The organism is Cobetia sp. Ld8, assembly GCF_045066615.1.
Taxonomy (GTDB): Bacteria; Pseudomonadota; Gammaproteobacteria; order Pseudomonadales; family Halomonadaceae; genus Cobetia; species Cobetia amphilecti.
Genome location: NZ_JBISHF010000008.1, coordinates 802,849 through 860,519 on the forward strand (window position 1 = coordinate 802,849; position 57,671 = coordinate 860,519).

Annotated in this window: 40 protein-coding genes and 2 tRNA genes (1 of these 42 running past the window's edge); 20 read left to right on the forward strand and 22 right to left on the reverse strand. The window is 63.8% G+C overall.

Annotated features, from left to right (window positions below):
* Nucleotides 1–1,967 carry the 5' portion of a VWA domain-containing protein gene (locus ACJJV2_RS14385; RefSeq protein WP_405281877.1) on the reverse strand. It extends 193 nt beyond the left edge of the window, so the window shows 1,967 of its 2,160 coding nt (coding positions 1–1,967); it begins with the start codon at nucleotides 1,965–1,967; its stop codon lies beyond the left edge, outside the window.
* Between the two features lie 60 nt (nucleotides 1,968–2,027).
* Nucleotides 2,028–2,552 (reverse strand): hypothetical protein, encoded by a 525-nt coding sequence (locus tag ACJJV2_RS14390; RefSeq protein ID WP_405281880.1) that lies wholly within the window; start codon nucleotides 2,550–2,552, stop codon nucleotides 2,028–2,030.
* Between the two features lie 267 nt (nucleotides 2,553–2,819).
* Here ACJJV2_RS14390 and ACJJV2_RS14395 point away from each other — a divergent pair, with 267 nt between their 5' ends.
* Nucleotides 2,820–4,940 carry a S9 family peptidase gene (locus ACJJV2_RS14395; protein WP_405281881.1) on the forward strand — a complete coding sequence of 707 codons (2,121 nt, stop codon included), beginning with the start codon at nucleotides 2,820–2,822 and terminating at the stop codon, nucleotides 4,938–4,940.
* A gap of 163 nt (nucleotides 4,941–5,103) precedes the next feature.
* Here ACJJV2_RS14395 and ACJJV2_RS14400 read toward each other — a convergent pair whose 3' ends face one another.
* From ACJJV2_RS14400 to ACJJV2_RS14415, 4 genes are all read right to left on the reverse strand, one after another.
* Nucleotides 5,104–6,630 (reverse strand): catalase, encoded by a 1,527-nt coding sequence (locus tag ACJJV2_RS14400; RefSeq protein WP_153635106.1) that lies wholly within the window; start codon nucleotides 6,628–6,630, stop codon nucleotides 5,104–5,106.
* Nucleotides 6,631–7,080: 450 nt separating this feature from the next.
* A complete protein-coding gene (gene katE / locus ACJJV2_RS14405; RefSeq protein WP_405281883.1) occupies nucleotides 7,081–9,327 on the reverse strand; it encodes a catalase HPII in 2,247 nt (748 codons plus the stop codon).
* A gap of 348 nt (nucleotides 9,328–9,675) precedes the next feature.
* Nucleotides 9,676–9,921, reverse strand: a complete 246-nt coding sequence (locus ACJJV2_RS14410; protein ID WP_043333988.1) for a GlsB/YeaQ/YmgE family stress response membrane protein — start codon at nucleotides 9,919–9,921, stop codon at nucleotides 9,676–9,678.
* 97 nt (nucleotides 9,922–10,018) lie between these two features.
* A complete protein-coding gene (locus ACJJV2_RS14415; protein ID WP_405281886.1) occupies nucleotides 10,019–10,636 on the reverse strand; it encodes a DUF924 family protein in 618 nt (205 codons plus the stop codon).
* Nucleotides 10,637–10,902: 266 nt separating this feature from the next.
* Between ACJJV2_RS14415 and ACJJV2_RS14420 the strand changes: the two genes are divergently transcribed.
* From ACJJV2_RS14420 to ACJJV2_RS14450, 7 genes are all read left to right on the forward strand, one after another.
* Nucleotides 10,903–12,615 carry an alkaline phosphatase D family protein gene (locus ACJJV2_RS14420; RefSeq protein WP_405281888.1) on the forward strand — a complete coding sequence of 571 codons (1,713 nt, stop codon included), beginning with the start codon at nucleotides 10,903–10,905 and terminating at the stop codon, nucleotides 12,613–12,615.
* Between the two features lie 402 nt (nucleotides 12,616–13,017).
* A complete protein-coding gene (locus tag ACJJV2_RS14425; protein ID WP_405281889.1) occupies nucleotides 13,018–14,613 on the forward strand; it encodes a solute:sodium symporter family transporter in 1,596 nt (531 codons plus the stop codon).
* Between the two features lie 515 nt (nucleotides 14,614–15,128).
* Nucleotides 15,129–16,721, forward strand: a complete 1,593-nt coding sequence (locus ACJJV2_RS14430; RefSeq protein ID WP_404325967.1) for a solute:sodium symporter family transporter — start codon at nucleotides 15,129–15,131, stop codon at nucleotides 16,719–16,721.
* 132 nt (nucleotides 16,722–16,853) lie between these two features.
* The gene (locus tag ACJJV2_RS14435; RefSeq protein WP_405281890.1) at nucleotides 16,854–17,741 is read left to right on the forward strand and encodes a DUF2927 domain-containing protein; all 888 of its coding nucleotides are present in this window, start codon (nucleotides 16,854–16,856) and stop codon (nucleotides 17,739–17,741) included.
* Between the two features lie 144 nt (nucleotides 17,742–17,885).
* Nucleotides 17,886–19,091 carry an MFS transporter gene (locus tag ACJJV2_RS14440; protein WP_405282238.1) on the forward strand — a complete coding sequence of 402 codons (1,206 nt, stop codon included), beginning with the start codon at nucleotides 17,886–17,888 and terminating at the stop codon, nucleotides 19,089–19,091.
* A gap of 115 nt (nucleotides 19,092–19,206) precedes the next feature.
* Complete coding sequence (locus ACJJV2_RS14445; protein WP_405281891.1) at nucleotides 19,207–20,694, forward strand: YcjX family protein; 1,488 nt, start codon at nucleotides 19,207–19,209, stop codon at nucleotides 20,692–20,694.
* Nucleotides 20,691–21,905, forward strand: a complete 1,215-nt coding sequence (locus tag ACJJV2_RS14450; protein ID WP_405281893.1) for a TIGR01620 family protein — start codon at nucleotides 20,691–20,693, stop codon at nucleotides 21,903–21,905. Before ACJJV2_RS14445 ends, ACJJV2_RS14450 begins: the two co-directional genes overlap by 4 nt.
* A gap of 130 nt (nucleotides 21,906–22,035) precedes the next feature.
* Here the strand turns inward: ACJJV2_RS14450 and ACJJV2_RS14455 are convergent, their stop codons facing one another.
* The gene (locus ACJJV2_RS14455) at nucleotides 22,036–23,187 is read right to left on the reverse strand and encodes an oxidoreductase (RefSeq protein ID WP_405281895.1); all 1,152 of its coding nucleotides are present in this window, start codon (nucleotides 23,185–23,187) and stop codon (nucleotides 22,036–22,038) included.
* Between the two features lie 283 nt (nucleotides 23,188–23,470).
* On the opposite strand from ACJJV2_RS14455, the gene ACJJV2_RS14460 reads away from it, so the two are divergent.
* The 7 genes from ACJJV2_RS14460 to glpQ all read left to right on the forward strand — a co-directional run bounded on the left by ACJJV2_RS14460 (nucleotide 23,471) and on the right by glpQ (nucleotide 31,993).
* The gene (locus ACJJV2_RS14460) at nucleotides 23,471–24,136 is read left to right on the forward strand and encodes an NAD(P)-binding oxidoreductase (protein WP_405281897.1); all 666 of its coding nucleotides are present in this window, start codon (nucleotides 23,471–23,473) and stop codon (nucleotides 24,134–24,136) included.
* 184 nt (nucleotides 24,137–24,320) lie between these two features.
* Entirely contained in the window at nucleotides 24,321–26,267 is a 1,947-nt protein-coding gene (locus tag ACJJV2_RS14465) for an exoribonuclease II (protein ID WP_405281898.1), read from the forward strand.
* 302 nt (nucleotides 26,268–26,569) lie between these two features.
* A complete protein-coding gene (locus tag ACJJV2_RS14470; RefSeq protein ID WP_348471855.1) occupies nucleotides 26,570–26,935 on the forward strand; it encodes a hypothetical protein in 366 nt (121 codons plus the stop codon).
* Between the two features lie 735 nt (nucleotides 26,936–27,670).
* Entirely contained in the window at nucleotides 27,671–28,795 is a 1,125-nt protein-coding gene (locus ACJJV2_RS14475) for a glycosyltransferase family 1 protein (RefSeq protein ID WP_215823843.1), read from the forward strand.
* On the forward strand, nucleotides 28,788–29,630 hold the full coding sequence (locus ACJJV2_RS14480) for a DUF2334 domain-containing protein (protein WP_405281900.1): 843 nt from the start codon (nucleotides 28,788–28,790) through the stop codon (nucleotides 29,628–29,630). Before ACJJV2_RS14475 ends, ACJJV2_RS14480 begins: the two co-directional genes overlap by 8 nt.
* 63 nt (nucleotides 29,631–29,693) lie before the next feature.
* Nucleotides 29,694–30,698, forward strand: coding sequence for a YbhN family protein (locus ACJJV2_RS14485; RefSeq protein WP_405281901.1), 1,005 nt, complete (start codon nucleotides 29,694–29,696; stop codon nucleotides 30,696–30,698).
* 134 nt (nucleotides 30,699–30,832) lie between these two features.
* Entirely contained in the window at nucleotides 30,833–31,993 is a 1,161-nt protein-coding gene (gene glpQ / locus ACJJV2_RS14490; RefSeq protein WP_405281903.1) for a glycerophosphodiester phosphodiesterase, read from the forward strand.
* A 144-nt stretch (nucleotides 31,994–32,137) separates the two neighbouring features.
* On the opposite strand, the gene ACJJV2_RS14495 is transcribed toward glpQ, so the two are convergent.
* The 10 genes from ACJJV2_RS14495 to sdhC all read right to left on the reverse strand — a co-directional run bounded on the left by ACJJV2_RS14495 (nucleotide 32,138) and on the right by sdhC (nucleotide 44,758).
* On the reverse strand, nucleotides 32,138–32,680 hold the full coding sequence (locus tag ACJJV2_RS14495; protein ID WP_107335512.1) for a DUF302 domain-containing protein: 543 nt from the start codon (nucleotides 32,678–32,680) through the stop codon (nucleotides 32,138–32,140).
* A 298-nt stretch (nucleotides 32,681–32,978) separates the two neighbouring features.
* Nucleotides 32,979–33,851 (reverse strand): succinate--CoA ligase subunit alpha, encoded by an 873-nt coding sequence (gene sucD, locus ACJJV2_RS14500; RefSeq protein WP_043333998.1) that lies wholly within the window; start codon nucleotides 33,849–33,851, stop codon nucleotides 32,979–32,981.
* On the reverse strand, nucleotides 33,851–35,017 hold the full coding sequence (sucC, locus tag ACJJV2_RS14505) for an ADP-forming succinate--CoA ligase subunit beta (protein WP_043333999.1): 1,167 nt from the start codon (nucleotides 35,015–35,017) through the stop codon (nucleotides 33,851–33,853). Before sucC ends, sucD begins: the two co-directional genes overlap by 1 nt.
* A 108-nt stretch (nucleotides 35,018–35,125) precedes the next feature.
* A complete protein-coding gene (gene lpdA, locus ACJJV2_RS14510) occupies nucleotides 35,126–36,565 on the reverse strand; it encodes a dihydrolipoyl dehydrogenase (RefSeq protein WP_043334000.1) in 1,440 nt (479 codons plus the stop codon).
* Nucleotides 36,566–36,678: 113 nt separating this feature from the next.
* Nucleotides 36,679–38,286: a 2-oxoglutarate dehydrogenase complex dihydrolipoyllysine-residue succinyltransferase gene (gene odhB, locus ACJJV2_RS14515; protein WP_317292639.1), complete on the reverse strand. Its 1,608-nt coding sequence runs from the start codon at nucleotides 38,284–38,286 to the stop codon at nucleotides 36,679–36,681.
* A gap of 51 nt (nucleotides 38,287–38,337) precedes the next feature.
* Nucleotides 38,338–41,172, reverse strand: a complete 2,835-nt coding sequence (locus tag ACJJV2_RS14520) for a 2-oxoglutarate dehydrogenase E1 component (protein ID WP_405281905.1) — start codon at nucleotides 41,170–41,172, stop codon at nucleotides 38,338–38,340.
* Between the two features lie 227 nt (nucleotides 41,173–41,399).
* Nucleotides 41,400–42,104, reverse strand: coding sequence for a succinate dehydrogenase iron-sulfur subunit (locus ACJJV2_RS14525; protein WP_043333105.1), 705 nt, complete (start codon nucleotides 42,102–42,104; stop codon nucleotides 41,400–41,402).
* Nucleotides 42,105–42,263: 159 nt separating this feature from the next.
* Nucleotides 42,264–44,036 carry a succinate dehydrogenase flavoprotein subunit gene (sdhA, locus tag ACJJV2_RS14530; RefSeq protein ID WP_043333106.1) on the reverse strand — a complete coding sequence of 591 codons (1,773 nt, stop codon included), beginning with the start codon at nucleotides 44,034–44,036 and terminating at the stop codon, nucleotides 42,264–42,266.
* A 3-nt stretch (nucleotides 44,037–44,039) separates the two neighbouring features.
* On the reverse strand, nucleotides 44,040–44,387 hold the full coding sequence (gene sdhD, locus ACJJV2_RS14535) for a succinate dehydrogenase, hydrophobic membrane anchor protein (RefSeq protein ID WP_043333107.1): 348 nt from the start codon (nucleotides 44,385–44,387) through the stop codon (nucleotides 44,040–44,042).
* Nucleotides 44,381–44,758, reverse strand: coding sequence for a succinate dehydrogenase, cytochrome b556 subunit (sdhC, locus tag ACJJV2_RS14540; protein WP_043333108.1), 378 nt, complete (start codon nucleotides 44,756–44,758; stop codon nucleotides 44,381–44,383). The genes sdhD and sdhC overlap by 7 nt, the downstream gene beginning before the upstream one ends.
* Before the next feature lie 391 nt (nucleotides 44,759–45,149).
* Here sdhC and gltA point away from each other — a divergent pair, with 391 nt between their 5' ends.
* Both gltA and ACJJV2_RS14550 read left to right on the forward strand, forming a co-directional pair.
* Nucleotides 45,150–46,436: a citrate synthase gene (gltA, locus tag ACJJV2_RS14545; protein ID WP_043333109.1), complete on the forward strand. Its 1,287-nt coding sequence runs from the start codon at nucleotides 45,150–45,152 to the stop codon at nucleotides 46,434–46,436.
* Nucleotides 46,437–46,704: 268 nt separating this feature from the next.
* Nucleotides 46,705–47,592, forward strand: coding sequence for an NAD(P)-dependent oxidoreductase (locus ACJJV2_RS14550; protein WP_405281908.1), 888 nt, complete (start codon nucleotides 46,705–46,707; stop codon nucleotides 47,590–47,592).
* 530 nt (nucleotides 47,593–48,122) lie between these two features.
* On the opposite strand, the gene ACJJV2_RS14555 is transcribed toward ACJJV2_RS14550, so the two are convergent.
* The 3 genes from ACJJV2_RS14555 to gltX form a co-directional block, all read right to left on the reverse strand.
* Nucleotides 48,123–48,198, reverse strand: a tRNA-Glu gene (locus ACJJV2_RS14555).
* A gap of 18 nt (nucleotides 48,199–48,216) precedes the next feature.
* Nucleotides 48,217–48,292 (reverse strand) — tRNA-Ala (locus tag ACJJV2_RS14560).
* Between the two features lie 214 nt (nucleotides 48,293–48,506).
* On the reverse strand, nucleotides 48,507–49,982 hold the full coding sequence (gene gltX / locus ACJJV2_RS14565) for a glutamate--tRNA ligase (protein ID WP_405281910.1): 1,476 nt from the start codon (nucleotides 49,980–49,982) through the stop codon (nucleotides 48,507–48,509).
* 257 nt (nucleotides 49,983–50,239) lie between these two features.
* Here gltX and cydD point away from each other — a divergent pair, with 257 nt between their 5' ends.
* From cydD to ACJJV2_RS14580, 3 genes are read left to right on the forward strand one after another with little or no spacing between them, the layout of a single operon-like run.
* The gene (gene cydD, locus ACJJV2_RS14570) at nucleotides 50,240–52,078 is read left to right on the forward strand and encodes a thiol reductant ABC exporter subunit CydD (protein ID WP_405281912.1); all 1,839 of its coding nucleotides are present in this window, start codon (nucleotides 50,240–50,242) and stop codon (nucleotides 52,076–52,078) included.
* Entirely contained in the window at nucleotides 52,075–53,937 is a 1,863-nt protein-coding gene (gene cydC / locus ACJJV2_RS14575; RefSeq protein ID WP_405281914.1) for a thiol reductant ABC exporter subunit CydC, read from the forward strand. The genes cydD and cydC overlap by 4 nt, the downstream gene beginning before the upstream one ends.
* Nucleotides 53,938–53,974: 37 nt before the next feature.
* Complete coding sequence (locus tag ACJJV2_RS14580) at nucleotides 53,975–54,787, forward strand: SDR family NAD(P)-dependent oxidoreductase (RefSeq protein ID WP_405281916.1); 813 nt, start codon at nucleotides 53,975–53,977, stop codon at nucleotides 54,785–54,787.
* Nucleotides 54,788–54,807: 20 nt separating this feature from the next.
* Here the strand turns inward: ACJJV2_RS14580 and ACJJV2_RS14585 are convergent, their stop codons facing one another.
* Together ACJJV2_RS14585 and corA are read right to left on the reverse strand one after the other, a co-directional pair.
* Nucleotides 54,808–55,707, reverse strand: a complete 900-nt coding sequence (locus ACJJV2_RS14585; RefSeq protein ID WP_043333112.1) for a LysR family transcriptional regulator — start codon at nucleotides 55,705–55,707, stop codon at nucleotides 54,808–54,810.
* A gap of 440 nt (nucleotides 55,708–56,147) precedes the next feature.
* Complete coding sequence (gene corA / locus ACJJV2_RS14590) at nucleotides 56,148–57,209, reverse strand: magnesium/cobalt transporter CorA (RefSeq protein WP_084589333.1); 1,062 nt, start codon at nucleotides 57,207–57,209, stop codon at nucleotides 56,148–56,150.
* Nucleotides 57,210–57,671 lie beyond the last annotated feature (462 nt).

Here is a 57,671-nt window from a genome sequence, read left to right on the forward strand (position 1 = left end):
GGCAGGCGGCCCTTCATCAGCAGATCATTGAGGTCTTCCTTCTCCTCTACCGCCTGATCCAGGCCCTGAATCTCACCGAAGGACTCGCCCTCGATGGGCGAGCGGTCCAGATTGGCGGCACGCCGCGCCGCATTCTCGTTGAGGGTATAGGGCGCCAGATCGATCACCCGCGAGCTCCCGCCCAGTGCGATGCGCGCGCTGATCTGCACATCGGCACTGACATCACGCTCCAGCGGCGGCAGCTCGATACGCCAACGACTCTCGCCCGCTTCCGCCACGCTCAACGGCTCGCCCTGCAGCGTCGCGTCCAGCTGGGTATTGGCGGTGTTGAGCAGCGGATGACGCGCGCTGACCTCCAGCGCGCTCGGCGGCGTCGCATTCTGCGCATTGCCACCGATCGGCTCGACCAGCAGCGGGTCGACCACACTGGTGCGCTGGCTCAACTGACGTGCAAAGGGCGCGCCATCGCGCTGGCCCTCGATGGTCAGCGTCAGGCGAGCGCCACCCGGTTGCTGCGGCGGCGGCATGTTGACGCTGAACTCCGCGCCGTCACGCTCAAGACCGCGCTGCTGGGCGCTGGTCACGGCTGCCGTTTCTGCTGACATGCCACCCTCGTCTTCCGGCACCAGACGCGCATTGCCGTCCAGCGTCGCCAGGAAGTCCTGCTCAGCGACATCACGTGCGCCGTCGACCAGCGAGGCTGAGAGGGAATAGCCAAAGCCGCGATACAGCGTGGCGGGCAGCGGGCGCGACACCAGCGCCAGGTCTGACACCACGGTGATGCGACTGTCGACGCCTACCTGCCCTTCGATACGCCACTGCCCGGCCTCGGGGTCGGTCACGGTGATCAGGTCATAGCGCGGCTGATGTTCCCAACGCACGCTCTCGGGCAACGACGCCTCGTCGGCCAGCGAGTAGCGCTGACCATCCGGCGCGATCAATACCGGCGCGCTGTCATCGGGGCCATGGAAGACCAGCGCCGTGAATTCCTCGACACTGCCATCGATGGTGAAGCGCTTGTCCTCGAGCGGCACCAGCTCGCCGGGCACGATACGGTCGAGCGCCCCGAGGAAGGCACGCAGCAGGTCTTCCGGGGTCTCGGCGACCGTCGCCAGCCCGCCAGTGCCATCGGCGACCTGCTGCAGCAGATCGATATCGGCATTGCGCGACAGCGCGACGGTATGCACCGTGATGTTGTGCGCCGCCAGCTGTGGCGTCAGCTCATCGGTGATGCGCTGGCGCGAGGCGCTGTCCGAGGCGGCCTTCTCGCTGCTCGGTTCACGCAGGTCGACCATGCCATCGGAGAGCAGAATGACCTGACGCGGCCCTTGGCCATCGATGCTCGCATCGGCGCCTTCAGCGGCGGCTCGCAGCCCTGCCTCGAGATCGGTGTACTGCTCGTAATCGTCCAGCCGCCCTTCCAGGCCGCGGGCGGCCTGCTTCCAGCCCGCATCGACCGCGCCCAGTGCCAGCAGGGGCTGTACCTGCTCACCGAAGCCCCACAGCCCCGCACGCGAGCGCTCCGGCAGCAAGGTGACCAGCAGGTCCAGCGCACTGGCGCGCAGATTGGTCGGGTCGTTGTGCTTCATGCTGCCGGAGACATCGATCGCCATGCGCAGGTCAGGCGCAATGTCGCGCGCCGAGCCACTGGCTGCGTTCGCGTCACTCGCGACATCGCGGGCCACGAACGGCATCTGCTCAGCCTGTTCGCTGGCCGACTCATCTACCGACTCACCTACCGACTCACTGACCGACTCACTGACCGGCTCGCTGGCCGAGGCGTTGGCCGCTGGCGATGCCTGCTCGGCGAAGGCCGAGGGCGACGCGAGGCTGATGCCCGCCAGCATCAGGGCCGCCAGCCAGCGCGCCCCCGCACCCTTCGCTAGAGGGCCGGATGAAGAGCCGGACGCAAGCCCTGGTGAACGGACTGGCTCAAGAGACGAAGTGACAGCTACATCACGGGGCATGACAGATCCTTAGTCCACGCTCGGACAATGCACGGCTGGCGCTGATCGAACGACGCTCGATCAGAGCGACGGTTCCTGACGGTCACGGCCTGCGCGGGTACGCGCCGACGCACGAGCCGGGCTGCCACGTTTCTCGCTACGCAAGCTGGCGCCAGCGGCGTGGCCCTCGCGCACTTCCTCATCTTCCTGCTCGTGGCCATGAGGCTCGCGGCGCTGCTGGGCGGCGCGGCGACGCTGTTCACGTCCGCGTCCCAGCCACCAGATCACCAGCCCCAGCACCACGCCGGCCCCGATGCCCAGTACCAGCATGCCGAAGGCCGAGGCCATGCCACCACCATCCTTCTGCACCACGCTGACGGCAAAGGCCACGATGGCCGGCGCAAGGCCGGTGTAGGCATCTTCCGCGACGCTGGCCGTGACGTGAAAACTGGTCGGCACGGCGATCATGCCGGCGATGCCGCCGACGAGGATCCAGCGCAGGAAACGCGGCAGTATTCGCACCGCCATATAGCCGGTAAACAGCACTACCGCCGCCAGGCCAAAATAGATCAGCCACATCTGCGGCAGCGAATCGGAAATCATCATGCCCTTCACTCCTGTCATAACATCCTGTCGAGACTGACATTCTGAGGGGTGCCTCTCCTGTGCAGAAGCAGCCGGCCCCTCAGTTCAGCCATCGAGTCATCCCATCATCGGGGCCACACGTTGCGTGGCACCAGAGGCTGCGCATTCATCTCTCACGGCGGCGATGCCTCCCATGAGGCAAGGGCTTGCGCACGCTGTGGGACAGGCTCAATGTTACACTCCATGCCCGCCCGACACACTCGAGCACCCCACTTTCAAGAGGTAGCCATGCCCGATAGCCCCGTCCAGCGCCATTATCGTGCCGATGACCCCGAATGGCACTGGCTTGAAGAACGCGACACGCCAGAGGTCACCACCTTTCTCACGGCGGCCAACGCCGAGAGTGATCGCTGGTTCGCCCCGCTCGCACCACTGAGCGACGCCCTCTATCACGGCCATCTTGCGCGCCGCGAACTGGCCGTCTCAAGCCTGGCCGAGGCACTGGATCACTACGTCTATTGGAGCGAGACCGCGGCCGACGCCGACTATCCGGTCTGGTGGCGCCATGCGATCGGCGCCGACCCCGCCGATACCCGCCAGCACGAATGCCTGCTGGACCTGCAGAGCCTGTCGCGCCATCACGACTTCGTCGAGCTGGGCGATATGGCCATCTCCCCGGATGAACAGCAACTGGCATGGACTCTGGACACCAGCGGCGACGAGGTGTTCAGCCTGCGTCTTGCAACACTGAACGCGACGAATGGCGACTCACGCAACGCCGGCCACGATGACGAGTGCCTGCTGGAGGATATCGGGCCGGATCTGGTGTGGGCCGAGGACGGCCAGCACCTGCTGTTCACGCGCTATGACAGCACCCAGCGCCCCTTCGAGATCTGGTGTCTGAATGTCGCGAGCCGCGCCGAGACGCTGCTCTATCGCGAGGAAGACAGCGAATTCTGGGTCGGCATGGGCAAGACCCGCTCACGCGCCTGGCTGGTTCTGGAGACCGCCTCCAAGGACACCAGCGAGACCTGGTTGCTCAAGGCCGATGCCCCGCTGGGTGAGATGCGCCTGGTGCGCGCCCGCGAGACCGGTGTCGAGTACGGCGTCGATCACCGCCCCGGCCACTTCTATGTGCTGCACAACAGGCAAGCGCCGCACTTCCAGCTCGATATCGCCTCCGAGCATGCGCCCGGCGACTGGCAGCCGCTGATCGCCACCCGCGATGAGGTGACGCTGGAAGGCGTCGAAGCCTTCAGTTGGGGGCTGATGGTCGATGAACGCGATCACCGTCAGGCCCAGGCCTGGCTGCGGGTGATCGAATTCGAGGGCACGGCGCCGACACAAACGATCTGCCGCGACGAACGCCTGGCGATGCCGGAGCAACCGCTGAGCCAGGGGCTGGGCGACTGCCCGCATTTCGACGCTCGCCGCCTGCGCATCCGCGAGGAGAGCTTCACCACGCCGCCGAGCTGGATCGAGCTGGACCTCGACACGGGTGAGCGCCGCCTGCTCAAGCGTCAGACCGTGCATGGCGATCTCGCGCCCGAGCAGCTGATCAGCCGCCGCCTGTGGGCAACCTCCGACGATGGCGAGCAGGTGCCGGTCTCGGTGGTCATGCGGCGCGACCTGTGTGATGACGCAGGCCACCCCCACGCCCCGCTGCCGGTATTGCTCTACGGCTATGGCGCCTACGGCGAGACGCTGGACCCCTGGTTCTCGATCGCCCGCCTGGAACTGCTGACGCGCGGCGTCGCCTTCGCGGTCGCCCACGTGCGTGGCGGCGGAGACCGTGGCGAGCCCTGGTATCTGGCCGGCAAGCTGGAGCACAAGGAAAACAGCTTCAACGACTTCCTCGCCGCGCGTGATGCGCTGGTCGAGCAGGGCGTCGGGGCCGCGGACCGCATCGCCGCCTACGGTGCCAGCGCCGGTGGCCTGCTGGTCGGCGCCAGCCTCAACAAGCGTCCCGAGGCCTTCTGCGCCGCGGTGCTCGATGTGCCCTTCGTCGATGTGCTGCGCACCATGGAAAATCCGGAGCTGCCGCTGACCACCGCGGAATACACCGAGTGGGGCAACCCGCACGAGAACGAGGCGCGGCGTCGTATCCGCGCCTATTCGCCGCTGGACAACCTGAGCGCCGCGCCCTATCCGCCGCTGTTCCTGCAGGGCAGCTGGCATGACACCCGCGTGCCCTACTGGGAGCCGGCCAAGCTGTATGCGCGTCTGCGCCAGATGGACTGCACGCCGCATCCGGTCCTGTTGCGCACCGACATGAGCTCCGGACACGGCGGTGCCTCGGGTCGCTTCAAGGCGTGGCGTGACAATGCGCGTCAGGACGCCTTCCTGCTGTGGGCGCTGGGCGTGTGCGAGAAAGCCGACGGCAATGAGACCACGCGCGACAACGACTGAGGTGCCTGTGCTTGCGTGTCTTTCGCACAGCGCTGTGACTGTCGGATAGCACCCTGACAGCCGCATACGACAAGGCCCCCGCCGGTTACCCGGCGGGGGCCTTGATGTTTTCGTCAGCTCAAGGGAGCACTACTGACCTGACGAAGGGTGCAGCATGACTGACTCAGCGCGGATCGAGCTTGGCCAGCTTGGTGGCGATACGATCACCATAATCGGCATCCGCCTGACGGAAGTGCGCGATCATCTTGTCCTGGACCACGTGGCTGACGCCTACCATGGTGCCGGCGATGACGTCGGTGATACGCGTCTTCTGGCCTTCATCGAACAGACGATAGAGGTTGCCGGCCTGGCTGTAGTTATCCTCATCGCTGTTGTCGTGATAGCCCATCCAGGCGTTCTGCTCCAGCGGCATCGCCGGCTCGGCGACGGTAGCGTCCGGCACCGGGGCGCCCTGATCGGCACGCTCGTTGGGGTAGAAGTTGGTGCGTGAGTACTGGCCACCTTCCTTCGTTTCTCCCGGTACGCCCTGACCGACCTGGCCGCCCAGCGGGCCGCCACCGTGACCGGTGACCGGGCACATGCCCGCCATCACGCCATCACGCTGGTAATGGTTGACCGGGCAGACCGGACGGTTGACCGGCAGCTGCTCGGCATTGGCACCGACACGGTAGCGGTGTGCATCGGCGTAGGCCCACAGACGAGCCTGCAGCACGCGGTCCGGCGAGGCGCCGATACCCGGCACGAAGTTGGACGGCGAGAAGACGGACTGCTCGACTTCCGCGAAGTAGTTCTCCGGGTTGCGATTGAGCTCCATCTTGCCGACTTCCATCAGCGGGAAGTCACCGTGCGGCCACACCTTGGTCAGATCGAACGGGTTGATGTGGTAGTCACGTGCCTGGGCTTCGGTCATCACCTGCAGGTTGACGGTCCAGCTCGGACGCTCGCCACGCTCGAGGCGGGTGAACATGTCGTGCTGGTGGAAGTCCGGTGCGACCTGCGCCGCTTGATCGTCGGTCAGCGTCTCGTGGCCCTGGTCGGTCTTGAAGTGCCACTTGACCCAGACACGCTCGCCCTTGTCGTTCCACAGGCTCAGCGTGTGCGAGCTGTAGCCGTTCATGGTGGTCAGCGACTTCGGGATACCGCGGTCGGACATCAGGATGGTGACCTGATGCAGCGCCTGCGGATGGTTGGCCCAGAATTCCCAACGATTCTGCCAGTCGACCATGTTGGTGCGCGGGTCTTTCTTCTGGGTGTGGATGAAGTCAGGGAACTTGGACGGCTCGCGGATGAAGAACACCGGCGTGTTGTTGCCGACCATGTCCCAGTTGCCATCCTCGGTGTAGAACTTCAAGGAGAAGCCGCGCACGTCGCGAGTGTTGTCGCCGCTGTCCTGGCCACCGGCCACGGTGGAGAAACGCGCCAGCAACGGGGTCTGCTTGCCGACGCCCTGCAGGAAGCGGGCGATGGTCAGGTCAGACAGGTCACGGGTCAGGGTGAAGGTGCCGTAGGCGGCGACGCCACGGGCGTGGACGACACGCTCCGGAATGCGCTCACGGTTGAAGTGCGCCAGCTTCTCGAACAGACGCCAGTTGTCGAAGGTCAGTGAACCATTCGGGCCCGCTGTCTGGCTGATGTCATCGTGAGGCACCGGGGCGCCGTTACCTGTGGTATAGCGTGGAGTCTGGGACATGTAGACGTTCTCCTGTCAGGTAGAAAAAAGCGCTATCAAACTCGACTGGCAAGGCCAGATGCTGCTGATGTCACATTTTCATGCGCTGCTTGATGTGAAGGCCTGCAGCCCATTGTCGAATCGGGTCGGGGCCAATGCCTGCCCGTCATGTGCTGGCTTGTGGCCCCTTGATGCCTGCTTACCTTACGCACCTGGTGCTTCTAGCGATAATCAATTACCAGCATGCCTTCGATAATCAGCCTCTATCACTGAGCCTATCAGCCACCCTCAGCGGCGAGAACCGCAGGACGGCTCTCAACCCGGAGGTGTCACCAACCCTGTTTTCACCCTTCTCCGCCATCACATCTTCACGTCCGGAAATGACCGCATCATGACCATGAAAAAGCCCCCTGACCTTCGCAGGTCAGGGGGCTATATGGGTCACATCATACCTTGTGGGGCGTCAGCGCCTCATGCCGGCATCTGGTTGGCACGCGCATCACGCGACCACACACGGTGAGCCATCAGGGCATCACGCAGCGGCAGGCTGGCGGCGAGCACATCATCCACCAGGATGACGCCCTCCTCGACCGGCACGCGGGCGGCGGCCAGCAGCTCCTTGCCTTCGCAGATCGCCACGATGGGCTTCAGGTGCTTGTAGGCTTCCTGGACATAATAGAGTCCCAGGCCCGAGCCGCTCAGCGCCTCGACGCTGCCCACGCCGCCAGCGACGACGACGGCATCCACCGTCACGGACGGCAAGCCATTGAGCATCGCATCCGGCGACAGCATGGTGCCGTCTCCGGCCTTGATCGGCGCCATGCTCGGGGCGATCAACAGCCCTTCGGCACCCTCGGCGGCCAGCTGCTCCTTGATCGAGCGAACATCTTCCATGGCGACGCCATCGGCGGCCAGGATCGCGACCTTGCGGGTGGCGATGGAGTCCGGCAGGCGCGCCATCAGGCTCAGTGCCGGGTCGCTGTCGACCTGGCTGGTGCCCAGTTCACCGTCCGGCGCGGGCTTGCTGGTCGGTGTCTCGATGCCGTGATTCTCACCGACGCGACGTGCCAGCTCCAGATCGATGTTGGGCAGGATCTCGGTGATCACCCGCTCACGGATCCACGGACGCTCGACCTTGGAAAGCTCGAAGGTGTAGGCCGCGATGATGTGTTCCTTCTCCACGTCAGTCTGGCTGTTCCAGAACAGGGTGGCCTGGGAATAGTGATCCCCGAAGGAGGCGCTGCGCGCACGTACCTTGTGCGCCTCGATGCGCTCATGATACGGCTCGAAACCGCCATGGGCGTCCTGGGACGGCGGTGTCTCCGCCGGCCAGCCACCATCGATGGAGTTCGGCTCGTAGGACGCCTGCCCCGTGTTGATGGTCTGACGATGCTGGGCATCGCGCTGGTTGTTGTGGAACGGGCACACCGGCTGGTTGATGGGAATCTCGTGGAAGTTCGGCCCACCAAGACGCAACATCTGGGTATCCAGGTAGGAGAACAGACGCCCCTGCAGCAGCGGGTCATTGGAGAAGTCGATCCCCGGCACGATGTTGGCCGGATTGAAGGCGACCTGCTCGGTCTCGGCGAAGTAGTTGTCCGGATTGCGGTCCAGCACCATCTTGCCGATCGGCACCACCGGTACCAGCGATTCCGGGATCAGCTTGGTCGGATCGAGGATATCGAAGTCGAAGCTGTGCTCGTCCTTCTCCTCGACCACCTGGATGCCCAGCTCCCACTCCAGCGGCGCACCGCTCTTGATGTCATCCCACATCATGCGGCGGTTGAAGTCCGGATCACGCCCCCACAGCTTCTGGGCTTCATCCCAGATCAGCGAGCAGGTACCGGCCACCGGCTTCCAGTGGAACTTGACGAAGCGCGACACGCCTTCACGGTCGATCAGACGGAAGGTATGCACACCGAAGCCTTCCATGTTGCGGTAATGGCGCGGGAAGGCGCGGTCCGACATGGTCCACAGCACGGTGTGAGTGGTTTCCGGCATCAGTGACACGAAGTCCCAGAAGGTATCGTGGGCTGACTGGCCTTGGGGAATCTCGTTGTGCGGCTCCGGCTTCACGGCGTGCACGAAGTCAGGAAACTTCATCGCGTCCTGGATGAAGAACACCGGGATGTCATTGCCGACCAGATCCCAGTTGCCGTCATCGGTGTAGAACTTGGTCGCGAAGCCACGCACGTCACGTACCGTGTCGTTGGAGCCACGCGAGCCCTGCACGGTCGAGAAGCGCACGAACACCGGCGTCTTCTTGGACGGGTCGCTGAACACGCCGGCCTTGGAATACCTGGCGGCATTGTCGTAGGCCTGAAAATACCCGTGCGCGGCCGCGCCACGCGCGTGAACGATACGCTCAGGAATACGTTCATTGTCGAAGTGGTTCATCTTCTCGCGGAAGATGAAATCTTCCATCAGAGTCGGACCGCGTTCCCCCGCCTTCAGCGAGTTGTGGTTGTCCGCGATGCGCAGCCCCTGGTTGGTGCGCAGGTCATGCCCTTCGGCGTCGGCGCGAGAGGTCTCCAGCGCCTCGTCCTTGGCATGGCCATCACCGGCATTGGGCTTGGTGTCGTGCGGCCCATTGCGGTTGGGATGGGTATAGGGGTTCTCTCCCTCTGCCGAGCGATTCTGGCCCTCGTGATAGGGGCACTTCGCGCTGTCGGCATTCGACTGGGAAGAAGGTGCTGAATCGTGCTCATTGCTCGCCATGCTCAAACGCTCCTGTTTTCGCTAGATCCGCAACGCGCCACTACTGTGGCGCTGAAGGATGATTCGGCCTTGCCGCCTCTTGCCGGCGTACTTCTTGTCCAAACACTTCTTGTCCAAGTACTTGTCGTGAAAGTGCTTGTTGTCAAAGCATTTCTCGAGCAAGGCACCTCTCGGCGCCGTGACAGATCACCGGGCAGTCAGGTGCCCCGGGTGACAAGAGGCGTTGCTGCGGCGGGTGTCTACATCGAATCCATCCAGACACCCGCGAGGGACTTCACTTGCTGTTGACGACTGCACTTGCTGCTTGCACTTGCTGACAACCGCCTGACGGGGCTCGATACCGCGCCGTCAGGCCTTGGACTTGACCTTCGAGACGATCCACAGCAACACCACCGCCCCCACGACCGAGACGACCAGCGAGCCGATGATGCCGGTGGAGGCCAGCCCCAGCAGCTTGAAGATGACGCTGCCCAACAGGCCGCCAACGACACCGACGACGATGTTGCCAAGAATGCCGAAGCTGCCGCCGCGCATGATGTTGCCTGCGATCCAGCCGGCCAGACCACCGATGATCAACCCGAGAATGATACCCATCTGCTGTCTCCTTCCTTGCTGATGTACAGGCGCTTGGCGCCGCTGTACAAGTCTTGGAGACGACGTCACACAATTAAAAGGGGGGATTTTTCATTTGTCAGAATGAGGAGCCGGGCTGGCCCAGGAAGGCGATCTCTTCCGGCGTGGACTCGCGACCGAGAATCGCATTGCGATGCGGATAGCGGCCGAATCTACGCACGATGTCCGCATGCAGATGCTCGTAGCGCAAGGTGTGCTCGAGACCGGGGCGTGCGAACAATTGTTCGGCATGTTCATGGATGCGCAACGATTCGCTGTGCATCCACGGCATGATCGCGAAGGGCTGCCAGGCCAGCGGAAGGCGGTCCAGGTCGCCCAGCGCGACGGCCTGCTGGGAGAGCGCGAGTGCCAGGTTGTCGCCACTGAAGGCGCGCGGAGTATCGCGATGGATATTGCGCGCGAACTGGTCCAGCAGCAGGATTTCCGCCAGCCGTCCACCGACGCTCGCCCGCCACTCCCACAGCTCACAGGCAAGTGCCTGCTCGAGCCGCGCGGCGAATCGCTCACGCAGCTGGCCATCGAGGGCATCGCTCTTGCGAAACCAGTCCTTGGGCGTCAGCTGAGTGAACCAGTAATCGAGTACCTGCCGTGCCTGGGGATGGCTGTCCGCGATCAGCCTGGCGGCGTCAGGTTGCGGGGATTCCGAGGGGCTTGAGGGGGGCATGGAGGGGGGCATCGAAGGTGTCCTTGGGTGGAGTCGGGAAGGAAGCCGCGCGACAGGCCTGGCTGAGCGCACCACCTTGCACTGCGAGTGTCGGGCCTGAGCGGCGCGGGGCGATCATGGTTCTGACACCGGATCTTCATCTTGAGCGTGGAAAGTAGCCTCTCCCATCAGCGCTGTCAGCCTTTGCGGCATGCCCCGCGCTGGCTGGTGCCCTGATGTCACTTGTGTTGCCACTCTCTATCCCAACCTGACGCCAGACCGTTACAAGGAAGCCCGTCATGTCCCGCCGTCTGTCTGATCTGCTGCCTTTGCGTTCCTCTCGCAAGTCCCACGCCGCTCACGTTCCCCCCACCTCCCACACCACCCCCGTCTCGCCAAGCACTGCACCAGTCACCCCCGCCGGCGCCCCGTCACGGATGGACCGCCGCCAGCTGCTGGGGCGTGGCCTGCAAGGTGCCGGGGTCGGGCTGCTGGCGACCACGGGCCTGCTCGGCGCTCCCGCCATCGTGATGGCCGAAGGACGGCGCCCACGCATGCCCTCCGGCGTGATGAGTGGCGACGTGACCGCCAGCCGCGCCATGCTGTGGAGCCAGAGCGACAAGCCGGCACGCATGCTGATCGAACTGGCCGACAATCCCGAGATGCGCGGCGCCTTCCAGATGCGTGGTCCGGTGGCCCTGCCGACGGACGGCCTGACCAGCAAGCTCGACCTGACCCGCATCGGCACTCGCGCCAACGCCAGCGGCGAGGTCTTCTACCGGGTGCGCTACGCGGCGCTGGATGACCACCGCGCCATCAGCGAGGCCACCGCCGGTCGCCTGGTGTTGCCGCCGAGCGCCCAGACACCGCGTGCGCTGCGTTTCGTGTGGTCCGGTGACACCGTCGGTCAGGGCTGGGGCATCAACCCGGACTTCGGTGGCCTGCGCCTCTACGAGACCATGCGTCAGGTCAAGCCGGACTTCTTCCTGCACTCCGGCGATACCATCTACGCCGATGGCCCGCTCGAGGAGAGCGTCACCCAGCACGACGGCAGCCTGTGGCGCAATATCGTCACGCCCGCCAAGTCCAAGGTGGCAGAAACGCTGGACGAGTATCGTGGCCAGTACGCCTACAACCTGATGGACGAGAACCTGCGCCGCTTCAATGCCGAAGTGCCGATGTTCGCCCAGTGGGACGACCACGAGACCACCAACAACTGGTACCCGGGCGAGATTCTCGAGGATGATCGCTACACCGAGAAGAATCTCGACGTGCTGTCCGCCAATGCGCGTCGCGCCTTCCTCGAGAACATGCCGCTGCGCACCGGCCCAGCCGCGCCGGAGCGCATCCACCGCAACTTCAGCTTCGGGCCGGGGCTCGAGATGTTCATGCTCGACATGCGCAGCTTCCGCGGCGCCAATTCCGCCAACCGCCAGATAGGGCGTGGGCCACAGACCGACTTCCTGGGTCGCGATCAGCTGGCATGGCTCAAGCAGTCGCTCAAGGCCAGCACCGCCACCTGGAAGGTCATCGCCTCCGACATGCCGATCGGGCTGCTGGTGCGTGACGGCGACAACTTCGAGAACGGCGCCAATGGCGATGGCGAGGCACTGGGGCGCGAGCAGGAGATTGCCGAACTGCTCAAGTTCGTGCGCGATCACGACATCCAGAATCTGGTCTGGCTGACCGCCGATGTGCACTACACCGCCGCGCACCACTACTCGCCCGAGCGCGCCGTCTTCAAGGACTTCACGCCGTTCTGGGAATTCGTCAGCGGCCCGATCCACGCCGGCACCTTCGGTCCCGGTGAGCTGGACAACACCTTCGGGCCGAGACTCGAATTCGTGAAGGCACCGCCTGAGGGGCGGGCCAACATGTCGCCCAGCGAGGGCTTCCAGTTCTTCGGCCAGGTAGATCTCGATCCCGAGAGCGAAGCGCTGACCGTGACGCTGAAGGACATCCACGGCGCCTCGCTCTACCAGCAGGTGCTGACCCCCGCCGCCGGCGTCTGACAGCGGTGCCTGTTTCTGCCACTCGCTTCTGATGTCGGCATATGGCATTCGCTGCTGACTATCGACTTCTGACACCGACTTCCGATACCAGCTTCTGACAACGACAACGCCCCGCCTCCTGCTGTCGATCGACACGCAAGAGGCGGGGCGTTCTGGTCATGGCGACAGCTCGACAGCCGCTGACGGGCTATGTCTGCACGAATCAGACAATTGCAGAAAAATGTCAGACAAATTGTCAATGTTGAGGGTCAGGCATTTCTTTGACACTGATCGGCACGCTAGATGTCGGTCGCTGACAGCATGTCTCGTGGTACCGCGCGCCAACGGTGAGGCATGTTCTGCAGACGATGGGCAGCTGAGCAAGCAGGCCTCCGAGCCCTGTTGTTCAACAAGGATAATGCCATGAACGCCCTCACCCTGAGCTCCTTCGTGTTCTTCACGGGGCTGGTCGCCGTGATCACCTGGTGGCTGACCCGTCGTGACGACCATCAACATTCCACCGGCTATTTTCTCGCCGGACGCAGTCTGACCTTCCCGATCATCGCAGGCTCCCTGCTGATGACCAATCTGTCCACCGAGCAGATGGTGGGCCTCAACGGCGCCGCCTTCACCGACGGCCTTTCCGTGATGGCCTGGGAAGTGGTGGCCGTGGTCTCGCTGGTCGCGATGGCCATGTTCTTCCTGCCACGCTTCCTCAAGAGCGGCATCACCACCCTGCCGGAACTGCTGGCACTGCGCTTCGATCGCACCACCCAGCTGCTGGCCAACCTGATCTTCATGCTGGCCTACGCCATCATCCTGCTGCCCAGCATTCTCTACTCCGGCGCCCTCGGCCTGATGGGCGTGCTCGACCTGCGTGCCCTGACCGGCATCGACTCGCAGATGGTGCTGCTGACCGGCACCGTGATCGCCGTCGGTATCGCCGGTGCCATCTATGCCCTCTTCGGTGGCCTGCGCTCCATCGCCATCTCCGACACCCTGAACGGCATCGGCCTGCTGATCGGCGGCATGATCATCGTCTACTACGGGCTGGACCGTGTCGGTGACGGCAATGGCATTCTCGCTGGCTGGGAGACGCTCAAGGAGACCCACCCGGAGAAGCTCAATTCGCTGGGCGGCGATGACCAGTCAGTGCCGGTCTCGACCCTGTTCACCGGGGTGCTGCTGCTCAACATGTTCTACTGGTGCACCAACCAGCAGATCATCCAGCGCACCTTCGCCGCCAAGACCCTCGCCGAAGGCCAGAAAGGCGTGCTGCTGACCGGTGCCCTCAAGCTGCTGGGCCCGCTGTATCTGGTGCTGCCGGGCATCATCGCCTTCCAGCTCTATGCCGGTGATGGCATCAAGGCCGACGCCGCCTATGGCCGCCTGGTTTTCGATGTGCTGCCCGCGCCGCTGACCGGCTTCTTCGCCGCGGCGATGGTCGGCGCGATCCTGTCGTCCTTCAACTCGGCGCTCAACTCCACCGCCACCCTGTTCAGCCTCGATGTCTACAAGGCACGCCTCAAGCCGCAGGCCAGCGATGAAGAGGTGGTCAAGGCCTCCAAGTGGGCCGGCTGGATCATGGCCGCCGCCGCGATGGCCATCGCGCCGCTGCTGGCGACCCAGGAAAGCCTGTTCGTCTACGTGCAGAAGGTGAACTCCATCTACTACATCCCGCTACTGGCGGTGATCGTGGTGGGACTGATGTCCAAGCGCGTGCCGGCCATCGCCGCCAATCTGGCCCTGGTGCTCGGCTGCGCGGTCATCGGCCTGTTCTACTTCGTGCCGACGCTCTCCGAGCTGGTCGATCGGGTGCACAACTTCCACTTCATCGCCATCGTGCTGGTGCTGTTGATCGCCATGATGCTGGTGATCGGCAAGCTGTCACCGCGCGCCGAACCCTGGATCCAGCAGGACGTCGGTGCCATCGACATGACCCCCTGGGCCGGCACGCGTATCGCCAGCATCATTCTGCTGGTACTGGTGATGACGATCTATCTGGCCTTCGCCGGCTGATCGCCCCACTCGCATAGCGCGATCGCACGCCACATGTCATCGTCATCGCCATGACCTCACGATATGAGTGCACGACATGAGCGCACGATATGACCACGCCAGCGCCCCGTCATCTTCACCGATGGCGGGGCGCTGGCGTCTCTCATTGAGCATGAAGGATGACCCGCAATACGCGGTGAAAGCCGCGACATGTGTCTTTTTACGACACTGCGATCAATGCCTGATACCAGAGACTGAGAAGCAATGACCGCCCGTTCATTCTCAACGCTCAATCGACGCCAACCACACCCCGAAACCTACGTATGTTCTACAAATGGCGGATAGCGAGAAAGCGGGAGATATCTACACTAGCGCCAGCCTTGCCCCGAATGTTACCGGTGAGTCTCTTCACGGACGATGGCACAGCTTGCTGTGTGCATTGCATCGCCACGGCTGGATCGGCGTCGAATCGCCACCCGGGTCACCTGCCCACCGCCTCATGATTCGCCGCCGCACGCCTAAAGGAATCCTCCCCCATGCATGCCCTGACACTTGTTTCTTTCGTGTTCTTTACCGGCCTGGTCGCTGCCTTGACCTGGTGGTGGACACACCGCGATGACACCTCGCATTCCACCGGTTATTTCCTCGCCGGACGCAGCCTGACCTTCCCGCTGATCGCGGGTTCCCTGTTGATGACCAACCTGTCCACCGAGCAGATGGTCGGCCTGAATGGCGCCGCCTTCACCGATGGTCTGTCGGTGATGGCCTGGGAAGTCATGGCGGTACTGGCCATGGTGGTGATGGCGATGTTCTTCCTGCCACGCTTCCTCAAGAGCGGCATCACCACACTGCCCGAGCTGCTGGCCCTGCGCTATGGCCGCAGCACCGAGCTGATCACCAACCTGATCTTCCTGTTCGCCTACGCGGTGATCCTGCTGCCGATCATCCTCTACTCCGGTGCCATCGGCCTGCAGGGCATGCTGGATCTGCCGTCGCTGACCGGCATCAGCTCGCCCAATGCGCTGCTGTGGATGACCATCTGGGTGGTCGGCATCATCGGTGCCATCTATGCCCTGTTCGGCGGCATGCGCTCCATCGCCATCTCCGACACCCTGAACGGCGTGGGCCTGTTGATCGGCGGCATGCTAATCGTCTATTTCGGCCTCGATGCGGTGAGTGATGGCCAGGGCGTGATGGCCGGCTGGGACACGCTGACCGCCGCCAATCCGGAGAAATTCAACTCCATGGGCGGTGAAGACCAGTCGGTGCCCTTCTCGACCCTGTTCACCGGTGTGATGATCATCAACTTCTTCTACTGGTGTACCAACCAGCAGATCATCCAGCGCACCTTCGCCGCCAAGACCCTCGCCGAGGGCCAGAAAGGCGTACTGCTGACCGGTGCCCTCAAGCTGCTGGGCCCGCTGTATCTGGTGATTCCCGGCATCATCGCCTATCACCTCTATGCCTCTTCCGGCGTCAAGGCCGACAGCGCCTACGGCCAGCTGGTCTTCGATGTGCTGCCCGCGCCGCTGACCGGTTTCTTCGCCGCGGCGATGGTCGGCGCGATCCTGTCGTCCTTCAACTCGGCGCTGAACGCCACCACCACGCTGTTCTCCACCGGCATCTACAAGGCGCATCTGCGTCGTGAGGCCAGCGACGAGGAAGTGGTCAAGGTCTCCAAGGGCTTCGGCTGGGTGCTGGCGATCTCCTCCATGACCCTCGCGCCGCTGCTGGCCGGTCAGGAAAGTCTGTTCGGCTACCTGCAGAAGATGAATGCCATCTACTTCATCCCGATCTTCGCCGTGGTGCTGATGGGGCTGCTGACGCGTCGCGTGCCGACCATCGCCGCCAACCTAGCACTGCTGATCGGTTGCAGCGTGATCGGAGTGGTCTACTTCGTGCCGGCCTTCTCCGGCGTGCTCGACGTGATCCACGAGTTCCACTTCGTCGGCCTGGTGTTCGTGCTGCTGATCGCGATGATGCTGATCATCGGCAAGCTGGCGCCGCGTGACGAGCCGTGGATCCAGCAGGATGTCGGCGCCATCGACATGACGCCCTGGAAAGGCGCCAAGGTCTGCGCGCTGCTGCTGGTCGTGCTGGTGATCGCCATCTATCTGGCCTTCATCTGACGCCTGAAAGTCGCCGCTTTAAAACGACAAATCGTCATCAATTGAGTATCACGCCCCGCGTTGCCCTCTCGGACACGCGGGGCGTGTGCATTTCAGGCATGCTGGACTGCATGTTCCCTGAAGAGGTCGCCCATGCCCTGCTTACCCCATCGCCAGTTCAAGGGGCTGTTCTCCTCTTCGCTGAGGGCTCCTTTCTTTTCCTCGCTCAGGGCGCCTTGGGCGCTCAAGGTGCTGGGCGTCGCCCTGCTGCTGTCCAGTCTGGCCACCGTCAGCCCGAGCCAGGCCGCCGAGCGCTGGCAGCGGGCCGCTGTGTTGACGGACAGCTTCATGGAAGTGGCACTCAAGCGTGAATACCAACCCGGCAGCAGCGCCTCGCTGGTGCGCTGGCAGGCACCCATCAAGGTGTGGGTCGATTCACAGCTGGGCAATTCGCGCATGCAGCGCCAGATGAGCGAGGTCCAGTTTCGTCATCTGGCCGCCATCACCGGCCAGCCGCTGAGTTTCGTGTCCTCCGCCCGAAAGGCCAACCTGCGCATCGCCTTCATCGCCCGGGACCACATGACGCGCGAGGCCGCCGCCTACGTCGGCAAGCAGCAGGCCGCCACCCCGGGCATGCGCAAGGCATTGCGTGAAGGCGTGTGCCTGACGCTGTTCAAGACCGGGCCGGATCACGCCATCACCAGCGGCCTGATCCTGATTCCCGCGGACTATGCCCGCCAGAAGGCGCGTCTGGTGGACTGCGTCGTCGAGGAGAGCGCCCAGTTGATGGGGCTGCCCAATGATTCGGATAAAGTCTTCCCCTCCATCTTCAGTGACGTCACGGTGGATACCTGGCTGAGCCCGCTGGATTACATACTGCTCAAGATGCTGTATGCCCCGGAACTTTCCCCCGGCATGTCAGCCGCGCAAGTCCACGCTGCGCTGCCTACGGTCATCCAGCGTCTTGCCGAGCAGGGCGAGCTGTCACACGCCATTCGTCGCGTGCGCCAGGGCAGCCTGCGGGAATGGGCGGGAGACTAGGCTCACCGAGAGCGCAATTCTAGGCATGGAGTTGGAACGCCTGAGCGGAGCACAGGCATAATCAGATCAGGCGCGCCGGGCGCCGACATCCGACGGAGCTGCGCCTTCATGCCACTATCTTCTCCCGCTACCGACCGGGCACGCCTGCCCTTGGCCGTCACGCTGCTGTCGCTGTGTCAGGCCTTGCTGGTCAGCGGCAACATCCTGCTGATCGCGGTCTCGCCGCTGATCGGTGCCCAGCTGGCCTCGAGCAGCTGGTCGACCGCGCCGGTCGCCACCCAGTGGCTGGGCCTGATGTGCGCCACCATTCCTGCCTCGCTGATCACCGCCCGTCTCGGGCGGCGACGTGGCTTCGTGCTCGGCAATCTGTGCGGGCTGGCTGGCGCGGGGCTGGCCGTGCTGGCGCTGCATCTGCAGCATTTCGGGCTGTTCCTGCTTGCCACCTGGCTGGTGGGCATCGGTATCGGCTTCGGCCAGCTGTATCGCTTCGCCGCGATGGAGGCCGCCCCGGAGGAACAGCGCGAACGCGCCATCGGGCTAGTGATGGGCGGTGGCGTGCTGGCGGCCTTCTTCGGGCCCTGGCTTGCACGCACCAGTCATGCATTGGCCGACACGCCCTTCCTGGGCAGCTTCATCGGGCTGGGGGCGCTCTATCTGGTCGCGCTGTTGCTGCTGGCCTTCATCCGCCTGCCCCGCGAAGGCAACGCCCAGTCAGCCGACGATGATGCAGCGGCGCCTGCACGCCCCTTGGGCGTGATCCTGCGTCAACCGACCTTCCTGCTGGCCGTGCTCAGCGCGATGGTCGGCTACGGGGTGATGAATCTGGCGATGACGGCCACACCGCTGGCCATGGCCCATGCCGGACACGGCTTCGATCACGTCGCCACCACCATTCAATGGCACGTGGTCGCCATGTTCCTGCCGTCCTTCTTCACCGGGCGGCTGGTCGCCCGCTTCGGGGCGGGCACCATGATCGTGACCGGCTGCGGCTTTCTGCTGGCAAGCCTTGCCACCGCACAGCTGCTGGCCGCCGACTACCTGACGGGAACCCAGGGGTTCTTCCTCGGTCTCATCCTGCTCGGCATCGGCTGGAACTTCACCTTCCTGCCCGCCACCACGCTGCTGACCCACTGCCATCGCCCCAACGAGAAGGCCCGCACCCAGGCCGCCAACGAGTTCCTCGTCTTCACCACCGGGGCGGTGACGGCGCTGCTGGCCGGCCCTCTGGTCAGTACGCTGGGCTGGGCGCTGCTCAACCTGCTGCTGATCCCCGCCTGCCTGCTGCCCATCGCCCTGCTGGCGTGGCGTCAGCTTGCCTTGCGCGCCGATCGCCCGCAGATAGAGGGATGATGGCGAGCCGTGCGGCGCACGCTGACAAGTCCCGGCCATCACCCAGCTCATCATCAGCTGCCAGGACACCATCACGTCGCGCCGCCGCCTCGCCCCCACTGACAGGGAATGCCTGATGTTCAACACCATGACCCGCAACGCCCGCCAGCTTGCCCGCGATGTGGGCCGCGAAGCCCATGACCTGCTGGAGCGCGGTCTCGACCGCCAGCTGCGGCTCGCCGTCACGGGCCTGTCCGGTGCCGGCAAGACCGCCTTTCTCGTCTCGCTGATCGAGCAGCTGCGCCATGCCGGACTCGGCGCGCGCCTGGAACTGCTGCCCGCCGCACGCGACGGCCGCCTGCTCGGCGCGGAACGCGTCAGCCAGCCGGACCTCTCCATTCCGCGCTTCCCGTTGGAAGCCGGCTTGCGCTCGCTGTCCGGCCAGCATTCGCCGCATGGCCCCGAATGGCCGACGCCGACCCGCAGCATCAGCGAGCTGCGTCTCAAGATCGGCTTTCGCCCCACCTCGCGCGCCGCGCGCATGCTCGACAGCCAGCGCGCCACCCTGACGCTGGACCTGATCGACTATCCCGGCGAATGGCTGCTGGACCTGCCGATGCTGGAGCAGGACTTCAGCGGCTGGAGCAGCGAGTGCGAAACCCAGCTGGCCGACGGGCGTGGCGACTGGGCGCATGACTGGATGGCGGCCATCGAGGGCCTGGCACCGGACAGTGAGGTGGATGAAGACCGCCTCGCCGAGATCGCGAGCCTGTACACCGACTATCTGCACGCCGCGCGCCGCAAGGGCGGCTTCGTCGACCTGACACCGGGCCGTTTCCTGCTGCCCGGCGAGCTGGACGAAGCGCCAGTGCTGCAGTTCTTCCCGCTGCCGGGGCTCGGTGACTGGACACCCGACGCGCTGGCCGCGCTGCCGGAAACCAGCCTGTATCGCACCCTCGCACGCCGCTTCGATCACTATCGCCGCCGCGTGGTGCGCCCCTTCTATCACGACCACTTCCGGCGCTTTGACCGCCAGATCGTGCTGATCGACGTGCTGGGCGCGCTGAATGCCGGCCCGGCGCCCTTCCGCGACCTGAGCCGTGCGCTGGACAAGCTGTTCGACAGCTTCGCCTATGGCCGCCGCCACCTGCTGGCGCGCCTGATGGACCGCCGCATCGACCGCCTGGCCATCGCCGCCACCAAGGCCGACCACGTCACGCCAGAGCAGCATGGCGCGATGCGCGACCTGCTCGAGCAGCTGCTGGCGGACCCGCTCAAGCGCCTGCGCTATCGCGATGTGCCGCTCAAGGCCTTCACCATCGCCGCCATCCGCGCCAGCGAGGCGCGTGAGGTGGTCGAGAATGGGCAGCGTCATCCGGCGCTGGCGGGACAACTGCTCGCTGAGCACGAGGGGGCGAGCGACTCGGACACACAAGGCGTCGGCCGCGAGTCCGTGCTGCTGTTCCCGGGCGAGGTGCCCTCACGGCTGCCCGACCCGAATTTCTGGGCCGAAAGTCGCTTCGACTTCCCCCACTTCGCGCCGCCGAAGATCGATGGCAATGCGCCACCTCACATTCGCATGGACGCCGTGCTCGACTGGCTGCTGGGAGACCACCTGAAATGACCACCGAATCCCGCCATCCGCGCCCGGGCAAACGCTTCACGAGCCCCGACTCTGCCGACTCAGCGCAGGCCGATGCCGCCTCGACCACCTATGCCGAGCGCCCCACCGAGAGCGCGTCCGAGAGCGCGGCAGAGGCCCTGCGCGGCGCGCGTCACTTCTCGCCGGAGATGGAAAGCCAGCCCCTGGCGGCGGCCGAGCCGGAACCCGCCACGCCGGGACTCGATGCGACGCTGAGCGCCCGGCCACGTCATCGCGGCCTCAAATGGCTGCTGCTCGGCACCCTGACACTCGGGGGTGTCGAAGCCGGTCATGCGCTCTATCAGGCGGCCATGGGCGGTGATCTGATCGCCGGCGCCTGGGGCCTGCTGGGCCTTGGCGCCATCGGGCTCGGCGCCCGTGCGCTGGGCAAGGAGCTCTTCAGGCTCCGTCACCTGCGCAAGCACGTCGCGCTGCGCGCCGAGCTGGAAGAACATCAGCAGGATGACTTTGGCCAGGAGAGCTTTGGTCAAAGGGGTTTTGGCCAGAAAAGCTTTGGCCAGCGCGGTGATGCGCTGGCCACGCCTGACGAGGACGCGGACAAGGCAGGCGGCAAAGCCGGCAGCCAGCAGGAAGACCTGCTCGAACAGCTGCGCCGTCAGATGAAGCTCGGCGATGATGATGCCGGCGTGCGCGCCTGGCGCGCCGCCTGTGAAGCGCATCACTCCCCGTCGGAGCGCCGCGAGCTGTTCGCCTTCCACGTGCTGGGGCCGCGGGACCGTGAGGCGCGGCGTCTGATCTCACGCATGAGTGGCGAGACAGCGGTGATGGTAGCGGTCTCGCCGCTGACCTGGGTCGACATGAGTCTGGTGGCCTGGCGCGGGCTGCGCATGATGGAGCGCCTGTCGCGCCTCTACGGGCTGGAGCTGGGCTATGCCAGCCGCCTGCGTCTGTTCAAGGAGGTGCTGGCCTCGATGGCCTTCGCCGGTGCCAGCGAACTGGCCGCCGAGGCCAGCATGGACCTGCTGTCGATGAATCTGGCCGGCCGGCTCTCCACCAAGGCCGGTCAGGGGCTGGGCAGCGGCCTGATGAACGCACGTCTCGGCCTGCGAGCCATGCGCCTGCTGCGCCCCATCCCCTTCCATGCCGAGGAGGTACCACGTATCGGTGAGCTGCGCGCGGAGCTGTTCTCGCGCATGCGCAAGGCCGACAAGGGCGAGGACGACGCGAGCTGAGCAGGCCGCGCCCCCCCTTGCCACTGCCTTGAAAACAAGACGCGCGCCTCTGATTGCTGGCCATTCGGCCTTCAGGGCGCGCGTCTTTCGTGAGTCATCTCACCTTCGATGGTTTCAGCCTTCGAGGATTTCAGCCTTCGCTGGCGATGCCGGCCTCCAGCCACTTCATCACGCGCAGTGCCTCATGAGGCGAGGTCGGGTTGCCGCCCTGGCCGCGAATGCAGTCGCGCAGCCCCGCGTACCAGGCCGGATAGTCGCCATCGCGGCCCTGATGGGTGCCGCCCACCAGCACCTGCTCGCCCTCGGCGCCGTCCGGGTCGGCCTCCAGCACGGTCAGCATTCCCGGTCGTGCATCCCGCCCCCACTGGCGCGCCTGGCGCTCCTGCGGGTCACGCGAGGGCCAGTCACCGGCCTTGAGGCAATCCTCCTGAGGGTCGAGCCCGAACACCACATAGCTGCCACGGGTGCCGTGCGCGGCGAAGCGTGCCGTCGGCGCCGCCGTCAGTGCACTGGCGTGCAGCTCCACCACCAGACCGGGGTGCCTTGGATGGTGGGCGTAATCGAGCACGGCGTGGAAGAAATCATCGGTCACCGCGCCTTCGCGCTGGGCGCGACGCGTGAGCTGGATGGCGCTTGGTTCGCCGAACAGGCACAGCGCCTGATCCAGCAGGTGCGGGCCGAGGTCATACCACAGGCCGCTGCCGGGCAGTGCCTGCTCACGCCAGCGGTTCGGCACCGTCGGGCGGAAGCGGTCGAAGTGGGATTCCAGATGCGCGATGCGCCCCAGCGTGCCGTCGTTGATCAATTCCGCCAGCGTCAGGAAGTCGGCATCGAAGCGCCGATTGTGAAATACCGTCAGCACCAATCCGGCCTGCTCGGCCTGGCGGGTCAGGGCCTCGCCCTCTTCAAGCGTCACCGTGAAGGGCTTGTCGACGACCACATGCTTGCCTGCCGCCAGCGCCGCAGAGGCCAGCGGGGCGTGAGTCTCGTTAGGCGTCGCGATGATGATCAGATCGATGTCATCACGCGCAAGCAAGGCCTCCGGGGTGGCCTCCACCTCCAGCTGTGGGCGCTCGGCCCTGACGACCTCGGGCCGCGAGGTGGACAGCGCCACCAGCGCCAGCCCGTCCGTGGCCTCGATCAAGGGCGCGTGGAAGGTGCGCACCGCCATGCCATAACCGATCAGCCCGACCCGGATCGCGCTCTCGGAAGGGAAGGCGGCGCCGTGCCATGCGGCGGTCTCGCTGTGATCATCAGTGTCGGGGTGGGCTATGCGGCTCATCGGGCATCCTTGTCGTTGACGCAATCTTGAGGGAGTCGTGCCTGGCAGCGCCATCCTAGCAAGGCTCCCGTGCCACAGACAGAGATGACAGCCGCCTTTAATGCTTGTCCATCGCAGACTTCATCCCGCGAGCGAGTCGCCGCGTAATGCCCGCGATTGAACGGTCCCCTTGAAGTCACGTGGCTCAGCCCGCAGACCTTGCTGTACCAGGAGAGGCATGGCAGTGAGTGGCAATATCACTCGCCAGCCGCCTCGCCATTTGATTCGCGAAGGAGCAGACAGCATGCGCAAGACGCTCATCATCGGTGCCAACGGCAAGATCGGTCGTCAACTCTGCGAGAAGGCTCAGGCCGCCGGCGAACCCGTCGTGGCGATGATCCGCTCGACCGAGCAGCAGAGCTGGTTCCATGAACGCAGCATCCCGACGGTTCTGGGCGATCTGGAAGGCGAGATGCGCCAGGCCTTCTATGGCTGCGATCAGGCGGTGTTCGTCGCGGGCTCCGGCCCGAATACCGGCCCGGACAAGACACTGACCATCGACCTGCATGGTGCGATGCGCACCGCGGAGCTGGCCGCCGAATTCGGGCTGTCGCGCCTGATCCAGGTCAGCTCGATCCGCTCCGAGACACCGCTGGCCGGTCCGGCGGCGATGCGCCCCTACTTCGCGGCCAAGAAGGCGGCCGACCTGTGCCTCGCCGAGAGCGGCCTGCGTCATGTCATCGTCAAGCCCGGCCGTCTCACCAACGAGAGCGGCAGCGGCAAGCTGACACAAAGTGCCGATGACTCCGACGAGATGCAGGTCTCGCGCGCCAATGTCGCCGAGTTCCTGCTCGGCTTGATCAAGGCCCGCGAGATCGGTGGCCGTCATCGCAAGGCGCCCATCTTCACCCTGTTCGACGGCGATACGCCGGTTTCGGGTCTGCTGAACGCCACGACGACCGCCGGCTGAGCGCGCGCCCGAGCCTGTGGCAAAGTGCACAGGCAAGCCGCTTTCGCCAGGCTTGCCCGCGCTTGACCTGCCGCTTATCCACGCCTGCGCGCAGCCCGCGCGGGCGTTGGGCCATCTGGTAGCTTTCCCCCCATGCTCCATGTCCGTATAGTGAGCCACTGACCCCGCCAACAGAACTTCCGAAATGCTGCAGAACAATTCGCTGCTGGCGCAGCTGAAAGATCAAATCCGCCAGGAAATTCCCCGTGTCACGGGGGTGATCAAAGGCACCGACAAGGGCTTCGGCTTCCTCGAATGCGAGGACGGCGAGTCTTACTTCGTGCCGCCACCCGCCATGAAGCAGGTACTGCACGGCGATACCGTCGAAGCGACCGTCAAGGTGGAAGGTGAGAAGAAGTCCGTACAGCCGGAAGTGCTGATTGAGACGGGTGTCGATCGCTTCGTCGCTCGTGTCGGCAAGCGTGATGGCCGCCTGAACGTGATGCCGGACCACCCCTCCATCAACACGCGCATGAAAGCGCGCGTGAAGCGTGGCATCAATGAGGAAGCCCTCAATGATGGCGACTGGGTCGTGGCACGTCTGCTGCGTCACCCGATGCGCAAGGACGACCGCAGCTTCTTCGCCCAGATCGAGGAAGTCATCGCCACCGTGGACAACCCGCGTGTGCCGTGGCGCGTCACCCTGGCGCGTCACGCGCTGGAACAGGCCTCTCCGGAAGGCGGCACTGACTGGCCGCTGCTCGAGGAAGGCCTGACTCGCGAAGACATGACCCACGTGCCCTTCTTCACCATCGATGGTGAGAAGACGCGTGACATGGATGACGCCCTGCACATCGTCGAGCGCCCGGAAGGCGGCTGGACCCTGAGCATCGCCATCGCGGACCCGACCGCCTACGTGCCGGAAGGCAGCCGTGTCGACGAAGAGGCGCGCACGCGCTCTTTCACCGTCTACCTGCCGAGCCAGAACGTCACCATGCTGCCGGAAATCCTGGCCGATGACCTGTGCTCGCTGAAGGAAGGTGAAGACCGTCCGACGCTGATGTGCATCGTCGACATCGATACCGATGGCGTGATCGCCGAGCCGAAGTTCTTCGCGGCCACCATGCGCTCCCACCACCGCCTGACCTACGACAACGTCTCCGACTGGGTCGAAGGCCAGGAAGGCAGCTGGAAGCCGGAAACCGAAGAGCTGGCCGAAGGTCTGCGTCAGCTGGAAGCCTTCACCCAGGCGCGTATCGCCTGGCGTGCACGCAATTCCCAGGTCTTCCGCGAGCGTCCGGACTTCGAGTTCGAGCTGGATGAGGAAGGCAACGTGCTCAACGTACGTGCCGACCACCGCCGCATCAGCAATCGCATGATCGAAGAATCCATGATCACCGCGAACCTGAGCTGCGCACGTCTGCTCTCCAAGCACATCGGTCACGGTATCTTCAACGTGCACCAGGGCTTCGCGCCGGAGAAGTACGACGACACCATCGAGTTCCTGGCTGGCCAGAACATTACCGCCACGCCGGAACAGCTGGGCAGCCTGGAAGGCTACCGCCTGATCCGTCAGGAGCTGGACAGCCGCGAAGACACCTGGCTGGACGTGCGCATGCGTCGCTTCCAGGGTTACACCGTGATGTCCGCTCAGCCGGGGCCGCACTTCGGTCTGGGTCTGGAAGCCTACGCGACCTGGACCTCGCCGATCCGCAAGTACGGCGACATGGTCAACCACCGCTTGATCAAGCGCGTGATTCTCGGCCAGGACGTGCCGGCAGAAGCCACCGAGCAGCTGACCGAGCACCTCAGCGAACGTCGTCGTCTCAACCGCATGGCCGAGCGCGATGTGAAGGACTGGCTCTACGTGCGCTACCTGACCAAGGCCGCCGAAGAACAGCAGGTCTTCACTGGCGAGATCATCGACATCCGCCGTGGCGGCATGCGCGTGCGTCTGGAAGAGAATGGCGCCAGCGTCTTCATTCCGGCACCGCTGATCCACAGCGATCGCAAGAAGGTCGCGATCGATGACAAGGAAGGCCGCGTGCGCATCGAAGACGAGCTGCGTTACTCACTGGGCGACATCATCAAGGTCTCCTTGACCGAAGCCCGTGAAGAGCGTCGCTCACTGGTAGGTCGTCCGGCCGAATAAGCCGCGACCCACCACTGCCGTATGTAACTGCCTTGTCATCACAGGCAATTGCCACGGCCATCTACGCCCCGGAGCGCTCTGCGCCCGGGGCGTTTTTCGTTCTTGTGCATTGCGTATACGAAGCGTGCACTAAACGTGTGCCAAGCGTGATAAATTGTAATTTTGTGAAACAGAAGATCACGCTATACTCCTCACATCGACGCACCACATCAGCTTCCACAGCTGCAGCGTCAACGGATTGACCCAAGCGCGAATGACTGAAGCCTGTCCCTGATGAAGTTCGTCCATGCGAGGACCCTGAAATGAAAACTCATCGCTCTACTGCAGCTACCTCACTTCGTCACCTGGCCGAGCATGCTGCCATCGTTCGTCACCCTGCCATGAGCTATGCCCGTGTCGACGCCGCAGCAGACAGCAGCGCGGAGGGTAGTTCCACCTCTCCGGACCGCCAGCGTGAGATTCAACGTGAAGCGATGGAGCATGTCGCGATGCTGCTGGAACGTGATCGTCGACGTACCCGCAACCGCCTGCTGCTGGCCGCCGGCCTGCTGCTGAGCCTTGTGCTGCTCGCCAGCCAGCGCCCAGCCGAGCCGGAAGCCGCCTTCTCGCAGGAGCTTGGCCAGGCCATGCCCAGCGCCCTGCACCTGTCCCAGCATGGACTGGCGTGATGACGCCCGATCTCCCTCCATCAGGACAGATAACGATGCCAGGACCCCATGCAGCACCAGGCACGGATGCCAGACATGACTGAGTCGATCCACTGCTAGACCCTGCAATGCCCGCTCCGGCGACCCTCCCCCCTGTCGCCCCCTGTATTCCTGTAGTGCACGCACTTGCCCTGTCCGGTGGCTCCGGACAGGGTCTTTTTTTGCCTGTCGTAGGGCTTCTCTTGCGCAGCGCTAGGCAGAGGCCAGCTGACGCGCTCCCTGCTGGAGCACGCTAGCATGGCGTGACTTCTCTCCTCCCCTGGCAGTGAACCTGATGCCAGGGACCGGATGCCAGGGACCGGATGCCAGGGACGTGATGCCAGGAGCTTGATGACAAATGTCCGAGAGCGGGAGCGCATCGCACCAACATTGTTCCCTGTTGTCACACAGACCAGTCATCTCCTGATGTAACGTCATTGCCAGCCGCAGTGTGGAACATCGCGTGGCGAGGCGTCTCGTCACGCGCGACACCGCATGTCATGCCTCGTGCCCTTGGTTTCACGTCGGGTTCCCCCCATGACTTGACCAGAGGCTCGTTCGTCAATGCCACTGGCTTGCTGGAATCTGCGTGCTCGATTGCGTCTTTCTCAAGCACCCGGGAGCACCCTGAAGCACGACAAGGCAGCCATGGCGGGCAGTGACGTCGGGATTCATCTTCATCGCGCACGACCGGTAAAGCGGTCTTGAGGAGTCCGTGTGCATATCGCTGACATGACCATGTTCCATGCCCCCTCCAGTGGCGGGGTCAGAACCTACCTGGAAGCCAAGCGACGACGTCTACGGACGCGGCCCGATGTTCGTCACAGCCTGCTGGTCCCCGGCGAGACCACCAGTGTCAGTGATGACCTCTACAGCGTGCCGGCACCGCCCATTCCCTTCGGCAACGGCTATCGCTTCCCCCTGCGCCGGGGCGGCTGGGTCAGCACGCTGCTGGCACTGCAGCCGGATGTCATCGAGGCCGGCGACCCCTACGTCACGGCGTGGGCGGCACTCGATGCCGGTCGCAAGCTCGATGTCCCGGTACTGGGCTTCTATCACTCGGACCTGCCGCGCCTGATCACCAATCGCCTGGGCGAGTGGTCAGGGGCCAACGTCGATCGCTACGTCAAACGCCTCTATCGCCACTTTGATCGTGTATTGGCCCCCAGCCAGGTGATGGCCGACCGGCTCGACCGGCTCGGCGTCGACAATGTCCATATCCAGCCACTGGGTGTCGATCTTTCCACCTTCCACCCTGACTGCCGCGATGAGGGCCTGCGCCGCGAGCTTGGCCTGGAAGACCACGTGCGCCTGCTGGCCTTCGCCGGACGCGGCTCACGCGAGAAGAATCTGGATGAGCTGCTGGAGGCCGCTCGCCTGCTCGGCCCTGACTACCATCTGCTGTTGATCGGCTCGGGCATGCCGCGGCATCTGCCCGACAATGTCAGCGTGACCGGGCATTTCTGCAGCAGCACCGAAGTGGCGCGCCTGGTGGCCTCGGTGGATGTGCTGCTGCATGCCGGCACCCAGGAAACCTTCGGTCTGGTGGTACTGGAAGCCATGGCCTGCGGCACGCCGGTGGTGGCGGCACGCGCCGGCGCGCTGGCGGAGAATGTGCCACTGGGCTGCGGTCAGCTGTGCAACCCGCACTCGCCGCATGCCATGGCGCGTGCCGTGCAGGAAGTCTTCGCCAACGACCCCGCCGCACTGGGTCGTCAGGCGCGGCGGCATGTCGAGAAGCACCACGCCTGGGACCGTGTCGTGGATGGCTTGCTCGGGCATTATCACGCGGTCACCGGGACTCGCATGCAACCGGTACTCGAGGAGGTGACCCATGGCTGAATCGCCGGCTGCCAAGCAGCACTTTCTGCTGGTCCTGCATGATGTCGCGCCCGAGACATGGTCCGACTACCGGGACTTCGTCGCCGAGGTGGATGCTCTCTGCCAGGCACGCCTGAACCACCCCTGCCCGATCACCTGGCTGGTGGTACCTGACTTCCATCATCGCAGCGCCCTAGAAGATGCTCCGGAATTCATCGCCCTGCTGGACTCTCGCCGCCAACAGGGGGACGAGCTTGCCCTGCATGGCTTCCATCACTGCGATGACGCGCCAGCCCCCCGCACCCCGCGCGATTACCTGATGCGCCGCGTGCTGACCTGGGAGGGCGAGTTCTACCCCCTCGATGAGACCGAAGCCAGACGACGTCTGCTGGAAGGCGCCGCACTCTTCAAGCGTCTTGGCTGGCCATTGGACGGCTTCGTGGCCCCTGCCTGGCTGATGAGTGACGGCACTCGCAAGGCGCTGAAGTCCCTCGACTTCCGCTACACCAGCGACCCCCAGCATCTCTATCGACTGCCTGACTTCACGGCCATCGATGCGCCCGGGCTCGTGTGGAGCGCACGCTCAGCGCCACGCCGCCTGATGTCGCAGTGGGTGACGCAGCGCAAGCTGAGCCGCGAGCAACAGGCGCCGATGTTGCGTCTGGGCCTGCATCCGGTCGATATGCGCCATGCGCGCTCGCGCCAGTATTGGCTGACGCTGGTCGAGCGCCTGCTTGATGAAGGGCGCCAGCCGATGACCAAGATCGGCTGGCTGACGCAGCAGGGGCTGCTCACCCCCGCCACGTCTGACACGACGCAACTGGATTCGCACCAGGCGGCCCACAGTGCTGCCTGAGACCCACCCACCTGATGAGTCCCGTCGTATGGGCCTTGTGACAACCCGCTGCGGGAATCTGCCATGAATCGTGCCCTCTGGTTACTGGGTGCTGGCCTTGTGATGGTCATCGCGATACCACTGGTGCTGGGCGGCAGCGGACTGGGCGGCCAACTGCGCCAGTTCCCCCTCGACACCTTCCTGTTGATGCTGGGCATGATCGTGATGTGCTGGAACCTGAACGCCGGCCGGTTGCGTCTGCTGCTGGCCGGGCGTGGCGGTCATCTGGGGCAACGGCGCGCCGTCGGCATGGTGATGGCGACCGAGTTCGCCATCAGCGCCACCCCCGGCGGCAGTGGCGGTCCGTTTACCCTGATGGGGCTGCTGTCACGTCAGGGGGTGCGCCCGGCGCAGGCCACGGCGGTATTCGCGGTCGATCAGATCACCGACATGCTGTTCTTCCTCTCGGCGCTGGCCAGCATCGGGCTCTATGCCCTCTCGCATACCATCGACCTGCGCCTGGGGTGGATGCTGGCCGTGCCGGCGCTGTTGCTGATCATCGGCTTTGGCCTGCTGGCCGCGCTGGGCAAGCATCATCGGCGCCTGCTCAAGACCAGCGGACGCCTGCTGCGCTGGCTCAAGGTACGCCATCGCTCACGCGTCAAGCTGGCTCGCGGCCTGATCCACTTCCGCCATGCGCTGGTCGAGACACTCGCCCTGCCGCGCCTGACGCTGAGCCTGATCTTCCTGCTCTGCTGTGCCCATTGGCTGCTGCGCTACTCGATCCTCTATCTGGCCGTGTCCGGTCTGGGGCAGGACATCGACTGGAGCTGGACCTTCATCGTGCAGATGCTCTCGCTGGCAGCGGGCCAGCTGACGCTGCTGCCCGGCGGTGCTGGAGGCGCGGAGCTGTCCTCCACTGCCCTGCTCAGCCCGATGATCGGCGCCGCCAGTGCCGCGGCGGCCGTGGTGATCTGGCGTGCGGTGACCTTCTATTTCTACCTGATCGCCGGCGCCCCGGTGTTCTTCGTGATGGCGGGACGCAGCATGCTGGGAAGCTTGCTCAAGCGTCGCTCGGCAGCCACATGACGGGGCGACCGAGCAGCGCTGCAGACATCATCATGAAAAACACTTGATCATCGCCATATGAATAAGACTTTGTTATGTTGGCAGGCGGCTTTATTGAACGGCCATACAATAACCACAGCTCAAGGTGATCTCACATGCCGCATCCTTCCCAGCGTCACCCGACTTCCGCCCGCATTCGCCGTCCGCTGGCCATGATGGGCGTGGTCGGCTCGCTGCTGGCCACCTCGACCTCAGCAGCACTCGCTGATGACAGGCCCCTGCGCAGCATCGACCCCGGCCATGGCACCGACAAGGTCGTGGTCGCCCACCGGGGTGCCTCGGGCTACCTGCCGGAGCACACCCTGGCGGCCAAGGCGATGGCCTATGCCCAGGGCGCCGACTTCCTCGAGCAGGATGTGGTGATGAGCAAGGATGACCAGCTGGTGGTGCTGCACGACCGCTTTCTGGACCGTGTGACCAATGTCGCCGAGGTCTTCCCCGAGCGTGCGCGTGATGATGGCCGCTACTATGCCATTGACTTCACGCTGGACGAGCTGCGCCAGCTGTCGTTCAGCGAGGGCTTCACCGTCAAGGATGGCGAGCAGGTCGCCGACTACCCTGAGCGCTTCCCGCTGGGCAAGTCGCACTTCGGCCTGCACACCCTGAGTGAAGAGATCGAGATGATTCAGGGCCTGAATCACTCCACCGGACGCGATGTCGGCCTGTATGTGGAGATCAAGGCGCCCTGGTTCCACCAGTCGGAAGGTAAGCAGGTCTCGCGAGCAGTGCTCGAGACCCTCAAGCACTACGGCTACGTCGCGCACGATGACAATGCCGTCGTGCAGGTCTTCGATCCCAATGGCCTCAAGCGCATCCACGACACGCTGCAGCCCGAACTGGAGATGGACCTGCGTCTGGTGCAGCTGATGGGCGAGACCCGCTGGGACATGACCTTCCAGCCGGATGCGGAGGGCAAGCTTGAGCCCTACGACTATGACTGGATGTATCAGGAAGGCGGCATGCAGCGCATCGCCACCTACGCCGATGGCATCGGGCCGTGGAAGCCGATGGTGATCGAGGACAGCTCGACCCGGGACGACATCAAGGTCACACCAATGGTCGAGGAAGCCCATGCGCAGGGCCTGATCGTGATGCCCTACACCTTCCGCCTCGATGAAGGGCGCATCCCCGACTGGGCCAGCGATTACGACGACATGCTGCGCGCCTTCTTCGTCGACGCCAGGGTCGATGGTGTCTTCACTGACTACCCGGACCGCGCCGTACAGTGGCTCAAGCAGCACGGTGATGCTCTGTAAGCAGCCCTTCAAGACAGGCAGTCCTTGGCAGGGGAACATCAAAAAGCCGGACTCCATGAGGAGTCCGGCTTTTTCGTCCTGCCTGATCGTCAGCGCTCGCTGTCAGTTCACGATATCAGCATCGATACGTGATGAGCGCTGCCTTCATTGACCCGCCGCTTCGGCGGCCAGCCCCTTGAGCAGCCCGGCGATCTTGTCCAGTGGCAGCTTGCAGTCGCCCAGATCATGACGGTTGGCCATGTACTGCGGGTCATTCCACTCGATCACGCTGCCGCCCTCCACGGCGCGAATCAGCATCTTCTGCGGCAGGTCCAGGGCGGCCGCCCCGTTGCACTGCATCAACAGAGTGCCCACCTTGGGATTGCCGAAGATGACGGTATGCGTCGCGGGCAACTCCATGCCGACCTTCTCGGCACCCGCCTCATGATCAATGACGCTGAACAGCGTCAGCCCCTTGGCCTTGAGCGCCGTCTCGAGACGCGCCTGGACGCTGGCGACATCATCACGACTGGTCACCGACTCGATGCCCTTGGCAGGCACCTGCATGCTCGCTGAAGCTTCAGGGGCGGAGGCTGCCGCCGCGCCGGAATCTGCACTGGCAGACAGCGGCATGCCAGCAGCCAACGGCAGGGACAGCAACGCCAGCAGGCGCGCGGAGCGCGTGAGGGCGGGGAATGACTTGAGCATGGAACATCCTTATCAGTGAGTCGTGTTGCGCCGTGGGGCATCTGCACGTGTCGCTTGGTCAGGTGCCAATGAACAGTCATCAGATTAGCAACTGCTTGATATGAACGCACCTGCCCCGCCTGCATCAGCCGAAAAACCTCTCCCCTCGCCTGCGCCACCGGCCGCAGGTAGCCCCGCCGACATGCACTCGGGAGAGACTGGCGGCGGCCAGAAACGAAAAAAGGGCAGGCCCTATGGGCCTGCCCTTTCGGTGACATGCGATCCGCTTGGCGCCGATCGCTGTCAGGAGATCAATGGCTTACCAGCCAGTGACTTCCTTGATGGCATCGCCGATCTGCGCGAGTGAACGCACAGTCTTGACGCCAGCCGCTTCCAGAGCCGCGAACTTCTCATCGGCAGTACCCTTGCCGCCGGAGATGATGGCGCCTGCATGGCCCATGCGCTTGCCCGGAGGCGCAGTCACACCAGCGATGTAGGAGACGACCGGCTTGGTGACGTTCGCCTTGATGTAGGCAGCAGCTTCTTCTTCAGCAGAACCGCCGATCTCGCCGATCATGACGATGGCTTCGGTCTTCGGGTCCTTCTCGAACATCTCGAGGATGTCGATGAAGTTGGAACCCGGGATCGGGTCGCCGCCGATACCGACACAGCTGGACTGACCGAAACCGTGGTCGGTGGTCTGCTTGACGGCTTCGTAGGTCAGGGTGCCGGAACGAGACACGATACCGACCTTGCCCGGCTGGTGGATGTGACCCGGCATGATACCGATCTTGCACTCACCCGGAGTGATGACACCCGGGCAGTTCGGACCGATGACGCGCGCGCCCAGCTCGTCGCACTTGACCTTGACTTCCAGCATGTCGAGAGTCGGCACGCCTTCGGTGATGCAGACGATCAGCTTGATGCCTGCATTGGCCGCTTCAAGGATGGAATCCTTGCAGAACGGTGCCGGCACGTAGATGACGGACGCTTCAGCGCCAGTCTCGGCAACGGCTTCGGCGACGGTGTTGAACACCGGCAGGCCCAGGTGAGTCTGACCACCCTTGCCCGGCGTCACGCCACCGACCATCTTGGTGCCGTAGGCGATGGCTTGTTCAGAGTGGAAGGTACCCTGGCCGCCAGTGAAGCCCTGGCAGATCACCTTGGTGTTCTTGTCGATCAAAATGCTCATTACTTGCCCTCCGCAGCTTTGACAACCTGCTGCGCCGCGTCAGTCAGGCTGGTAGCAGCGATGATGTTCAGACCGCTTTCGGCCAGCTTCTTGGCGCCGAGTTCAGCGTTGTTACCTTCCAGACGCACCACGACCGGCACGTTGACACCGACCTGCTCGACGGCACCGATGATGCCTTCGGCGATCATGTCACAACGCACGATGCCGCCGAAGATGTTCACCAGAACAGCTTTGACGTTGTCGTCGGACAGGATGATCTTGAATGCTTCTGCAACGCGTTCCTTGGTAGCACCGCCACCCACGTCGAGGAAGTTGGCCGGCTTGCCGCCAGACAGGTTGACGATGTCCATGGTGCCCATCGCCAGGCCTGCGCCGTTGACCATGCAGCCGATGTTGCCGTCGAGGGCAACGTAGTTCAGTTCGAACTTGGCAGCATGCGCTTCACGCTCGTCTTCCTGAGACGGATCGTGCATCGCCTGCAGGTCCGGGTGACGGTAGACGGCGTTGGCGTCGATGTTGATCTTGCCGTCGAGGCAGTGGAGGTTGCCTTCGTCGGTGATGACCAGCGGGTTGATTTCCAGCAGCGCGAAATCCTTGTCGGCGAACATCTTCGCCAGACCCAGGAAGATCTTGGTGAACTGCTTGATCTGGGTCGGGTTCAGACCCAGCTTGAAGGCCAGTTCACGCGCCTGGTACGGCTGAGCGCCGACCAGCGGATCGATCTCGGCTTTCAGGATCTTTTCCGGCGTCTCTTCAGCAACCTTCTCGATTTCCACGCCGCCTTCGGTGGAAGCCATGAAGACGATGCGACGAGTGGTGCGGTCAACGACGGCGCCCAGGTACAGCTCTTCGGCGATGTCGGTGCAGTTCTCGACGAGAATCTTGGTGACCGGCTGACCGTTTTCGTCAGTCTGGTAGGTCACCAGGTTCTTGCCCAGCCACTGGGTCGCGAAGTCGGAAGCGGCTTGTGCGCTGTCGACCAGCTTGACGCCGCCAGCCTTGCCGCGGCCACCTGCGTGGACCTGTGCCTTGACGACCCACTTGTCGCCGCCAATCTTCTTGCACGCTTCAGCAGCGTCTTCCGGGGTGTCAACGGCAAAGCCCTTGGACACCGGCAGGCCATAGTCGGCAAAAAGTTGTTTTGCCTGATATTCGTGAAGGTTCATCGTGTCATGCCATTGGTTGCATTAGACTCGAACGGCAGTCGCAAGATGCCACTGCCACCGTTCGCCCCGGCCTGGCCGGGGCGACGCGCCTCTTGTTCGGAAGGACGCTTACTTGCGCTTCTTGCGGTTTGCGATGTGAATCGCATGCCCGTCAACGGCCAGCGCGGCTTCGTGCACGGCTTCCGACAGTGTCGGGTGAGCCGTGCAGATCAGTGCGAGGTCTTCGGCGCTTGCGCCGAACTCGAGGGCAGTCACACCCTGTGCGATCAGCTCACCGGCATGCTGGCCGATGATGTGAACGCCCAGGACGCGATCAGTCTCAGCGTCGGCAATGATCTTGGCCAGACCTTCAGTGGCATTGTTGGCCATGGCACGACCGCTTGCCGCGAACGGGAAGCTGCCGGTCTTGACTTCGATGCCTTCGGATTTGGCTTGCTGTTCGGTCTTGCCGACCCACGCCACTTCCGGGAAGGTGTAGATGATGCTCGGGATGGCGTCGTAGTTCATCTCGGCCTTGTGGCCGGCGATGATGTCGGCAACCATCACGCCCTCTTCAGAGGCCTTGTGCGCCAGCATCGGGCCACGCACCACGTCGCCGATGGCGTAGACGCCCGGCACGCTGGTCGCGCACTGGTCGTCGACGTGGATGAAGCCACGCTCGTCCAGATTGATGCCGACATCGCTGTCGAGCAGGCTCTGGGTGTACGGACGACGGCCGACCGCGACGATGATCTTGTCGAAGGTCTGTTCCTGTTCGCCGTTGGCGTCGGTGTACTTGACGACGACTTCGCTGTCCTTGATGTCGGAACCGGTCACACGGGCGCCGAGCTTGATGTCCAGACCCTGCTTCTTGAGCAGCTTCTGGGCTTCCTTGGCGACGGCCGCATCGACCATCGGCAGGAAGCTGTCGACCGCTTCCAGCACGGTGACTTCAGAACCGCAACGGCTCCACACGCTACCGAGCTCGAGACCGATGACACCGGCACCGATGACACCCAGACGCTTCGGTGCTTCGTCGAACTCGAGCGCGCCGGTGGAATCGACGATCAGACCTTCGGTCAGCGGCGTCGGCGGAATCTCGACCGGCACGGAACCGGAAGCGATGACGATGTTCTCGGCTTCGTAGGTCGCCTTGCCACCGTCGTGATCGGTCACTTCGACCTGCTTGTTCGGCAGCACCTTGCCGGTACCTTCCAGCGCGGTGACACCGTTGGCCTTGAACAGACCGGAGATACCGCCGGTCAGGTTCTTCACGATCTGCGCCTTGCGCTCGATCATCTTGGCCACGTCGATCTCGACGCCGTCGGCCTTGATGCCCAGTTCGGCGAATTCATCACGCGCTTCGACGTACTTGTGCGAGGTTTCCAGCAATGCCTTGGACGGAATGCAGCCGACGTTCAGGCAGGTACCGCCGTGAACGACCTTGCCTTCCTTGTTGACCCACTTCTCGACGCAGGCGGTCTTCAGACCCAGCTGAGCAGCGCGGATAGCGGCAACATAGCCACCAGGGCCAGCGCCAATGACGATCACATCAAATTTATCGGCCATGTCTCTTCCTGTTGGTGCAGTTCGATTCGGGTTGGCAACCCGGCGAGTGGCAGTGCCACCCGCCGGGGCCGCTCACGCCCTCGAGATCCTCAAGGACGTGAGACATTGCGGTCTCAGACGTCGAGCAGGAAACGAGCCGGATCTTCCAGCAGGTCCTTGATGGCGACGAGGAACTGGACTGCATCCTTGCCATCGATCATGCGGTGATCGTAGGACAGTGCCAGATACATCATCGGACGGATGACGACCTGACCGTTCACGGCCATCGGACGCTCCTGGATCTTGTGCATGCCCAGGATGGCGGTCTGCGGCGGATTCAGGATCGGGGTGGACATCAGGGAACCGAAGATGCCGCCGTTGGTGATCGTGAAGGTACCGCCCTGCATCTCATCGATGCCCAGCTTGCCGGCGCGGGCACGCTGACCGAAGTCGACGATGGTCTTTTCGACATCGGCGAGCTTCATGCTGTCGGTATCACGCAGCACCGGCACGACCAGACCACGGTCGGAAGACACGGCCACACCGATGTCCTGGTAACCGTGGTAGACGATGTCGGTGCCGTCGATGGAGGCATTGACGTCCGGGAAGCGCTTGAGCGCTTCGGTGGCCGCCTTGACGAAGAAGCCCATGAAGCCGAGCTTGGTGTCGTGCACCTTCTGGAAGGTGTCCTTGTACTGCTTGCGCAGTTCCATCACCGCGCTCATGTCCACTTCGTTGTAAGTGGTGAGCATGGCGGCAGTCTGCTGGGCATTGACCAGACGCTTGGCGATGGTCTGACGCATGCGGCTCATCGGCACGCGCTTCTCGGGACGCTCGCCCTCGAAGGTCGGTGCAGATTTCGGCGCGGCCTTGGCATCGGACTTGGAAGCGCCGGACTTGGCAGCCGGCTTGGCAGCGGACTTGGCCGCAGTGCCTTCCTTGACGGCCTTGGCCACGTCTTCCTTCAGCACGCGACCGCCCTTGCCGGTACCGACCAGCTTGCTGACGTCCAGATCGTGCTCGGCCACCATCTTGCGCGCTGCCGGGGCGAGGATCTTGTCGCCGACCTTCTCGTCCTGACCTTCGTCAGAGCCGGACTTGTCGTCGCTTGCCTCAGCGGCCGGCGCGGCGCCACCGGAAGCACCAGCGCTGAACAGTGCCAGCACGGCTTCGGTCTCGCAGGTATCGCCTTCCTCGACCTTGATCTCGCTCAGGGCGCCGTCGGCCGGAGCCACGACTTCCAGCACGACCTTGTCGGTCTCGATCTCGACGATCAGCTCGTCGCGCTCGCAGGCTTCACCGACCTTCTTGTGCCAGGTGGCGACGGTGCCTTCGGCAACGGATTCCGGGAAGCTCGGCGCCTTGACTTCCAGCGTCTTGCCTTCGCCACCGGCGGCCGGCTTGCTCTCGGCCTTGGCGTCGTCATTGGATTCGGATTCAGTGCTTTCGGACTTGCTCTCTTCAGACGCGGAGTCGTCCTTGGCGTCTGAAGATGCAGCGGCGTCTGCATCACCGATGGAGCCCAGCACTTGCTCGGACTCGCAGGTATCGCCTTCCTGAACCTTGATCTCGCCCAGGGTGCCGTCCTGCGGTGCGACGACTTCCAGCACGACCTTGTCGGTCTCGATCTCGACGATCAGCTCGTCACGCTCGACGCTGTCGCCGGGCTGCTTGTGCCAGGTCGCCACAGTGCCTTCGGCGACGGATTCCGGAAAAGACGGCGCTTTGATATCGATAGCCATTGGAGTTCCTTAACTCAATTCTCTCTCGGTGCCCTTGCGGGTCGCGAGCCTTTACTTGTTGAAGGCGTCGTCGACCAGCTGGCGCTGCTGCTCGTTATGAACGGACATGTAGCCCGCGGCAGGTGCCGCAGAGGCCGGGCGTCCGGCGAAGTCCAGGCTCATGCCAAGCCCCTGACGGTGCTGCTCAGCGACCTGACGCATATGGTGCTGACTCTGATACCAGGCACCCTGATTGAGCGGCTCTTCCTGGCACCACATCACCTGCTCGAGATTCTCGTAGTCGGCGATGGCGGCCTGGAGCTCTTCCTTCGGGAAGGGATAGAGCTGCTCGACACGGATGACGGCTACGTCTTCACGGCCCTGCTCGGCGCGGTAGGCGGCCAGGTCATAGTAGACCTTGCCCGCACACAGCACGACGCGCTTGACCTTGGAAGCTTCCAGGTTGCCCTTGTCGGACAGCACCATCTCGAAGCGGCCATCGGCCAGTTCGTCGAGGGTGGAAGTCGCTTCCTTGTGACGCAGCAGAGACTTGGGTGACAGCACGACCAGCGGCTTGCGCAGCGAGCGGATGACCTGACGACGCAGCAGATGATAGATCTGCGCCGGTGTGGTCGGCATGCATACCTGCATGTTGTGCTCGGCACACAGCTGGAGGTAACGCTCGAGGCGTGCGGAGCTGTGCTCCGGGCCCTGGCCCTCGTAGCCGTGCGGCAGCAGCATGGTCAGACCGCACAGGCGACCCCACTTGCTCTCGCCGGAGGAGATGAACTGGTCCATCACCACCTGGGCGCCGTTGGCGAAGTCACCGAACTGGGCTTCCCACACGACCAATGCCTTGGGCATGGTGGTGGCATAGCCATATTCAAAGGCCAGCACCGCTTCCTCGGAGAGGTAGGAGTCATGGATGGTGAAGGTCGCCTGACCATCCTTGATGTGCTGCAGCGGCACGTAGGTGTCGCCATCCTTCTGGTTGTGCACCACCGCATGACGGTGGGAGAAGGTACCGCGACCCACGTCCTGACCGGTGATACGCACCGGGTGGTCGGCATCGACCAGGGTGGCGTAGGCCAGTGTCTCGGCGAAGCCCCAGTTCAGCGGCATGCCACCAGCGGCCATCTTGCGACGATCTTCGTAGATCTTGTTGACCTGACGCTGGACCGAGACGCCGTCCGGCACTTCGCACATCTTGTTGGCGAGGGCCTGCAGCTGCTTCATGTCCATCGAGGTATCGGCAACGCCGGTCCACTCGTGGCCCAGGTACGGCGTCCAATCGACGAACAGACCGGTGTTGGGCTGCTTCACCAGCGCATTGGCAACGTGGTTGCCGGCATCCAGGTCGGCACGGTACTGGTCGACCAGGTGCTTGGTCTCTTCCGCGCTGAGCACGCCTTCCTCGACCAGACGGTCCGCATACTTCTCGCGGGCAGTCTTCTGGGACTTGATCTTGGCGTACATCAGCGGCTGGGTACCGGACGGCTCGTCGGCTTCGTTGTGACCGCGCTTGCGGTAACACACGAGGTCGAGCACGACGTCACGTTTGAACTGCTGACGGTAGTCGATGGCGACCTGAGCGGCGTGCAGCACGGCGTCCGGATCATCTCCATTGACGTGGATGATCGGCGCCTGAACCATCTTGGCGATGTCGGTGCAGTATTCGGTCGAGCGAGCGTCATCGGCACGCGAGGTGGTGAAGCCCACCTGGTTGTTGATGACGACATGCACGGTACCGCCCGTCTTGTAGGCACGGGTCTGCGACATCTGGAAGGTTTCCATGACCACGCCCTGACCGGCGAATGCCGCATCACCGTGGATGGAGATCGGCAGTACGCTGTCGCCTTCGCTGTCTTCGCGACGGTCCTGACGGGCACGCACGGAGCCTTCCACCACCGGAGAGACGATTTCCAGGTGCGACGGGTTGAACGCCAGCGCCAGGTGGACTTCGCCGCCCGGGGTCATGACATTCGAGCTGAAGCCCTGGTGGTACTTCACGTCGCCGGAACCCTTGGCAATCTGCTTCTTGCCATCGAATTCCTCGATCAGCTCTGACGGGCTCTTGCCCAGCAGGTTGACCAGCAGGTTGAGACGGCCACGGTGGGCCATGCCGATCACGACTTCCTTGGTACCGTACTTGCCGCTGCGCTGGATCAGCTCATCCATCATCGGAATGAAGGATTCGCCGCCTTCCAGACCAAAGCGCTTGGTGCCCGGGTACTTGCTGGCGAGATAGCTCTCGAGGCCTTCGGCGGCGGTCAGACGTTCCAGCACGTGATGACGGACATCGCGTGAGAAGTTCGGCTTGGAACGTACGGACTCGAAACGCTGCTGCAGCCAGCGCTTCTCTTCCGTGTTGACGATGTGCATGAACTCGGCACCGATGCTGCGGCAGTAAGTCTGCTCCAGCGCGGCGTGGATTTCCTTCAGCGGAGCGACATCCTTGCCCAGGAACAGCGAGCCGGTCTGGAACTCGACGTCCATGTCAGCGGCGGACAGCTGATGGAAGGACAGTTCAAGATCAGGGATCGGTGCCGGCTTGCGCAGACCAAGGGGATCGATATCCGCCTTCTGGTGGCCACGGAAGCGGTAGGCGTTGATCAGCTGGAGAACACGAACCTGCTTTTTGTTCTCGCTGCTTTCGCCCGCAGAGACAGCCACCGGGCGGCGACTGTTGCGACCCATCTCGTAGAACTGATCACGGATCGGCGCTAGCGGAACATCCTGGGAGGGGCTGCCGTCATGACGCGGCAGAGTATCAAAGTAGTTGCGCCACTCGTCGGGAACCTCATTCGGGTCGACAAGATAACGCTCGTAGAGATCTTCTACGTAGTGGACATTCCCCCCGCTCATATGGGAAGTGCGCCACATCAACTCCATTGTGCCTTCTTGCATCTCTCGGTCACCCTGACTGATGGGGTGGGGTAGGCGCCTGACAAGCGCTGTCGGCGTCACTCGATTATGCCCTGTATGGCGAAACCATGGAGGCCTTCACCATCTGAGTCTTCTTTTATCGTCAAAAGCCGGTGCACAAGGCACCGGCTTCAGCAAGCTGTGCGCTGCGACAAGGTGTGACACCCTGCCGCAGCTGACGTGCATCATAGCAAGCTAAGGCGCGGCTTTTAAGTGGCGTTTGCCAGCAAAAGCTCACGAATCTTGCCGATGGCACGTGTCGGGTTCAGACCCTTGGGGCAAACCGCGACACAATTCATGATTCCGCGACAACGGAATACGGCAAACGGGTCGTCCAGCTCGCTCAAACGCTCCTTGGTGGCGGTGTCACGCGAGTCCGCCAGGAAGCGATAGGCCTGCAGCAGACCGCTCGGACCGACGAACTTGTCCGGGTTCCACCAGAAGGACGGGCAGGCAGTCGAGCAGCAGGCACACAGGATGCACTCGTAGAGACCGTCGAGCTTGTCACGGTCTTCCGGCGACTGCAGACGCTCGATGGCCGGCGCCGGCGTGTCGTTGAGCAGGTACGGCTGGATGCGCTCGTACTGCTTGTAGAAGATGCTCATGTCGACGACCAGGTCACGCACGACCGGCAGGCCCGGCAGCGGACGCAGCACCAGCTTGTTGTCCTTGACGACTTCGGACAGCGCGGTGACACAGGTCAGGCCGTTCTTGCCGTTCATGTTCATGCCGTCCGAACCGCAGACGCCTTCACGGCAGCTGCGACGATAGGCCAGCGAGCTGTCCTGTTCCTTGAGCATTTCCATCACGTTCAACACCATCAGGTCACGACCCTGGGTGTCGACCTGAAACTCCTGCATGTACGGCGCAGTATCGGTTTCAGGGTTGTAGCGGTATATGGATACCTGAAGCATGGTTTCCCCTCCGGGCAAACGGGTCAGGTGCGTGCGGTGACCTGCACGCACCTCGATCACGGCGAACTCAAGCGAGAGTGAACTCGAGCGAGTGCGAACTTGGTCTGAATGAAGGCGCGGCGTCCCGACCGAGTCGGTACGCGCGCCTTGGGTTCAGACTCAGTAGGTACGAATCTTCGGCTCGAAACGCTCGACGGTCTTCGGCGCGAAGTTCACATCACGCTTGCCGACACGCTTCTCGTTCGGGAAGAACAGAGAATGCTTGAGCCAGTTCTCGTCATCACGATCCGGGAAGTCGTAACGGGAGTGAGCACCACGGCTTTCCTTGCGGGTCAGGGCCGCAATGGCAGTGGCTTCCGCCACTTCCATCAGGTTGTCCAGCTCGAGAGCTTCGATACGCGCGGTATTGAAGACCTGAGACTTGTCGGACAGACCCGCCTTGGCGATACGCTCACGCAGATCGGACAGCTGCTTGACGCCCTCTTCCATCTTGTCTTCCTGACGGAAGACACCGAAGGAGTTCTGCATGATCTGCTGCAGTTCGCGCTTGAGTTCCGGCACGGACTCGCCGCTTTCGGACTCGTTCCAGCGGTTCAGGCGCACCAGGGCTGCATCGATGTCGCTCTGCGTCGGCTCGAGGTACTCGACACCTTCGTTGAGCGCGCTTTCGATGTACTTGCCCGCGGCGCGGCCGAAGACGACCAGATCCAGCAGCGAGTTGCCGCCCAGACGGTTGGCGCCGTGAACGGACACACAGGCCACTTCACCCACGGCATAGAGGCCGTTGACGATGCGGTCGCTGCCGTCTTCGTTCTGTGCGATGGCCTGACCGTGCACGTTGGTGGCGATGCCGCCCATCATGTAGTGGCAGGTCGGCACGACCGGTATCGGCGCGTTGGTCGGATCGACGTGCGCGAAGGTCTTGGACAGCTCGGAGATACCCGGCAGGCGCTTGTTCAGCACTTCCTCACCCAGGTGATCCAGCTTCAGGAAGACGTGGTCGCCATTCTCGCCACAGCCACGGCCTTCGAGGATTTCCAGCACCATGGAGCGCGCGACGACGTCACGGCCCGCGAGGTCCTTGGCGTTCGGCGCATAACGCTCCATGAAGCGCTCGCCGTCCTTGTTGACCAGGTAGCCACCTTCACCGCGGCAACCTTCGGTGACCAGCACGCCCGCACCGTGAATCCCGGTCGGGTGGAACTGCCACATTTCCATGTCCTGGACCGGCAGGCCGGCACGCAGTGCCATGCCGATACCGTCGCCGGTGTTGATCAGGGCATTGGTGGTGGAGGCGTAGATACGGCCCGCACCGCCAGTGGCCAGAACGGTGGCCTTGGACTTCACGACCACGGTCTCGCCGGTCTCGATGCACAGGGCAATCACGCCGACGATATCGCCGTTGGCATTCTTGACCAGATCGATGGCGTACCACTCGTCGAGGAAGACGGTGCCGTTCTTCAGGTTGGCCTGATACAGAGTGTGCAGCAGGGCGTGACCGGTACGGTCAGCCGCGGCGCAGGTACGAGCCGCCTGGCCGCCCTTGCCGAAGTCCTTGGACTGGCCACCGAACGGACGCTGATAGATGCGGCCGTTGTCGAAACGGGAGAACGGCAGACCCATGTGCTCAAGCTCGAAGACCGCTTTCGGGCCTTCGGTACACATATATTCCGCAGCGTCCTGATCAGCGATGTAATCGCCACCCTTGACGGTGTCATACATGTGCCAGCGCCAATCATCATTCGGATCAGCAGAAGCGATGGCACAGGTGATACCGCCCTGGGCAGAGACAGTATGCGAGCGGGTCGGGAAGACCTTGGACAGCACGGCGGTCTTCTTGCCGGACTGGGACAGTTCGAGACCGGCACGCAGGCCAGCGCCGCCGCCGCCGATGATGATCGCGTCGAATGTCAGGCTACGCATGGTGGACATGTATCAGGCTCCCCACAGGACTTGAACGCCCCAGACCAAGAAGATGAACAACGCAAGGATGACGAAGACCTGGAAACCGAAACGCAGTGCGGTCGGCTTCATGTAATCGGTCGCCACGGTCCACAGACCGATCCAAGCGTGTGCGGCAATCGAGATGAATGCCATCAGAGAGAAGATGCGCATCGCCGTGTTCTCGAACAGACCACTCCAGGTGGTGTAGTCGAGGTTCGGATGGAGCAACAGGTAGCCGACCATGAACACGGAATAGACTGCCAGAATCACGGCAGAAACACGCTGCAGCACCCAGTCGGACAGACCGCTGCGGCTGAAATTGGTGATGTTGTTTACCATACCCAGACTCCCGCCAGGACCACGAGAACAGCACTGATCACGACAGTGACCTGCGCCTTGCGATTAGCACTTTCCAGTTCGACACCAATATCCATGTCCATCAGCAGGTGCTTGATGCCAGCCACGAAGTGGAAACCGAGGGCAGACAGCAGGCCCCAGGCCACGATCTTGGCCAGGAAGTTGGTCGCCAGGGTGTCGCGCACTGCCTCGAACCCTTCCGGGGAGGACAGCGAGGCATCGAGTGCCCACAGCGCAAATACCAGGCCCACGAACAGAATCACGCCGGTAATACGGTGGGTGATTGAAGTCAGCGCAGGGAGAGGGAACTTTATCGTCGTCAGATCGAGATTTACGGGTCGTTTGCTATTCACGGCTCTTACACACTCTCTTGGCCCAACACGGACGCAAGCCCGCAGGGGCGGTGGTTTGAGGAAGGGTCTCGGGCGCAGGCCATCCACGGTACCGAGCCGAATTTCCCGCCAGTCGCGCGACGGTGGATTATAGGGGTTGGCCATTGGCATGACAAATGGCATGACGTCGCAGGGCCGCAACCACGGATTGCACAAAATGCAGTGAACAGGACGCGACCTGACGCCACGGGATACGTAAACGTCGGGGAACTGACGCACAGCAGCATGGCGCGCGTCTCTACGCCGTGTGGCGAATTGACAATCTTTCGCGGGCTTCTATAGTGGGCGGGATTGATGCAAGCCCGGCATGGCAAGCAAGTCAAAGAGTTACGCGAATAATGAGGAGGTCGGCATGACTGACAAGAAAGCGACATTGACAGTAGACGGTATCGACAAGAGCATCGAGTTCCCGGTCTATTCCGGCACGCTCGGCCAGGACGTCATCGACGTTCGCGGCCTGACCGCCGAAGGCATGTTCACCTACGACCCGGGCTTCGTCTCCACTGCCGCCTGCGAATCATCCATCACCTTCATCGATGGCCAGAAAGGCGTGCTGCTGCATCGCGGCTACCCCATCGACCAGCTGGCCAAGAGCTCCAACTACATCGAGCTGTGCTACCTGCTGCTGTTCGGAGAGCTGCCGAGCGACGAGGAATACGACAAGTTCGCCCAGCTGATCAGCAACCACACCATGGTGCATGAGCAAATCGTCAACTTCTTCAAGGGCTTCCGTCGCGACGCCCACCCGATGGCGATCCTGTGCGGCGTGGTCGGTGGCCTGGCCGCCTTCTATCACGACAACCTGAACATCACCAACGAGAAGGAACGCTACGTCAGCGCCGTGCGCCTGATCGCCAAGATGCCGACCCTGGCGGCCATGTGCCACAAGTACAACATCGGTCAGCCGTTCATGTACCCGCGCAATGACCTCTCCTACGGCGAGAACTTCCTGTACATGATGTTCGGCAACCCGTGCGAGGAGTACAAGATCAACCCGGTGTTCGCCAAGGCGATGGACACCATCTTCATGCTGCACGCCGACCACGAGCAGAACGCCTCGACCTCTACCGTGCGTCTGGCCGGCTCCACCGGTGCCAACCCGTTCGCCTGCATCAGCGCCGGTATCGCGGCACTGTGGGGCCCGGCACACGGCGGCGCCAACGAAGCCGTGCTAGCCATGCTCGACGAGATCGGTGAAGAGTCCGAGGAGAACATCCAACGCTTCATCGACAAGGCCAAGGACAAGGAAGACCCGTTCAAGCTGATGGGCTTCGGTCACCGCGTCTATCGCAACTTCGATCCGCGCGCCAAGGTCATGAAAGAGACCTGCGACGAAGTGCTGGAGCAGCTGGGCATGGCGGACGACCCGCAGCTCAAGATCGCCAAGCGTCTGGAACAGATCGCGCTGGAAGACGAGTACTTCATCGAGCGCAAGCTGTACCCGAATGTCGACTTCTACTCCGGCATCATCCTCAAGGCGATCGGCATCCCGACCAACATGTTCACGGTCATCTTCGCCATGTCGCGCACCATCGGCTGGATCTCCCACTGGAACGAGATGATCGCCGGCGGCCACCGCATCGGCCGTCCGCGTCAGCTGTACACCGGCCACCCGCAGCGCGACTATCCGGCCAAGTAACCCAGCACCAGGCAACCAGGCACCCGGCAACATCGGGTCATGCGCCTGCAGGACAGACCGCCTCTTCGGAGGCGGTTTTTTTGGCCTGTTGCCTCTCATGCGCGCAGCCCCTGTCGAGACGCAAGCCACAAAGCCGCCCCATCCCCGCCCCGGACGTGCTAGCGTGCTGATGTACCGGCTTCGTCACGCCCTGTACGCGCCGGCACGCCATGCGCCCCACCGCGAGCGGCGCAACCTCATTCCTGATTGATGGCAAGGAGCCCCCAGCATGTCAGACACACACACAACGCCACGTACCGCCGCCTTCATCGGACTCGGTGTCATGGGTTACCCCATGGCCGGCCATCTGAAACGCGCAGGCCTTGAGGTGCGGGTCTACAACCGCACACGTGCACGCGCCGAGCAGTGGAGCGAGGAGTACGGCGGCAGCCATCACGCCACCCTGCGAGAAGCCGCCGAGGGCGCCGATATCGTGCTGATGTGCGTGGGCAATGATGATGACGTGCGCAGCGTCACCTACGGCGACGACGGCGTGCTGGCCGGCATGACGAGCGGCAGCCTGCTGGTGGACCACACCACCGCCAGTGCCGACCTGGCACGCGAGCTGGCCGCCGCCGCGGGCGAGGCCGGCATCGGCTTCGTCGACGCACCGGTCTCCGGCGGCCAGCAAGGCGCCGTGAATGGCGTACTGACCATCATGTGTGGCGGCAGCGAAGCGGATTACGCGCGTGCCGAGCCGGTGCTGACGCACTACGGTCGCATGGTGAAGCGCATCGGCGAGACCGGTGCCGGCCAGACCACCAAGATGGTCAACCAGATCTGCATTGCCGGGCTGGTGCAGGCACTTTCCGAGGGCCTGCACTTCGCCGAGCAGGCGGGGCTGGATCGCGAGGCGGTGATCGAGGTGATCTCCAAGGGCGCCGCCGGCTCCTGGCAGATGGAAAACCGTCACGCCACCATGATCAAGGACGAGTACGATCACGGCTTTGCCGTCGACTGGATGCGCAAGGACCTCGACATCTGCCTGGCGGAAGCACGCCGCATCGATGCCAGCCTGCCGGTGACCGCGCTGGTCGATCAGTTCTATGCCGACGTGCAGGCCATGGGCGGCAATCGCTGGGACACCTCCTCGCTGCTCAAGCGCCTCTCCAGATGAAGCGGGTCTGAATACACGCGAGCGAGCTGAATCGCATCACACGGCCTCGCACTGAAAACGCCTCATTCCAACGCCATATGGACGCGGGAATGAGGCGTTTTTTGATGCCGCAGCGCAACATCCCAGACAGCAGCGGCGCTCATGATGTTTTTCCACACTATCTGTGGATAACCTCGTTGATAACCCCTAGACAAGCGCGGCGAACCAGCATGACAGCGGGCTTACCAACAGATTGCACAAAATTTAACCAGCGCATAAACCATTGATATAAAAGAATTTTTTCGTAACACGACGTAAGCGCCAGCCGCAGGGGCCGCACTTTGGGAAGAGATGCAGGGGGAGATGTGACAGCGCGCGAACAGTGGACAAGACACGAGGTCTGTCAAGGGCGACTTGGGGATAACATGCTTTTCTGCCGACGCACAGGCTGTGCATAAGCCAGAATCAGGGACAAAAAAAACACACCCCGCAAGGTGTGCTTTTTTGTTGACTTCACGAGACCTGAAAGGTGACTCGAGATGTCTGAAGAGTGGCGTCCCATAGGGGGTTCGAACCCCTGTTACCGCCGTGAAAGGGCGGTGTCCTGGACCACTAGACGAATGGGACGCAGTCGCTTGAGAAACTTGGTGGAGCCTAGCGGGATCGAACCGCTGACCTCAACACTGCCAGTGTTGCGCTCTCCCAGCTGAGCTAAGGCCCCGTCTCTCAAGAACGAGGCGTATCTTACTGATAACCCTCGGGGTCGTCAACTTCTTTTTCACACAATTCTCATCGTGCTGCTGATCAGCACTGAAAGCGCTGTTCAGCGCCCTGCTGCAAGACATGGCCCCCATGACGACTACGTCACGGGGGCCATCATCTGCACATCGCAGACACCCTTGCAGGTCGCGATATTCTTGCAGGTCGCGATATTCTTACAGGTCGCGATATTCCTTCTCGAAGCGCTTGGCGGCCTTCTTGGAGACGCCGCCCAGCACGGACACGGCGTGACGCAGACGCGCGCGCGTCATGTCGGAGCCCAGAATGACCATCGCGTCCATCACCGAGGTGGAGGTCGCCGAGCCAGTCACCGCCACGAACACCGGTGCCAGGAAGTCCTTCATCTTGAGCCCGAAGTGCTCGGAGAGCAGCTTCACTTCCGCCAGCAGATGCTCCTTGTCCCAGCGGCTCACGGCTTCAAGCTTCCAGGTCAGGAACTGCATCTGACGCACCAGGTCTTCGCCTTCCAGCTTCGCCTTGGCGAAGTCGTCCGGCGTGATGGCCGGCAGACCGGAGAAGAAGTGGCCGGCCAGCGGAATCGCCTCGGACAGCGTCTCGATGCGCGGCTTCACTTCCGGCAGGATCTGCTTGACGTAGGACTCGTTGAAGGCCCACTGACGCAGCTCGCTCAGCAGCTCGTCCTCGGACAGATCGCGGATGTAGAGACCGTTCAGCCAGCTGAGCTTCTCGACATCGAACACCGGGCCACCCAGCGAGACACGCTGGATATCGAAGTGCTCCTGCATCTCGCTCAGGGTGAACTTCTCGCGCTCGTCCGGCATGGACCAGCCGAGACGACCGAGATAGTTGATCACCGCCGCCGGCAGGTAACCCATGCGACGGTAGTAGAGGATCGACGTCGGGTTCTTGCGCTTGGACAGCTTGGTCTTGTCCGGATTGCGCAGCAACGGCATGTGGCACAGTTCCGGCATCTGCCAGCCGAAGTATTCATACAGCAGCTGATGCTTGGGCGCCGAGTTGATCCACTCCTCGCCACGCAGCACGTGGGTGATCTCCATCAGGTGATCATCCACCACGTTGGCCAGGTGGTAGGTCGGCATGCCATCGGACTTGAGCAGGATCTGCGCATCGACCTGGGCCCACTCGACCTCGATCTCGCCGCGCAGCATGTCCTTGACCACACAGGTGCCGCTTTCCGGCACGTTCATGCGGATGACGAAGGGCGCGCCCGCCGCTTCACGACGTGCCACTTCTTCTGCCGGCAGCGCGAGATCGGACGGCTTGAGCGCCATGTGCAGACCTTCGGCCTTGCGCGACTCGCGCAGCTCGTCCAGCTCTTCACTGGTGCGATAGCACTTGAAGGCATGGCCGGCATCGATCAGCTGCTGGCAGTGTCTGGCGTAGATGTCGCCACGCTCACTCTGACGGTACGGGCCATGCGGACCACCGACATCCGGGCCTTCGGCCCATTCGATGCCCAGCCAGCGCAGCGAGTCGAGGATCATCTGCTCGGATTCGCCGGTGGAACGCGTCTGATCGGTATCCTCGATACGCAGAATGAACTCGCCACCGTGCTGACGAGCGAAGCACTGGTTGAACAGGGCGATGTAGGCGGTGCCGACGTGGGGATCACCAGTCGGCGACGGTGCGATGCGCGTACGAACGGTCATGTGGAGTCCAGTAGTTCGAGAAGAGAGGGCAACAAGCGTCTCGGCAATGACTGACTGCCGAGCCGTGAAATCACGCTGCTGTCTCAGCAGCAAGTGCTGGGGCATATTATACGCAAGGTGAAGATGTGCGACAGTGCGTCGCCGTGTACCAACGCTCTCTCGGCGGTAAGCTTGCGCCAGATGCGTCATTCTCTGCCTTGAGACGTGACGCCAGCGCCTCCCTGCAACTATCTCTGCCACCACCGGCAGGAGCATGAATGCCCCGAACTGCCGCTGCACCCGATGTTTCACCCTCCCCCACCGATGCCACTGCATCGGCAGAATTCGTGCCACGCCGCTGGCTGGAGACACTGGCACGTGCCGGTGGCCGCTGGCCCCAGCTCGCCATCCTGTGCGCCCTGCTCTCGACACTTGTCCTGATCGCCCAGGCCTGGGCCATCGCCCGTCTGGCCCAGGGCGTGGCGATCGACCGCGAAGGCCTGGCGACACTGTGGCCGGCCATCGCGGTGCTCGCCGCCAGTCTCTCGCTGCGCGGCGCGCTCACTGGCCTGCGTGGCTATGCCGGCACCCGCGCCAGTCAGCAGGTCCGCCGTCGCCTGCGCGAGCGCCTGCTGCAGCGCTTCGCCGAACTCGGCCCGCTGTGGGTGCGTCGCCAGCATCGCACCAGCCTCGCCAACCGCGTCTGGGACCAGGTCGAGTCACTGCACGGCTACTACGCCGACTTCCGTCCGCAGACACGCCTCGCGGGGCTGATTCCGCTGATGCTGCTGTGCGTGGTGTTTCCGCTCAACTGGGCGGCCGGCCTGATTCTGGCCACCACCGCACCGCTGGTGCCGATCTTCATGATTCTGGTCGGCATCGCGGCGCGCAAGCGCTCGCAGGAGCAGTTCCGGGAGATGGACCGCATGGGCCGTCACTTCATGGACCTGCTCACCGGCCTCAAGACCCTCAAGCTGTTCGGCAGCGCCAGACGCGGCCCCCAGGTCGAGGCGGTCAGCCATGCCTTTCGCAAGCGCACCATGCGCGTGCTGCGCCTGGCCTTCCTGTCCTCCACGGTGCTGGAATTCTTCACCGCGGTGTCCATCGCGCTGCTGGCGGTCTACCTCGGCTTCCATTTCCTCGGCCATCTGCAATTCGGCACCTGGGGCGACTCACCGCTGACCCTGCAGACCGCACTCTTCATTCTGGTGCTGGCGCCCGAGTTCTATCAGCCGCTGCGCGAGCTGGGCGTGCACTATCACGCCAAGGCCGAGGCCGAGGCTGCCGCCAGTGACCTCGCCTCCATCGTCGGCAGTGCCCCCTTCACGCAAGAGGCCGAGGCTGCCACACAGGCGCACAATGCCAACAGCGACCTGCCCGCGGCGCGCCCTCAGACCCGCAAGCTGCACTCGCTGATGCTGGAAGAGGTCTGTGTGCGCTATCCCAATCAGTGGAGCAGCCAGACCAGCACGCTGACTCCGCCGGCGCTCGGCCCGCTGACCCTGCGGATCACCCAGGGCGAACGTGTCGCGCTGACCGGTGCCTCCGGCTCCGGCAAGTCGACGCTGCTCAATCTGCTGCTCGGCTTCGTCGAGGCCAGCGACGGCCTGCTGTATCTCAACGGCCATCCGCTGAGCCACGGCCTGCCGCCGGGCATGGCGACCTGGGTCGGTCAGGAGACGGTGGTCCTGTCCGGCACGCTGGCCGACAACCTGCGTTTGGCCAGGCCTCAGGCCAGCGACGCCCAGCTCGAAGCGGCGCTGGACAATGCCGACCTGCTTGACTGGTACCAGCACCTGCCGCGCGGGCTCGAGACGCGCCTTGGCGAGGGCGGTCAGGCGCTGTCCGGCGGCCAGGCACGCCGCCTGTCACTGGCCCGCGCCTTCTTGCATGACGCGCCGCTGGTGCTGCTGGATGAACCCACCGCCAGCCTGGACGCCGAGAGCGAAGCGCGCGTGATCGCCGCGCTCAAGCGTCTCGGCGAGGGCCGCACCCTGCTGTTGCTGACCCACCGACCAGAGCTGCTGACGCTGTGCCAGCGCCTGATTCATCTGGACGATGGCCAGCTGGTGCAGGACCGCCCGCTCCCCCTCCCGACGCCGCGAGGTGACGCATGAGCCGCGCCATCCGCAAGCCCGCGCCTGATACGCCCGCAGCTGTCACAGCCAGTGAACCAGCACTGGGTGAAGCGTATAGCGAGCAGCGCCCAGGTCTGCGCGAACTGACGCCCTATCTGGCCCTGATGCGCGAGCATCGCGGCTGGCTGGGCATCGGTGCGCTGCTGGCGCTGATCACCCTGCTGGCCGCCACCGGCCTGCTGGCGCTGTCGGGTTGGTTTCTCTCCGCCACCGCCGTGGCCGGCTTGAGCGTCGCCGCCACCCAGGCCTTCAACTTCTTCACCCCGGCGGCAGGCGTGCGCGGTCTGGCGCTGGCGCGCACCGCAGGGCGCTATGGCGAGCGCGTCACCACCCACGAAGGCACGCTGCGTCTGCTGGCGAGCCTGCGCCGCCGCCTGTTCGAGGCCATCGAGCCGCTCTCCCCTGCCGCCCTGCAGCATGCCGGCCAGGGAGAGTTGATGACGCGCCTGGGCGCGGATGTCGACGCCCTCGACAGCCTCTACGTGCGTGTATTGATTCCCTCGCTGGTGGCGGTCTGCGCCATCCTCGCCGCCGGCACGCTGATCGGCATCTTCGCGCCGATACTGGCGCTGGTGGCGGTGATCGGGCTGGTACTGACCGGCGGACTGGTGCCTTGGCTGGCCTGGTGGCGTGGCAGCCTTGACGCCATGCGGCATCAGTCCTCGGCCAGCCGCCTGCGCGCGCGCCTGCTGGAGCGCCTGCAGGGACTGGGTGAGCTGGTGATCTATGGTCGCTGGAATGAAGAGCTTGAGCGCCTCGCCGAGCAACAGGCCGAGCGGGACCGCATCGAGCGCGCCCAGGCACGCCGTCAGGCACTGGCCAGCTGGCTGAGCCACAGTCTGCTGGGGCTGACGCTGGCCGGGGTGGCGCTACTCGGCGTGATGCAGATGGCGCCATATGCAAACACCGACATGACGACGCATTCTGGCGAGCTGCTCGATGGTCGTCTGCTGGCACTGTTCCTGCTGGCCGTGCTCGGCGCCTTCGAGGCACTGGCACCACTGCCGCTGGCCTGGCAGGGGCTCGGTCGCTGCCTGTCGGCGGCCGCGCGCCTCAACGGCGTGCAGGCCAATACGCCGGCGGCCCAGTTCCCCAGTGACTGCGAGGCTGCCACGCCGGTGGGTCATGCATTGGAGATCGAGCAGCTGAGCGTCACCCGCGGCGACACGCCGGTGCTTGAAGAGCTGTCACTGACACTCTCCGCAGGCGAGCATCTGGCACTGCTCGGCCCGTCCGGCAGCGGCAAGAGCACCCTGCTGGACGTGCTCAGTCGCTTCCATATCCCCAGCGCCGGACGCATCAGGCTGGGCGGCGTGGCGCTGGATTCACTCGATGAGGCCACGCTGCGCGCAAGCTTCGCGGTCTGCCCGCAGGACACGCATCTGTTCTGTGCCAGCTTCGCCGACAACCTGCGCCTGGCCGCTCCCGAGGCCAGCGATGAGGCACTGACGCGCATGCTGGAAAGCCTTGGCCTCGGCGACTGGCTGGCCCGCCAGCCACAGGGACTGGCCGGCTTCCCGGATGAAGGGGGTCGTTCATTGTCCGGTGGCCAGTTGCGCCGCTTCGGTGTGGCACGCGCGCTGTTGTCACCGGCGCCGATCGTGCTGCTCGATGAGCCCTGCGAAGGACTGGACCGCACCAGCGCCGAGCAGGTGATGAGCGCGATTCTCGTCGCCTGCGAGGGCCGCAGCCTGATCATGATCACCCACCAGCCGCTGGGGCTGGAGCGCTTTGCGCGTCTGGCGCTGCTGGAAGCGGGCCGCCTGCAGGAAGACACCACCCCGACCACGCTCAGCAGCGACTCCCGTCTCGCCAGGCTGATGGAGCGCACTGCCTGACGACAGTCACATTCGGCCACTACAGAGGGAGACATGCATGGCAGAAAGCAGACTGGAAGATCAGCCATTGGCGGCGGACACCTTCGCGCGCCTGCCACAGGGCTTCTGCGCACTGGTCACCGGTGCCAGCGGCGGGATCGGGCGGGCGCTGATCGCTGAGCTGCTCGCCCATCCCCACTGTGGAAAAGTGCTGGCGGTGAGTCGCGATGTCTCATGCCTGGCGGCACATCCCGAGCTCGAGACGCTGGAAGCCGACCTGACCACCGAGCAAGGCACGGCGCGCCTCGAGGAGTGGCTGGCGCAGCAACTGGATGGGGAGCGCGAGACGGGACAGCCACCGGCGCTGATACTCAACGCGCTGGGCCTGCTGCATGACGAGCGCGAGCAGCTATGGCCGGAGAAGCGTCTGGAAGACTTGAGTCTGGCGGCCCTGACGCGCCTGCATCAGGTCAACGCCTTCGCCCCGGCCCTGCTGCTGGGAATGCTGGCGCCACGCCTGCGCCGACGCACGCCGGTGATCTTCGCCTCGCTGTCGGCGCGGGTCGGCTCGATCTCCGACAACCGCAGCGGCGGCTGGTACGCCTATCGCGCCAGCAAGGCCAGCCACAACATGCTGCTCAAGACCGCCGCCATCGAGATCGCGCGGCGCAATCCCGAGGCGCTGCTGGTCGCGCTGCATCCCGGCACCACCGACACCGGCCTGTCGACGCCCTTCCAGGCCCGCGTGCCCGAGGGAAAACTTTTCACGACGGGCTTCGTAGCGCGCCGTCTGTTGCGCGTCGCCTCTGAACTCCCGTCCACCGCCAGCGGCGGCTTCTACGACTGGGCCGGCCAGGCCATCGAGTGGTAACCCTCTCGGTAGAGGCAACGTCAGAGCTGCAGATGCTCCTGGAACCACTCGGTGATGAAATCGAGGTAGGCGCGGGTCTTGTCGGGCAGGTACTTGCGTGAGCGGAACAGCACCACCATCGAGCCATGCTCGTTCCAGTAGGGCTGCAGCAGCGGCACCAGCTCACCACTCTCCACTGCCGCGCGGGCCGAGAAGGTCGGCAGATAGGCGAGACCGAAGCCGGCCTTGGCCGCCTCCACCACGCCGAGCAGATTGTTGATCACCAGCCGCGACTCCGGCTCCACATCGAAGGGCTGGCCATTGAGCGTGAAGCGCCAATGCGCCCCCAGGTCGTAATTGCCGTAGAAGATGGTATCGAAGGCGCGGATGTCCTGGGGCTGCACCGGCGGCGCATTGACGCGCGCCAGATAGTCCGGCGCCGCATACAGGCCATAGACCACCTTGCACAGCGGGCGCGAGACCATCGAGGAATCCGGCAGCGGCCCCATGCGAATCGCCAGATCCACCGATTCATCGATGGGCTCGAAGCGCTGATCCTCAAGCAGAATCTCGACGCTGACATCCGGGTAGCGGCGCATGAAGGCGGTGGTCGGCGCGGCCAGATACATGAAGCCGAACGACACCTGCGCCGATACCTTGAGCTGGCCCATCGGCTGCGAAGTGACGGACTGCACGCGGGCCTCGGCGGATTCCAACTCCTCGCGGATGCGCAGGCCGTGCTCGTAGTAGATGCGCCCCGCCTCGGTGAGATGCAGCTTACGGGTCGAGCGATTGATCAGGCTGACGCCCAGCTGCTCTTCCAGTGCCGCCACCCGCTTGGATGCCAGCGACTTGGAAATTCCCAGTCGCCGTGCCGCCGCCGTGAAACTGGCCGCGCGCACGACCTCGACGAATACGCGCAATGCATCAAGTGTCGCCATGTGTCTCCCTTACCCTCGCTGTGCAACCGCCATGGCCCCCTGAACACGGCCAGACATCCCATCAATATTCCAGGTTTCCATATTGGAAACCCTAGTTTTCGATTGTACGCGCTTATTCTCCAAAGCGCGGCACCCTATACTGTGCGCCACGAACATGCGGGAGCAGGCGCGTCGCGGCATCGGCCGCCTGCTTCCGGACTAGACCGACGACGGCCGGGCCTGCGTGGCGCAGCCCGACCGTCCAGGTTCGCGCTCAGGTAGTTGCACTGCTCATCCCACCGATTCCCGGTGACTGGTCTGCATGGCGACGCCCCCACGCGCGGTTTCGCTGTCGGCCCATCCCGGGCCTCGGTGGCGATCTTCAGTGTTGTAATGCAAGTTTCTTGTGCGCCTGCCGTCTCACGACGCCAGGCGCTTTTTTTATGCCTGTCTTCAGCGACTTACAGCCACTTCTTCCACTTGAAGAACAGATAGGTCGAGAGCGCCGACACCCCCATCAGACACAGCGCGAAGGGATAGCCCCAGTCCTCGTCCAGCTCCGGCATCCAGTGGAAGTTCATGCCGTAGATGCTGGCGATCAATGTCGGCGGCATGAAGACCACTGCCGCCACCGAGAAGATCTTGATGATGCGGCTCTGATCGAGATTGGTGAAACCGATCGAGGCATCGAGCAGGAAGTTGACCTTGTCGAAGATGAAGGTGGTGTGCGGATTGAGCGAGTCGATGTCGCGCAGCATGTCGCGAATCTCCTGACGCCGCGACTTCTGGCGTGGCGCCGAGGGCAGATGGCGCGTCAGCTGACGCAGCAGGCGCTGGCTGTCCAGCAGCGACTGGCGCACCTTGTCGTTGTAGCGCTCCTGCAACAGGATGCCGTGCAGGGTGTCCTCCAGCGCCTCGGGGTGCACCGCCTGCTTGCCCAGCGCTTCCAGTGCCCGGTAGATATCCTCGATCTCATCGGCCAGGTAATCGACCTTCATCGCCAGCAGCGCCAGCAGCACCTCCCAGCCATCCTCCGGGCTCAGTCGCTGGCGACGCAGGTGATTGCGGAACAGCCGCAGCAGGCCGATATCCTCGTGGCGCATGCTGATCAGCTGGCGTCCATGCAGATGGAAGGCGACGTTGGCCGTCTGTGGCTCGCGCCCCTTGCGATGCGGAAACAGCGAGACGACGTGGATGCCATCGCCTTCCAGATAGAAGCGCGACGACGACTCGATCTCCTCCAGCTCCTCGACATCAGGCAGCTCCACCGTGAACTGTTCGCTCACCCAGCGCTTTTCCTGCTCATCCGGCTCGCAGAGATCGATCCACAGCACATCGCTTCGTACCAGTATCGGTGGCGCCAGCTCGTCATCGGCCAGCAACCCGGCATGCAGGGCAGCCGCTTCTTCAGCGCTGTCCGCCAAGCGCGGCGGCGCATCGGGCTGGCCGGGCTGCGGGTCGGGCAACACGATATGTTCGCCGCGCAGGCGGCCATCATCGTGCAGTCGATAGAGTGTGATCATGATGACTTCCTCGAAAAGCCTCGCGGGTCGCGCCTGTACACCGACTGATGACAATGACTGGCCGCAATGGCCAACCGTCTGAAAAGGCAGCGAAACCCGGGCGCCTTGGCGGCGTGGGAATAGGATGTCGTCATTCTAAACGAGATGGCGCGCCAGCGGAGGCCGAGCGACGGGGCGTTATCAAGCACGAGGGCGTGAGCGAGAAGTCGCGTGCGAGAGATCACCCGCGGGAATGAGCGTGCGAGAGATCGAGCGAGTGAGGGAGATAGCGCGCCAGAGCAGCGCTTGACGGCCAGACACGAAAAAAGGCGACCCGTGAGAGTCGCCCTAAGACCGTGACTAGCTTGATGAGGAGAAACCCGAACAGGGGCCTGACTCCGCTGTTCTGGCTACCGCATTCCATGGCGGGAAGCGATGAATCCAGATTATGCTCTCCGGCAGACGCCGTCAATACTAATGAGA

Coding starts and splice junctions, on each gene's coding strand:
- ACJJV2_RS14390 (WP_405281880.1), bottom strand. CDS start 2,552: ATGATGATTTCCGATTCGCTGCCGCAGATGTGGCTGATCTATTTTGGC.
- ACJJV2_RS14395 (WP_405281881.1), top strand. CDS start 2,820: ATGCCCGATAGCCCCGTCCAGCGCCATTATCGTGCCGATGACCCCGAA.
- ACJJV2_RS14400 (WP_153635106.1), bottom strand. CDS start 6,630: ATGTCCCAGACTCCACGCTATACCACAGGTAACGGCGCCCCGGTGCCT.
- katE (WP_405281883.1), bottom strand. CDS start 9,327: ATGGCGAGCAATGAGCACGATTCAGCACCTTCTTCCCAGTCGAATGCC.
- ACJJV2_RS14410 (WP_043333988.1), bottom strand. CDS start 9,921: ATGGGTATCATTCTCGGGTTGATCATCGGTGGTCTGGCCGGCTGGATC.
- ACJJV2_RS14415 (WP_405281886.1), bottom strand. CDS start 10,636: ATGCCCCCCTCCATGCCCCCCTCAAGCCCCTCGGAATCCCCGCAACCT.
- ACJJV2_RS14420 (WP_405281888.1), top strand. CDS start 10,903: ATGTCCCGCCGTCTGTCTGATCTGCTGCCTTTGCGTTCCTCTCGCAAG.
- ACJJV2_RS14425 (WP_405281889.1), top strand. CDS start 13,018: ATGAACGCCCTCACCCTGAGCTCCTTCGTGTTCTTCACGGGGCTGGTC.
- ACJJV2_RS14430 (WP_404325967.1), top strand. CDS start 15,129: ATGCATGCCCTGACACTTGTTTCTTTCGTGTTCTTTACCGGCCTGGTC.
- ACJJV2_RS14435 (WP_405281890.1), top strand. CDS start 16,854: ATGCCCTGCTTACCCCATCGCCAGTTCAAGGGGCTGTTCTCCTCTTCG.
- ACJJV2_RS14445 (WP_405281891.1), top strand. CDS start 19,207: ATGTTCAACACCATGACCCGCAACGCCCGCCAGCTTGCCCGCGATGTG.
- ACJJV2_RS14450 (WP_405281893.1), top strand. CDS start 20,691: ATGACCACCGAATCCCGCCATCCGCGCCCGGGCAAACGCTTCACGAGC.
- ACJJV2_RS14455 (WP_405281895.1), bottom strand. CDS start 23,187: ATGAGCCGCATAGCCCACCCCGACACTGATGATCACAGCGAGACCGCC.
- ACJJV2_RS14460 (WP_405281897.1), top strand. CDS start 23,471: ATGCGCAAGACGCTCATCATCGGTGCCAACGGCAAGATCGGTCGTCAA.
- ACJJV2_RS14465 (WP_405281898.1), top strand. CDS start 24,321: ATGCTGCAGAACAATTCGCTGCTGGCGCAGCTGAAAGATCAAATCCGC.
- ACJJV2_RS14470 (WP_348471855.1), top strand. CDS start 26,570: ATGAAAACTCATCGCTCTACTGCAGCTACCTCACTTCGTCACCTGGCC.
- ACJJV2_RS14480 (WP_405281900.1), top strand. CDS start 28,788: ATGGCTGAATCGCCGGCTGCCAAGCAGCACTTTCTGCTGGTCCTGCAT.
- ACJJV2_RS14485 (WP_405281901.1), top strand. CDS start 29,694: ATGAATCGTGCCCTCTGGTTACTGGGTGCTGGCCTTGTGATGGTCATC.
- glpQ (WP_405281903.1), top strand. CDS start 30,833: ATGCCGCATCCTTCCCAGCGTCACCCGACTTCCGCCCGCATTCGCCGT.
- ACJJV2_RS14495 (WP_107335512.1), bottom strand. CDS start 32,680: ATGCTCAAGTCATTCCCCGCCCTCACGCGCTCCGCGCGCCTGCTGGCG.
- sucD (WP_043333998.1), bottom strand. CDS start 33,851: ATGAGCATTTTGATCGACAAGAACACCAAGGTGATCTGCCAGGGCTTC.
- sucC (WP_043333999.1), bottom strand. CDS start 35,017: ATGAACCTTCACGAATATCAGGCAAAACAACTTTTTGCCGACTATGGC.
- lpdA (WP_043334000.1), bottom strand. CDS start 36,565: ATGGCCGATAAATTTGATGTGATCGTCATTGGCGCTGGCCCTGGTGGC.
- odhB (WP_317292639.1), bottom strand. CDS start 38,286: ATGGCTATCGATATCAAAGCGCCGTCTTTTCCGGAATCCGTCGCCGAA.
- ACJJV2_RS14520 (WP_405281905.1), bottom strand. CDS start 41,172: ATGCAAGAAGGCACAATGGAGTTGATGTGGCGCACTTCCCATATGAGC.
- ACJJV2_RS14525 (WP_043333105.1), bottom strand. CDS start 42,104: ATGCTTCAGGTATCCATATACCGCTACAACCCTGAAACCGATACTGCG.
- sdhA (WP_043333106.1), bottom strand. CDS start 44,036: ATGTCCACCATGCGTAGCCTGACATTCGACGCGATCATCATCGGCGGC.
- sdhD (WP_043333107.1), bottom strand. CDS start 44,387: ATGGTAAACAACATCACCAATTTCAGCCGCAGCGGTCTGTCCGACTGG.
- gltA (WP_043333109.1), top strand. CDS start 45,150: ATGACTGACAAGAAAGCGACATTGACAGTAGACGGTATCGACAAGAGC.
- ACJJV2_RS14550 (WP_405281908.1), top strand. CDS start 46,705: ATGTCAGACACACACACAACGCCACGTACCGCCGCCTTCATCGGACTC.
- gltX (WP_405281910.1), bottom strand. CDS start 49,982: ATGACCGTTCGTACGCGCATCGCACCGTCGCCGACTGGTGATCCCCAC.
- cydD (WP_405281912.1), top strand. CDS start 50,240: ATGCCCCGAACTGCCGCTGCACCCGATGTTTCACCCTCCCCCACCGAT.
- cydC (WP_405281914.1), top strand. CDS start 52,075: ATGAGCCGCGCCATCCGCAAGCCCGCGCCTGATACGCCCGCAGCTGTC.
- ACJJV2_RS14580 (WP_405281916.1), top strand. CDS start 53,975: ATGGCAGAAAGCAGACTGGAAGATCAGCCATTGGCGGCGGACACCTTC.
- ACJJV2_RS14585 (WP_043333112.1), bottom strand. CDS start 55,707: ATGGCGACACTTGATGCATTGCGCGTATTCGTCGAGGTCGTGCGCGCG.
- corA (WP_084589333.1), bottom strand. CDS start 57,209: ATGATCACACTCTATCGACTGCACGATGATGGCCGCCTGCGCGGCGAA.